At 71.4% G+C, this 53,783-nt stretch carries 60 protein-coding genes (2 of these 60 only partly in view); 28 read left to right on the top strand and 32 right to left on the bottom strand.

All coding sequences use genetic code 11. The features are described 5' to 3' along the window. The 4 genes from EWH70_RS03205 to EWH70_RS03190 form a co-directional block, all read left to right on the top strand. Nucleotides 1-576, top strand: the 3' portion of a protein-coding gene (locus EWH70_RS03205) for a DEAD/DEAH box helicase (RefSeq protein WP_130473650.1). It extends 2,199 nt beyond the left edge of the window; the window shows 576 of its 2,775 coding nt (coding positions 2,200-2,775); its start codon lies beyond the left edge, outside the window; its stop codon occupies nucleotides 574-576. Between the two features lie 118 nt (nucleotides 577-694). Beyond that, nucleotides 695-1,381 carry a DUF4333 domain-containing protein gene (locus EWH70_RS03200; protein ID WP_130473649.1) on the top strand — a complete coding sequence of 229 codons (687 nt, stop codon included), beginning with the start codon at nucleotides 695-697 and terminating at the stop codon, nucleotides 1,379-1,381. Between the two features lie 41 nt (nucleotides 1,382-1,422). Next, the gene (locus EWH70_RS03195; protein ID WP_130473648.1) at nucleotides 1,423-2,625 is read left to right on the top strand and encodes a GNAT family N-acetyltransferase; all 1,203 of its coding nucleotides are present in this window, start codon (nucleotides 1,423-1,425) and stop codon (nucleotides 2,623-2,625) included. 57 nt (nucleotides 2,626-2,682) lie between these two features. After that, entirely contained in the window at nucleotides 2,683-3,036 is a 354-nt protein-coding gene (locus EWH70_RS03190; protein WP_165436125.1) for a DUF4333 domain-containing protein, read from the top strand. Between the two features lie 7 nt (nucleotides 3,037-3,043). Here the strand turns inward: EWH70_RS03190 and EWH70_RS03185 are convergent, their stop codons facing one another. Next, nucleotides 3,044-3,991: a 5'-3' exonuclease gene (locus EWH70_RS03185; protein WP_130473646.1), complete on the bottom strand. Its 948-nt coding sequence runs from the start codon at nucleotides 3,989-3,991 to the stop codon at nucleotides 3,044-3,046. A gap of 19 nt (nucleotides 3,992-4,010) precedes the next feature. Further along, the gene (locus tag EWH70_RS03180; protein WP_130473645.1) at nucleotides 4,011-4,970 is read right to left on the bottom strand and encodes a helix-turn-helix transcriptional regulator; all 960 of its coding nucleotides are present in this window, start codon (nucleotides 4,968-4,970) and stop codon (nucleotides 4,011-4,013) included. A gap of 75 nt (nucleotides 4,971-5,045) precedes the next feature. On the opposite strand from EWH70_RS03180, the gene EWH70_RS03175 reads away from it, so the two are divergent. Then, nucleotides 5,046-6,014 carry an ATP-binding cassette domain-containing protein gene (locus EWH70_RS03175; RefSeq protein WP_130473724.1) on the top strand — a complete coding sequence of 323 codons (969 nt, stop codon included), beginning with the start codon at nucleotides 5,046-5,048 and terminating at the stop codon, nucleotides 6,012-6,014. Then, a complete protein-coding gene (locus EWH70_RS03170) occupies nucleotides 6,011-6,751 on the top strand; it encodes an ABC transporter permease (protein WP_130473644.1) in 741 nt (246 codons plus the stop codon). Before EWH70_RS03175 ends, EWH70_RS03170 begins: the two co-directional genes overlap by 4 nt. Here EWH70_RS03170 and EWH70_RS03165 read toward each other — a convergent pair. Next, the gene (locus EWH70_RS03165; protein WP_130473643.1) at nucleotides 6,748-7,431 is read right to left on the bottom strand and encodes a response regulator; all 684 of its coding nucleotides are present in this window, start codon (nucleotides 7,429-7,431) and stop codon (nucleotides 6,748-6,750) included. The two genes, EWH70_RS03170 and EWH70_RS03165, sit on opposite strands and share 4 nt — an antisense overlap. Continuing rightward, nucleotides 7,419-8,561, bottom strand: a complete 1,143-nt coding sequence (locus EWH70_RS03160; RefSeq protein ID WP_130473642.1) for a sensor histidine kinase — start codon at nucleotides 8,559-8,561, stop codon at nucleotides 7,419-7,421. Before EWH70_RS03160 ends, EWH70_RS03165 begins: the two co-directional genes overlap by 13 nt. 178 nt (nucleotides 8,562-8,739) lie before the next feature. Here EWH70_RS03160 and EWH70_RS03155 point away from each other — a divergent pair, with 178 nt between their 5' ends. The 5 genes from EWH70_RS03155 to EWH70_RS03135 are packed head-to-tail and all read left to right on the top strand — an operon-like array spanning nucleotide 8,740 to nucleotide 11,142. Beyond that, entirely contained in the window at nucleotides 8,740-8,979 is a 240-nt protein-coding gene (locus EWH70_RS03155; protein WP_130473641.1) for a hypothetical protein, read from the top strand. A 17-nt stretch (nucleotides 8,980-8,996) separates the two neighbouring features. Continuing rightward, nucleotides 8,997-10,142, top strand: coding sequence for a M24 family metallopeptidase (locus tag EWH70_RS03150; protein ID WP_130473640.1), 1,146 nt, complete (start codon nucleotides 8,997-8,999; stop codon nucleotides 10,140-10,142). After that, the gene (locus tag EWH70_RS03145) at nucleotides 10,139-10,594 is read left to right on the top strand and encodes an Lrp/AsnC family transcriptional regulator (RefSeq protein ID WP_130473639.1); all 456 of its coding nucleotides are present in this window, start codon (nucleotides 10,139-10,141) and stop codon (nucleotides 10,592-10,594) included. Before EWH70_RS03150 ends, EWH70_RS03145 begins: the two co-directional genes overlap by 4 nt. Nucleotides 10,595-10,613: 19 nt before the next feature. Next, nucleotides 10,614-10,856, top strand: coding sequence for a hypothetical protein (locus tag EWH70_RS03140; protein WP_130473638.1), 243 nt, complete (start codon nucleotides 10,614-10,616; stop codon nucleotides 10,854-10,856). Further along, nucleotides 10,843-11,142, top strand: coding sequence for a hypothetical protein (locus EWH70_RS03135; protein WP_130473637.1), 300 nt, complete (start codon nucleotides 10,843-10,845; stop codon nucleotides 11,140-11,142). Before EWH70_RS03140 ends, EWH70_RS03135 begins: the two co-directional genes overlap by 14 nt. Nucleotides 11,143-11,674: 532 nt before the next feature. Here EWH70_RS03135 and EWH70_RS03130 read toward each other — a convergent pair. From EWH70_RS03130 to EWH70_RS03110, 5 genes are read right to left on the bottom strand one after another with little or no spacing between them, the layout of a single operon-like run. Further along, nucleotides 11,675-12,751, bottom strand: a complete 1,077-nt coding sequence (locus EWH70_RS03130) for a GDSL-type esterase/lipase family protein (RefSeq protein WP_130473636.1) — start codon at nucleotides 12,749-12,751, stop codon at nucleotides 11,675-11,677. A gap of 19 nt (nucleotides 12,752-12,770) precedes the next feature. Next, nucleotides 12,771-13,430 carry an ABC transporter ATP-binding protein gene (locus tag EWH70_RS03125; protein ID WP_130473635.1) on the bottom strand — a complete coding sequence of 220 codons (660 nt, stop codon included), beginning with the start codon at nucleotides 13,428-13,430 and terminating at the stop codon, nucleotides 12,771-12,773. Next, a complete protein-coding gene (locus tag EWH70_RS03120; protein ID WP_130473634.1) occupies nucleotides 13,427-14,104 on the bottom strand; it encodes an ABC transporter ATP-binding protein in 678 nt (225 codons plus the stop codon). Before EWH70_RS03120 ends, EWH70_RS03125 begins: the two co-directional genes overlap by 4 nt. Beyond that, nucleotides 14,094-16,667: an ABC transporter permease gene (locus tag EWH70_RS03115; protein WP_130473633.1), complete on the bottom strand. Its 2,574-nt coding sequence runs from the start codon at nucleotides 16,665-16,667 to the stop codon at nucleotides 14,094-14,096. The genes EWH70_RS03120 and EWH70_RS03115 overlap by 11 nt, the downstream gene beginning before the upstream one ends. A gap of 39 nt (nucleotides 16,668-16,706) precedes the next feature. Then, nucleotides 16,707-17,996 (bottom strand): activator-dependent family glycosyltransferase, encoded by a 1,290-nt coding sequence (locus EWH70_RS03110; RefSeq protein ID WP_130473632.1) that lies wholly within the window; start codon nucleotides 17,994-17,996, stop codon nucleotides 16,707-16,709. Between the two features lie 204 nt (nucleotides 17,997-18,200). Here EWH70_RS03110 and EWH70_RS03105 point away from each other — a divergent pair, with 204 nt between their 5' ends. The 3 genes from EWH70_RS03105 to EWH70_RS03100 all read left to right on the top strand — a co-directional run bounded on the left by EWH70_RS03105 (nucleotide 18,201) and on the right by EWH70_RS03100 (nucleotide 20,134). Then, entirely contained in the window at nucleotides 18,201-18,971 is a 771-nt protein-coding gene (locus EWH70_RS03105; protein WP_130473631.1) for a Rossmann-fold NAD(P)-binding domain-containing protein, read from the top strand. 195 nt (nucleotides 18,972-19,166) lie between these two features. Continuing rightward, a complete protein-coding gene (locus EWH70_RS36450; protein ID WP_276320527.1) occupies nucleotides 19,167-19,295 on the top strand; it encodes a hypothetical protein in 129 nt (42 codons plus the stop codon). 113 nt (nucleotides 19,296-19,408) lie between these two features. Further along, a complete protein-coding gene (locus tag EWH70_RS03100) occupies nucleotides 19,409-20,134 on the top strand; it encodes a class I SAM-dependent DNA methyltransferase (RefSeq protein WP_240686759.1) in 726 nt (241 codons plus the stop codon). Here EWH70_RS03100 and EWH70_RS03095 read toward each other — a convergent pair. Next, nucleotides 20,125-20,961, bottom strand: coding sequence for a helix-turn-helix transcriptional regulator (locus EWH70_RS03095; protein ID WP_130473630.1), 837 nt, complete (start codon nucleotides 20,959-20,961; stop codon nucleotides 20,125-20,127). The two genes, EWH70_RS03100 and EWH70_RS03095, sit on opposite strands and share 10 nt — an antisense overlap. 128 nt (nucleotides 20,962-21,089) lie before the next feature. On the opposite strand from EWH70_RS03095, the gene EWH70_RS03090 reads away from it, so the two are divergent. Together EWH70_RS03090 and EWH70_RS03085 are read left to right on the top strand one after the other, a co-directional pair. Further along, on the top strand, nucleotides 21,090-22,085 hold the full coding sequence (locus EWH70_RS03090) for an aldo/keto reductase (protein WP_130473629.1): 996 nt from the start codon (nucleotides 21,090-21,092) through the stop codon (nucleotides 22,083-22,085). A gap of 9 nt (nucleotides 22,086-22,094) precedes the next feature. Then, entirely contained in the window at nucleotides 22,095-22,778 is a 684-nt protein-coding gene (locus EWH70_RS03085; protein ID WP_130473628.1) for a class I SAM-dependent methyltransferase, read from the top strand. A gap of 295 nt (nucleotides 22,779-23,073) precedes the next feature. Here the strand turns inward: EWH70_RS03085 and EWH70_RS03080 are convergent, their stop codons facing one another. Next, nucleotides 23,074-24,471, bottom strand: a complete 1,398-nt coding sequence (locus tag EWH70_RS03080) for a KamA family radical SAM protein (RefSeq protein ID WP_130473627.1) — start codon at nucleotides 24,469-24,471, stop codon at nucleotides 23,074-23,076. A gap of 179 nt (nucleotides 24,472-24,650) precedes the next feature. On the opposite strand from EWH70_RS03080, the gene EWH70_RS03075 reads away from it, so the two are divergent. Then, a complete protein-coding gene (locus EWH70_RS03075) occupies nucleotides 24,651-26,183 on the top strand; it encodes an amidohydrolase (RefSeq protein WP_130473722.1) in 1,533 nt (510 codons plus the stop codon). Between the two features lie 9 nt (nucleotides 26,184-26,192). Continuing rightward, a complete protein-coding gene (gene lnt, locus EWH70_RS03070; RefSeq protein ID WP_130473626.1) occupies nucleotides 26,193-27,737 on the top strand; it encodes an apolipoprotein N-acyltransferase in 1,545 nt (514 codons plus the stop codon). Between the two features lie 49 nt (nucleotides 27,738-27,786). Here the strand turns inward: lnt and EWH70_RS03065 are convergent, their stop codons facing one another. The 5 genes from EWH70_RS03065 to EWH70_RS03045 form a co-directional block, all read right to left on the bottom strand. Further along, entirely contained in the window at nucleotides 27,787-28,674 is an 888-nt protein-coding gene (locus EWH70_RS03065) for an alpha/beta fold hydrolase (RefSeq protein WP_130473625.1), read from the bottom strand. A 3-nt stretch (nucleotides 28,675-28,677) separates the two neighbouring features. Beyond that, the gene (locus EWH70_RS03060; protein WP_130473624.1) at nucleotides 28,678-28,905 is read right to left on the bottom strand and encodes a hypothetical protein; all 228 of its coding nucleotides are present in this window, start codon (nucleotides 28,903-28,905) and stop codon (nucleotides 28,678-28,680) included. Between the two features lie 82 nt (nucleotides 28,906-28,987). Further along, nucleotides 28,988-29,335 carry an RNA polymerase-binding protein RbpA gene (locus EWH70_RS03055; RefSeq protein ID WP_130473623.1) on the bottom strand — a complete coding sequence of 116 codons (348 nt, stop codon included), beginning with the start codon at nucleotides 29,333-29,335 and terminating at the stop codon, nucleotides 28,988-28,990. A 226-nt stretch (nucleotides 29,336-29,561) separates the two neighbouring features. Continuing rightward, entirely contained in the window at nucleotides 29,562-30,320 is a 759-nt protein-coding gene (locus EWH70_RS03050) for a thymidine kinase (RefSeq protein ID WP_130473622.1), read from the bottom strand. A gap of 33 nt (nucleotides 30,321-30,353) precedes the next feature. Beyond that, a complete protein-coding gene (locus tag EWH70_RS03045; RefSeq protein WP_130473621.1) occupies nucleotides 30,354-31,745 on the bottom strand; it encodes an MFS transporter in 1,392 nt (463 codons plus the stop codon). A 215-nt stretch (nucleotides 31,746-31,960) separates the two neighbouring features. On the opposite strand from EWH70_RS03045, the gene EWH70_RS03040 reads away from it, so the two are divergent. After that, on the top strand, nucleotides 31,961-32,659 hold the full coding sequence (locus EWH70_RS03040; RefSeq protein WP_130473620.1) for a transglycosylase family protein: 699 nt from the start codon (nucleotides 31,961-31,963) through the stop codon (nucleotides 32,657-32,659). Here the strand turns inward: EWH70_RS03040 and EWH70_RS03035 are convergent, their stop codons facing one another. Beyond that, nucleotides 32,660-33,076 (bottom strand): YciI family protein, encoded by a 417-nt coding sequence (locus EWH70_RS03035; RefSeq protein ID WP_130473619.1) that lies wholly within the window; start codon nucleotides 33,074-33,076, stop codon nucleotides 32,660-32,662. 33 nt (nucleotides 33,077-33,109) lie between these two features. Further along, nucleotides 33,110-33,892: a glycerophosphodiester phosphodiesterase family protein gene (locus EWH70_RS03030; RefSeq protein WP_240686758.1), complete on the bottom strand. Its 783-nt coding sequence runs from the start codon at nucleotides 33,890-33,892 to the stop codon at nucleotides 33,110-33,112. 93 nt (nucleotides 33,893-33,985) lie between these two features. Between EWH70_RS03030 and EWH70_RS03025 the strand changes: the two genes are divergently transcribed. Beyond that, complete coding sequence (locus EWH70_RS03025; protein WP_130473721.1) at nucleotides 33,986-34,330, top strand: hypothetical protein; 345 nt, start codon at nucleotides 33,986-33,988, stop codon at nucleotides 34,328-34,330. Here EWH70_RS03025 and EWH70_RS03020 read toward each other — a convergent pair. After that, entirely contained in the window at nucleotides 34,327-35,277 is a 951-nt protein-coding gene (locus tag EWH70_RS03020; RefSeq protein WP_205669006.1) for a tyrosine-type recombinase/integrase, read from the bottom strand. The genes EWH70_RS03025 and EWH70_RS03020 overlap by 4 nt on opposite strands. A gap of 111 nt (nucleotides 35,278-35,388) precedes the next feature. Further along, nucleotides 35,389-36,177: a maleylpyruvate isomerase family mycothiol-dependent enzyme gene (locus tag EWH70_RS03015; RefSeq protein WP_130473616.1), complete on the bottom strand. Its 789-nt coding sequence runs from the start codon at nucleotides 36,175-36,177 to the stop codon at nucleotides 35,389-35,391. 64 nt (nucleotides 36,178-36,241) lie between these two features. Here EWH70_RS03015 and EWH70_RS03010 point away from each other — a divergent pair, with 64 nt between their 5' ends. The 4 genes from EWH70_RS03010 (at nucleotide 36,242) to EWH70_RS02995 (ending at nucleotide 40,254) form a co-directional block, all read left to right on the top strand. Next, entirely contained in the window at nucleotides 36,242-36,685 is a 444-nt protein-coding gene (locus EWH70_RS03010; RefSeq protein WP_130473615.1) for a helix-turn-helix transcriptional regulator, read from the top strand. Nucleotides 36,686-36,695: 10 nt separating this feature from the next. Further along, on the top strand, nucleotides 36,696-37,106 hold the full coding sequence (locus EWH70_RS03005; protein ID WP_130473614.1) for a VOC family protein: 411 nt from the start codon (nucleotides 36,696-36,698) through the stop codon (nucleotides 37,104-37,106). A 31-nt stretch (nucleotides 37,107-37,137) separates the two neighbouring features. Next, a complete protein-coding gene (locus EWH70_RS03000) occupies nucleotides 37,138-39,507 on the top strand; it encodes an ATP-binding cassette domain-containing protein (protein ID WP_130473613.1) in 2,370 nt (789 codons plus the stop codon). Nucleotides 39,508-39,765: 258 nt separating this feature from the next. After that, nucleotides 39,766-40,254, top strand: coding sequence for a DinB family protein (locus EWH70_RS02995; protein ID WP_130473612.1), 489 nt, complete (start codon nucleotides 39,766-39,768; stop codon nucleotides 40,252-40,254). A 7-nt stretch (nucleotides 40,255-40,261) separates the two neighbouring features. Here the strand turns inward: EWH70_RS02995 and EWH70_RS02990 are convergent, their stop codons facing one another. After that, on the bottom strand, nucleotides 40,262-40,855 hold the full coding sequence (locus tag EWH70_RS02990) for a TetR/AcrR family transcriptional regulator (RefSeq protein WP_130473611.1): 594 nt from the start codon (nucleotides 40,853-40,855) through the stop codon (nucleotides 40,262-40,264). Nucleotides 40,856-40,927: 72 nt separating this feature from the next. Here EWH70_RS02990 and EWH70_RS02985 point away from each other — a divergent pair, with 72 nt between their 5' ends. Further along, nucleotides 40,928-42,232 (top strand): family 1 glycosylhydrolase, encoded by a 1,305-nt coding sequence (locus tag EWH70_RS02985; protein ID WP_130473610.1) that lies wholly within the window; start codon nucleotides 40,928-40,930, stop codon nucleotides 42,230-42,232. Here the strand turns inward: EWH70_RS02985 and EWH70_RS02980 are convergent. Next, nucleotides 42,229-42,714 (bottom strand): GNAT family N-acetyltransferase, encoded by a 486-nt coding sequence (locus tag EWH70_RS02980; RefSeq protein WP_130473609.1) that lies wholly within the window; start codon nucleotides 42,712-42,714, stop codon nucleotides 42,229-42,231. The genes EWH70_RS02985 and EWH70_RS02980 overlap by 4 nt on opposite strands. Before the next feature lie 9 nt (nucleotides 42,715-42,723). Beyond that, nucleotides 42,724-43,473: a putative protein N(5)-glutamine methyltransferase gene (locus EWH70_RS02975; protein WP_205669016.1), complete on the bottom strand. Its 750-nt coding sequence runs from the start codon at nucleotides 43,471-43,473 to the stop codon at nucleotides 42,724-42,726. A gap of 74 nt (nucleotides 43,474-43,547) precedes the next feature. On the opposite strand from EWH70_RS02975, the gene EWH70_RS02970 reads away from it, so the two are divergent. Further along, the gene (locus EWH70_RS02970) at nucleotides 43,548-44,516 is read left to right on the top strand and encodes a helix-turn-helix transcriptional regulator (RefSeq protein ID WP_130473608.1); all 969 of its coding nucleotides are present in this window, start codon (nucleotides 43,548-43,550) and stop codon (nucleotides 44,514-44,516) included. On the opposite strand, the gene EWH70_RS02965 is transcribed toward EWH70_RS02970, so the two are convergent. Continuing rightward, entirely contained in the window at nucleotides 44,480-45,898 is a 1,419-nt protein-coding gene (locus EWH70_RS02965; RefSeq protein ID WP_205669005.1) for an FAD-dependent monooxygenase, read from the bottom strand. The genes EWH70_RS02970 and EWH70_RS02965 overlap by 37 nt on opposite strands. 146 nt (nucleotides 45,899-46,044) lie before the next feature. After that, on the bottom strand, nucleotides 46,045-46,404 hold the full coding sequence (locus tag EWH70_RS02960) for a DoxX family protein (RefSeq protein ID WP_130473607.1): 360 nt from the start codon (nucleotides 46,402-46,404) through the stop codon (nucleotides 46,045-46,047). A 64-nt stretch (nucleotides 46,405-46,468) separates the two neighbouring features. Here EWH70_RS02960 and EWH70_RS02955 point away from each other — a divergent pair, with 64 nt between their 5' ends. After that, nucleotides 46,469-46,903: a MarR family winged helix-turn-helix transcriptional regulator gene (locus EWH70_RS02955; RefSeq protein ID WP_130473606.1), complete on the top strand. Its 435-nt coding sequence runs from the start codon at nucleotides 46,469-46,471 to the stop codon at nucleotides 46,901-46,903. A gap of 28 nt (nucleotides 46,904-46,931) precedes the next feature. After that, nucleotides 46,932-47,762 carry an NAD(P)H-binding protein gene (locus EWH70_RS02950; RefSeq protein ID WP_130473605.1) on the top strand — a complete coding sequence of 277 codons (831 nt, stop codon included), beginning with the start codon at nucleotides 46,932-46,934 and terminating at the stop codon, nucleotides 47,760-47,762. On the opposite strand, the gene EWH70_RS02945 is transcribed toward EWH70_RS02950, so the two are convergent. The 7 genes from EWH70_RS02945 to EWH70_RS02915 all read right to left on the bottom strand — a co-directional run. Continuing rightward, nucleotides 47,759-48,877, bottom strand: a complete 1,119-nt coding sequence (locus EWH70_RS02945) for an FAD-dependent monooxygenase (protein WP_130473604.1) — start codon at nucleotides 48,875-48,877, stop codon at nucleotides 47,759-47,761. The two genes, EWH70_RS02950 and EWH70_RS02945, sit on opposite strands and share 4 nt — an antisense overlap. Before the next feature lie 37 nt (nucleotides 48,878-48,914). Next, nucleotides 48,915-49,937, bottom strand: coding sequence for an RNA polymerase subunit sigma-70 (locus EWH70_RS02940; protein ID WP_130473603.1), 1,023 nt, complete (start codon nucleotides 49,935-49,937; stop codon nucleotides 48,915-48,917). Then, nucleotides 49,934-51,184, bottom strand: coding sequence for an RNA polymerase sigma factor (locus tag EWH70_RS02935; RefSeq protein ID WP_130473602.1), 1,251 nt, complete (start codon nucleotides 51,182-51,184; stop codon nucleotides 49,934-49,936). Before EWH70_RS02935 ends, EWH70_RS02940 begins: the two co-directional genes overlap by 4 nt. Then, nucleotides 51,181-51,522, bottom strand: coding sequence for a YciI family protein (locus tag EWH70_RS02930; protein WP_130473601.1), 342 nt, complete (start codon nucleotides 51,520-51,522; stop codon nucleotides 51,181-51,183). Before EWH70_RS02930 ends, EWH70_RS02935 begins: the two co-directional genes overlap by 4 nt. A gap of 67 nt (nucleotides 51,523-51,589) precedes the next feature. Beyond that, entirely contained in the window at nucleotides 51,590-52,072 is a 483-nt protein-coding gene (locus EWH70_RS02925) for a MarR family winged helix-turn-helix transcriptional regulator (RefSeq protein WP_240686757.1), read from the bottom strand. Further along, nucleotides 52,069-52,680, bottom strand: coding sequence for a DJ-1/PfpI family protein (locus EWH70_RS02920; RefSeq protein WP_205669004.1), 612 nt, complete (start codon nucleotides 52,678-52,680; stop codon nucleotides 52,069-52,071). The genes EWH70_RS02925 and EWH70_RS02920 overlap by 4 nt, the downstream gene beginning before the upstream one ends. Nucleotides 52,681-52,693: 13 nt before the next feature. Further along, nucleotides 52,694-53,783: the 3' portion of an FAD-dependent monooxygenase gene (locus EWH70_RS02915; RefSeq protein ID WP_130473599.1), read on the bottom strand. 413 nt of this gene lie beyond the right edge of the window; 1,090 of the gene's 1,503 nt are visible here — the last part of the coding sequence; its start codon lies off the right edge, out of view; the stop codon is at nucleotides 52,694-52,696.

Here is a 53,783-nt window from a genome sequence, read left to right as displayed (position 1 = left end):
CGGATCCGCAAGCTGCTCGCCGAGCGCGGCTACCTGGAGTCGGGCTCGGACAGCGGAGTCACCGAGCACGGGCGCAGGCTCGCCCGCCTGTACAGCGAATCGGACCTGCTCGCAGCGGAGTGCATCCGCAACGAGGTGTGGGCGGGGCTGTCCGCGCCGGAGCTGGCCGCGGTGGTGTCGACGTTGGTGTTCGAGGCCCGCAGGGACACCCCCGGCGAGGCGCGGCTGCCCTCGGGCGGCGTGCCGAAGGCCTGGCAGGACACCGTCCGGCTGTGGTCCGAGCTGGCCGAGGACGAGCGGCGGCACCGGCTGGACCGCACCAGGGAACCGGACGCCGGGTTCGCCTGGCCGGTGTACCGCTGGGCACGCGGGGAGTCGCTGGAGAAGGTGCTCACCGCCGCCGAGGCCAACGGCCAGGAGCTGTCCGCGGGCGACTTCGTGCGGTGGTCCCGGCAGGTGATCGACCTGCTCGACCAGATCCGCGACGTGCTCGGCAAGGCCGATCCGGTAGGTGCCGCGGCGGCCGACGCGGTGCGCGCGCTGCGCCGCGGCGTGGTGGCGGCGGGGGCAGCATGACCCGGATTTCACACTCGACCTGCGGGTCGGCAGGTGGGCGCGACCGCCATATTGTGGTTGGATCGCGGCCGGACACCGTTGCAGAAGACAGCACACCCCGACTTGGCGGAGGCCAGCGATGAGCACGCCGTACGGCGGCAACGACCCGCAGCAGTGGGGGCAGCAGCCCCAGTACGGCCAGCAGCCGGGAACTCCGTCCGGTGGGTTCCCCGCGCAGGGCGGCGGATACCCGCAGCAGCAGCCCGGGTACGGCCAGCAGCCCGGCTACGGGCAGCAACCGGGATACGGCCAGCAGCCGCAGCCCCAGTACGGGCAGCAGCCCGGCTACCCGCCGCCCCAGCAGCAGGGATACGAGCAGCAGCAGTACGGCCAGCAGCCGGGTGGCTACCCGCCGAGCGGCCCGCAGCCGACCCAGCAGTACCCGCAGCAGCCCGGTCAGTACGACTACGGGCAGCAGCAGCCGCCCCAGCAGCAGTCCGGCGAGAAGAAGTCCGGCAAGGGCATGCTGTGGATCGGCATCGGCGCCGTGGTGGTGCTGGCACTGGTGGCCGTCGGCCTGTTCGTCTGGCCCGCGCCGTTCAACAAGACGGTGTTCGACAACAACGCCATGGCCAACGACGTCCGCACGATCCTCACCGACAACTACAAGGTCCAGGGCCTGGAGAGCGTGAGCTGCCCTGCGGACAAGGAGGTCGTGGCGAACTCGACCTTCGACTGCACGGCCACCATCGGCGGCAAGCAGCAGGCCGTCGGCATCAAGGTGGTCAGCGCCGACGGTGTCTACGAGGTGAGCGCGCCCAGGTAAATGCCTGGCGTGTCGCTGTGTTGTCGACGACGATCGGCGCCATGAGTGATCACATCCTCCGACCGCTGAAGCCCGAGGAGCTGCGGGCCGCCGCCACCCTGTTCCGGGCGACGTTGCACGTCGGCCCGTTCACCGACGAGGAATGGGAGCGGACCGAGCCGGTGATCCAGCCGGACCGGGTGTTCGGCGTGCTGGAGGGCGAGACCCTGATCGGCACCGCTCGGTCGACCGACACCGAGCTGACGGTCCCCGGGGGCGCGCGGATCCCGCTGGCGGCGGTGACCGGCGTCGGCGTGCGGGCCGACCGCACCCGCCGCGGGCTGCTGACCGAGCTGATGCGGGCGCAGTTCGAGGACTTCCGCGAGCGCGGCGTGGTCGCCGCTCTGCTGCTGGCCACGGAGACCGGCATCTACGAGCGGTTCGGCTACGGCAGTTCGACGCTGACCCGGTCGTTCACCGTGGACGCCCGCAACGCCCGGTTCCGGCCGGAGGTCCCCGCCGGCGGTGAGCTGGAGCTGCTCGACGCCGACGAGGCGGCCGAGCGGCTGCCCGGCGTCTACGCGAGCCTGCCACCCCGGCCCGGCGCGATCGGGCGGGCGGCGTACTGGTGGCGCCAGTGGCGCAACGACGCCCGCAGGAGCGACCGGTCGGTGCTGACCGTCCTGCACCGGGGCTCCGGCTCCGGCGAGGCCGACGGCTACGCGGTGTACAAGGTGGACCGGTCCTCCGGGCTGGGCACGCTGACCGTGCTGGACCTGCGGGCGGCGAACGCCGGAGCGTACGCGGGACTGTGGCGGTACCTGCTCGGTGTCGACCTGGTCGGCGAGATCGCGCTGCACTACCGGCCGGCCGACGAGCCGCTGCCGCTGTTGTTCACCGACCCCAGGGTGTGCGTGGCCGCGCCGATGTCGGCCGACGAGACCTGGCTGCGGCTGATCGACGTCGAGGCGGCGCTGACCGCCCACCGCCGGGGCCCGGCGACGCTGCGGCTGGAGGTCGCCGATCCGGTACTGGAGCACAACTCCGGCTGCTACGAGATCGACCAGGACGGGGTTCGCCGGGTGGACGGCCCGGCGCAGCTGCGGCTGGGTGCCGCGACGCTGGCGACCCTGTACCAGGGCACGTGGCTGCCGTCGGTGCTCGCCGGTGCCGGCCGGATCGAGGTGCTCGACGAGGCCGGGCTGGAGGCGGCGGACCGGCTGTTCGCGGCGCGCCACGCTCCCTGGTGCGGTACCTTCTTCTGACCTTGCCCGAGATCAGGTTGCCGGGGGTTCGAGTTGCGTTGGCTCTGCGCGGTAGTCGTGCCGGCCATCCTGGGTGTCGTCGCGGCGTGTGACGCGGCGCCCCAGCCGCAGTCCCCTCCGCCGCCCCCTCCGACGACGAGCAGCTACACCCCGCCGCCGACGTCGACGAGCCTGCCGGTGGTGCCGCGTGAGCTGGACCAGGCGGCCGTCGAGGAGGGCGTGCGGAAGGTGCTGACCGAGAGCTTCCAGCTCAAGGACGTCACCGACGTCGACTGCCCCGGCAAGCAGCCGGTGCGGGTGGGCCACGAGTTCACCTGCACCGCGTCGGTGGAGGGCGAGCGGCGCTCGATCCCGGTGACGGTGAAGACCGACGAGGGCCGGTACGAGGTCGGCGCGCCCAAGCCCGCGTGAACGGCGCTCAGGCGCGGGCCGCGAGGGCCTTGGTCAGGCGCTCCACCGAACCGCCGAGGTTCCAGCGCTCGGCCAGCTCGGCGAGCCGGGCCGGGTCGGCGGGGGAGGACGGCAGGGTGTCGTCGCCGGACATCTCCACGGGCGCGTCGACGGCCACCCGGACCACGGTGGGGGCGACGGCCAGGTAGTCGGCGGCCTCGGCCAGCCGCTGCCGGGTCTTGAGCGGCACCTTCGGGCTCTCCGCCGCGGCGGCCTCCAGCAGACCTTGCAGGGAGCCGAACTGGGTGATCAGCTTGGCGGCTGTCTTCTCCCCGATGCCGGCGACGCCGGGCAGGCCGTCGGACGGGTCGCCACGCAGCGCCGCCATGTCCGCGTAGCCGGGCCCCGCGGTGTCGGCGGGAACGCCGTAGCGGGACGCCAGCTCGGCCGGGCCGAGCACCTCGGCCTTCGCCCAGCCCTTGCCGACGTAGACCACCGAGACCGGGGTCGGCTCGGTGCGGACGAGCTGGAACAGGTCACGGTCGCCGGTGATCACCTCGACCGGGTCGGCCTTCTCGCGGTGGGTGAGCGCGCCGATGACGTCGTCGGCCTCGTAGCCCGCGGCCTCGGCGGTGGCCAGGCCGAACGCCTCCAGCACGTCGAGGATGATCGGCACCTGCGGGGTGAGCAGGTCCGGTACCTCCTCGACGTCCACGCCCTCCTCGGCGGGCTCGGCGACGCGGTGTGCCTTGTAGCTGGGCAGCAGGTCGACCCGGAACTGCGGGCGCCAGTCGGCGTCGAGGCACGCGACGAGACGGCCGGGGCGGCGGTCGGTGACGATGCGGGCGATGGTGTCGGTGAAGCCGCGCACGGCGTTGACCGAGGTTCCGTCGGCTGCCTTCATCGAGTCGGGCAGCGCGTAGAACGAGCGGAAGTACAGGCTGGCGGCGTCCAGCAGGACGAGTGGCGCGGTCACGCCGCACAGCTTCCCACGGCTACGAGCCGGCGCGAAGGAACAGGGCCGCCGCGCCGCGCAGGTAGTCGGCGAACTCGTCCGGCTGCTCGATCTCGAAGTCGACGCCGACCGCGCCGAGCACGAACATCGGCCAGTGGAACTCGTCGACGTTCATGACGAACCGGCAGCTGCGCTCGTCCACCGGTTCGAGGATCGTGCCGGTGCCACGCACCTGCGGCTCCAGCTCGTCGGCGGGCGCGGCCAGCCGCGCGACCACGCGGTACCGGGTGGGCTGGGCGGCCAGCCGCTGCCGGACGTACTCCGCGGCGTCCCCGCCGGGCAGTTCCCGCTGCCGGAACCGGTGGCCGGTGGACCGGGGATCGAGCAGCCGGTCGACCCGGAACGTCCGCCAGTCGTGCCGTTCGGCGTCCCAGGCCACCAGGTACCACCGGCGGCCCAGCGACACCATCCGGTGCGGCTCGACGAGCCTGCTGGTGCGCTGGCCGTCCCGGTCGGTGTAGTCGAACCGCAGGCGCTCGTCGTCGCGGCAGGCCTGGGCGATGGTGGTGAGCGCGGCGGCGTCGACCTTCGGCCCGCCGGCGCCGAGCGCGCCGGCGACGGTGAAGTTCTGCAGTGCGTCGACGCGGCGGCGCAGCCGGGGCGGCATCACCTGGATGACCTTGGTCAGTGCGCGGACCGAGGTCTCCTCGATGCCGTCGACGACGCCGCCCGCGGCACTGTGCAGGCCGACGGCGATGGCGACGGCCTCCTCGTCGTCGAGCAGTAGCGGCGGCATGGCCGCGCCGGACCGCAGCTGGTAGCCGCCCGCGACGCCACGGGCGGCGTCGACCGGGTAGCCGAGGTCGCGCAGCCGGTCGACGTCACGCCGCAGGGTGCGTTCGCTGACCTCCAGTCGTCCGGCCAGCTCGCTGCCCGGCCAGAACCGGTGGGTCTGCAACAGCGACAGCAGCCGCAGCATCCGTGCACTCGTGTTCGCCATGCGTTCCAGACTCCCAGGCAAAGCGGTCAAGAAGTGGCCGGAAAGGATCCTAGCGTTGGATCCATGACCGAGACGATGATCCGGACAAGCGGACTGACCAGGCACTTCACCGTGCGCAAGCAGGTGGTCGAAGCGGTGCGCGGGCTCGACCTGACCGTGCGGCCGGGCGAGCTGGTGGCGCTGCTCGGCCCGAACGGGGCGGGCAAGTCCACGACGCTGCGCATGCTCACCACGCTCCTGCCGCCCACCGCGGGCACGGCGGAGGTGGCCGGGCACGACGTCGCCGCCGACCCGAGGGCCGTGCGCTCCCGCATCGGCTACATCGGCCAGGGCAACGGCGCCGGCCACAGCCAGCGGGGCCGCGACGAACTGGTCAGCCAGGGCCGCGCCTACGGGCTGAGCACCCGCGCCGCGAAGGCCAGGGCCGACGAGCTGGTCGCCTCGCTGGACCTGACCGCCGTCGCCGACCGGACGGTGTCGTCGCTGTCCGGAGGTCAGCGCAGGCGGCTGGACATCGCGATGGGCCTGATCCACACCCCGCCGCTGCTGTTCCTGGACGAGCCGTCCACCGGCCTCGACCCGCAGAACCGGGCGAACCTGCAGGACCACATCCGCGCCCTGCGTGCCGAGCACGGCACGACGATCGTGCTCACCACGCACTACCTCGACGAGGCCGACCAGCTGGCCGAGCGGGTGATCGTGATCGACCACGGCAGGATGATCGCCGACGACACCCCCGCCCGGCTCAAGTCCGACCACGCGGGCGACCGCATCACGCTGACGTTCGACCGCGACGCCGACGCCACACAGGTCGTCGACCGGCGGCTGGGTGTCGCGGGCGGCGCACGGGTCGAACGGGCGGGGCCGAGGGTGACCGTCGAGGTGCCCGGCGGGGCCTCGCTGGCTCCGAAGCTGCTGCGCGACCTCGACGACGCCGGCATCACCGTGACCGCCGTGGAGATCGCCCGGCCGACCCTCGACGACGTGTTCCTCAACCTCACCGGCCGCAGCCTGCGCGAGACCAGCAAGGAGAACCAGGCATGACCACGACCGCGTTCACCGACACCGCCACCGTCTTCGTCCGCGAACTGCGCCCGGTGCTGCGCAACCCGTTCTCGGTGATCTTCACGATGGTGCAGCCGCTGTTCTTCCTCGCGTTGTTCTCGCCGCTGCTGCCCGACGGCATGGGCCTGCAGTGGTTCGTGCCGGGGCTGGTCGTGATGTCCTGCCTGTTCGGCGCGTCGTCGACGGGGGCGAACCTGCTGTTCGAGATCCAGACCGGGGCGCACGAGCGGATGCTGGTGTCGCCACTGCGGCGGTCGTCGCTGATCGTCGGCCGGGCGCTGAAGGAGATCGTGCCGATGTTCGTGCAGACGGCGCTGATCGTCGCGGTGACGGTGCCGTTCGGGTTCCGCTTCCACGTGCTCGGCGCGCTCGCCGGGCTGCTGGTGCTGGGCCTGTTCTGCGTCGGGCTGGGGGCGCTGTCCTACACGCTGGGGCTGGCGTCGAAGGACCAGGAGTGGCTGTTCTGGGGAGTGCAGCAGACGGTGCTGTTCCCGCTGCTGCTGCTGGCCGGCATGCTGCTGCCGGTGGACGAGGGACCGCGGTGGCTGCGGGTGCTCTCGCAGCTGAACCCGCTGACCTACGTCGTCGACGCGCAGCGGGCGTTGTTCGCGGGGGAGATCTTCACCGGCACGGTCGGCGCGGGCCTGCTGTCGGCCGCGGCGGTGGCCGTGGTGGGGCTGCTGGTCGGCACCCGGGCGATGAAGCGGCGGGGTTAGTTCTCGTCGAGCAGCCCGGCGTCGTGGGCGAGCAGGGCGATCTGGACGCGGTTGTTGAGGTCGAGCTTGGTGAGGATGCTCGACACGTGGGTCTTGACGGTCGGGACCGACAGGTGCAGCGCGGCGCTGATCTCGCTGTTGGACCGGCCGCGGCCGACCTCGACGGCCACCGAGCGTTCCCGCTCGTTGAGCTCACCCAGGCTCCGGGCCGCCTCGGTGCGGCGCCGGTCGTCGTCGGACTCGGCGACCCGGTCGATGAGCCGCCTGGTCACGGCGGGCGACAGGACGGGCCGTCCGGCGGCGACCTGCCGCACGGCGGCGACGATCTCGTGTGGCGGCGTGTCCTTCAGCAGGAACCCGGCGGCGCCCGCTCGCAGCGCCCGCAGGACGTGCTGGTCGGCGTCGAACGTGGTGAGCACGATGACCTCGGGCGGCTCCGGCCGGCCGCGAAGGGTCTCGGTGGCGGTCAGACCGTCCATTGTGGGCATGCGGATGTCCATCAGCACCACCTGCGGGCTGTGCTGCTCCACCAGCGCGATGGCTTCGGCGCCGTCGCCTGCCTCGGCGACGATCCGGATGTCGTCCGAGCCGCCGAGCATCATGGTCAACCCCGCTCGTACCAGGGGATCGTCATCGACGACGAGTACTTCAACCGGTCCCGTTGGGGTCACGACCGCCATGGTAGCCAGGCCGCCACCCGCCACCCGCCGTCGGGCAGCCCGCCGTGGTCCAGGCGTCCGCCGGTCAGGGTCACCCGTTCCGTGAGCCCGGCGAGGCCCTGGCCAGGGGTGGAGGACGGTGGGCCGGGCTCGTCGGGCGAGGCGTTGACGACCTCCACGCTGAGCCCTTCGCCGGGTTCGCCGGCGAGGCGGACGGTGACCTTCGCGTCCGGGGCGTGCTTGCGTGCGTTGGTCAGCGCCTCCTGCACGATCCGGAACGCCGTGCGGCCCGCGGTCTCCGGGACCTCGCCGTCGACCTCCCTGTCCAGCTCGACCCGCATGCCGGCCTCGGCGGACTCGGAGATCAGCTTCGGCAGGTCGTCGAAGGTCGGCTGCGGCAGTTCGCCGACCGGTGCCCGCAGGACACCGACGACCTCCCGCAGGTCCTGCAGCGCGCGGTGGGCACTGTCACGGATGATCTCCGCCGCCCGGCTGATGTCCTCGGCAGGGGCGTCGGGCCGGTAGGTCAGGGCTCCCGCGTGCACGCTGAGCAGGGACAGCCGATGCCCGAGCACATCGTGGATCTCCCTGGCGATGGCTTCGCGCGCCAGGTGCTGGCCGTGCTCGGCCCGCAGCATCGCCTCGGTCTCGGCGCGGACGGCGCGGTCCCGGAGCGAGATCATCAGCTCCCGCCGGTGGTGCACGGTGAGACCGGACGCGGTGGCGGCCGCCTGCAGGCTGGAGCCGAACAGCCACTGCGCGAGGAACGGCCAGTCCGGCTCGGTCCGGTGCAGGACGAGGATCAGGCCGGCCACCAGGCTGAGGGCGAAGATCGGCACGCTGATCCGCGGTGGCCGGTACACGGCGACGCTGAACAGCGCGACCAGCAACGCCCCGCCGACCATCTCGAACAGGGCCGACAGCCCGACGATCGCGACCGCGACCTGGACCGGCCAGCGCCTGCGTAACAACAGCGCGAGGCAGGCGAGGAGGCTGAGGAGCTGTTCGGCTGCCCAGAAGAGCGGGTCGATGGGCAACGGCTCGTCGTGCCGGAGACCGACCACGAAGAGACCGAAGAAGGCCGCGAGAACGAACAGGACGAAGTCCACGAACCATTCGCGGGCGCTGCGCCGGGTTGCCGTGTTGTTCATGTCGTCCCTGAGCGTAGGACGCCGGCGCCGGTCACGAGCGGGTACGGCCGGTACCGCATACCGAAGTCGGCGCGGGCGATACCTTCGTCACCCGTTAGGTGGAACGGTGCGACCTTCGTCGGGCCGCTCGATGCCGACGAATGATCCATTCGGGTGGTGGCCGGTGTGACCATGGGGCATGGCCAACAAGCTTCTGGGCGGAGCCGGGCTCGTATTGTGCGTACTCGGCGTGAGCGGCACCATCGATCACCTGCTCCACCAGCCGTTCTTCGGCCCGGTGCTCAACGTGTTCAACAGATACGTGATCCCGAACATCGACGCGCTGGACGGCTACGAGCTGTTCGCGAACCTGTTCGTCGCCGCGGTCGGCCTGTTGCTGTTGTTGTTCGCCAACCGCTCGCGGGCGAACGTGTCGTAGCGGGCTAGGCTCGGGGTATGTCGAGCCGAGCCCCCCACATGATCGCCCCCGCTTCCGACGTCCTGCGTGCCAGGCTCGACCGGGCCCGTCGTGCCGCCGACGCGGCGGACACCGACGCCGTGCTGGTCACCCCCGGATCGGACCTGCAGTACCTGATCGGGGCGGCCGGTGGCTCGTTCGAGCGGCTGACGACGCTGGTGGTACCCGGCGGTGACGGCACGCCCGCCCTCGTGGTGCCGAAACTGGAAGCTCCGGGGTTCGCCGGGGTACCCACGGAGGAGCTCGGCATCGAGCTGGTGACCTGGGTCGACGGCGACGACCCGTACCAGCTGGTCGCCGACCGGCTCGGCAAGCCGGGCCGCGTGGTGGTCAGCGACTTCGCCCCGGCACTGCACGTGCTCGGCCTGCGCGACGCGCTCGGTTCGGCCGAGCAGGGGCTGGCCGGGCCGGTCCTGCGGGAGCTGCGCATGCGCAAGGACGCGTCGGAGATCGAGGCGCTGCGCAAGGCGGGCGCCGCGATCGACCGGGTGCACGCCAGGGTGGGGGAGTGGCTGCGCCCCGGCCGCACCGAGGCCGAGGTCGGTGCCGACATCACCGCGGCCATCGTGGAGGAGGGCCACCTGCACGCCGACTTCGTGATCGTCGGGTCGGGCCCGAACGGTGCCAGCCCGCACCACGACGTGTCGGACCGGGTGATCGAGGCCGGTGACGTCATCGTGGTCGACATCGGCGGCCCGATCCCGGAGGGCTACAACTCCGACTCCACGCGCACCTACGCGGTCGGCACGCCACGCGACGCCGACGTCGCCGAGACCTACGCGGTGCTGGAGCGGGCCCAGCGGGCGGCCGTGGAAGCGGTCCGGCCCGGCGTGTCCGCCGAGTCGATCGACGCCGCGGCCAGGCAGATCATCGCCGACGCCGGCTTCGGCGAGTACTTCATCCACCGCACCGGCCACGGGATCGGGCTGGACGTGCACGAGCACCCGTACATCGTCGGCGGCAACGACCTGACGCTGGAGCCGGGCATGGCGTTCAGCGTCGAGCCGGGCATCTACCAGGCCGGGCGCTGGGGTGCGCGGATCGAGGACATCGTCGTGGTGACCGAGGACGGCGTCGAGCCGCTCAACACCCGCCCGCACGAACTGGTCGTGCTCGACTCATGACCGACGGCCCGCTGGAACCGCTCGACCAGGCGATCGCGAGGGAACTGGCCGCCGACGGCCGGCGCAGCTTCACCGACCTGGCCGAGCGCGTCGGGTTGTCCGTGTCGGCCGTGCACCAGCGTGTCAAGCGGCTGGAGCAGCGCGGGGTCATCCGCGGGTACACCGCGCGGCTGGACGGTGAGCTGATCGGGCTGCCGCTGACGGCGTTGATCTCGCTGACACCGAACGACCCGGCGGCACCCGACGACTATCCGCAGCGGCTGCAGCACATCGCGGAGATCGAGAGCTGCTACTCGGTGGCCGGGGACGAGTCGTACGTGCTGCTGGTGCGGGTGCCCTCGCCGCTGGGGCTGGAGGACCTGCTGCGGCGGATCCGGGAGGCGGCCAAGGTGTCCACCCGCACGACGGTGGTGCTGTCGACCCCGTTCGAGGGTCGCGCGCCGCTGCTGTGAGTGGGGTACGGTAGTTGGTATGGCAACACGTAAGGTGACGTTGTCCCTGGACACCGCCGCGCTGGAGTACGCCGAGCGTGCCGCGAAGGCGCACGGCATCTCCGTGTCGTCGTGGTTGTCCAAGGCCGCCAGGCGCGAGGCCGTCCGCACCGGGTACACGCCGCACGCGCCGCTGCACTCCGAATCCGAAGCACACGCGCTGGCCGCCGCCGACGAGCTCGAGCGGATGAAGGCCGAGGAGGACATGCGTGCAGAGGGGTGAGGTCTGGACGTACCACCCGCCGACCGAGCCCGACCGCGAGCGCAACGTCCTACTGCTGTCCTCCGACGGCGTGAACGACTCCGAGCGGCCCTGGCTGCTCGGTACCGAACTTCTCGACCGCGACCCGCAGGACATCCTCGGGGTAGCGGTCGATGCCACCCACTGGGTGTCCACCCTGAACCTGACGCGGCTCTACCGGCCCTGGCTGGACAAGCGGCTGGCCGCGGTCGATCACGAGGTCCAGGAGCGCATCGACATCGCCCTGCGGGCGGCGCTGGATCTCTGATCCAGGTGTATAACGACCTATACGCCGCGGCTTTGTAGGACGCGAGCACGGCTCACCATCAACGCCCGTCACCCCAAACCGCTCCGACGCGGGGTCCGGCCCAAGCTCGTGAAGGCCACCTTCATTACGTCTGACGTCAGGGTCCCGACGTGGATCCGGTTCTCGTGTCGTGAGGTGGCGGGTGACCGGTGATGCGGTTGTGACGTCTGGGACGGCTGGGACGTGTGGGTTCGGGTGAAGGCCGAGTTTCTGTCGTCTCACGTGATGAAGGTGGCCTTCACGTGCTTCGCGGCGCCTGGTGTCACGGCCCGGCAGCCTCAGTGGTCACAGCAGGCTCGGCAGCCCCACTGGTCGCCACGAACGAGACAACCCCACGACCGGCGAACTCCCCCAATGTGGCATTGGGGGAGTTCAAGTACCCCAATGCCACATTGGGGGACACGCGACAAGCCACCCACACCGACTTCGCCGGGGCCCTCAATGAAGGTGGCCTTCACGTGCTTTACGGCCGAAGGTGACCGGCGGCCGCGGGTCAGCCGATGGGGGCGGGGGCGGCGTGCAGGTTGCCGTCCTCACCGGCCAGGCAGGCCGCGGCGCGGTCGTGCGTGCCGAGGAACTCGGTCAGGCAGCGGGCGAACTGCGCGTGGCCGTTCGCGTTGGGGTGGAAGGATTCCTGGATCGCGTGGCTGGCGCGGTCGACGTCGCCGAGGTCGGTCCACTTCACCGTGAGCCTGCTGAACCACTCGTTGCTCGCGTCGGCTCCGCCGGTGCAGGCCTCGTGGCCGAGACCGGCCCTGGACAGGTCGAGGAACCGCGCGCCGGACTGCACGGCGGCGGCGCGCAGGCCCTCGGTCAGCACGCGGATGCCGTCGCCGGCGACCCACTGCAGGTCCTCCACGCGGAACGGGCAGCCGTTGAGGTTGCGCCATTCCTCCGGGATGCCCGGCGTGATCGGGGAGGCGTAGGACTGCAGCACGAGCTGGTAGTCCTCGGGGTCGTAGTTCGCCTGTGCCAGCACCTTCTTCACGTCGCCGACGGCGGACACGACCTTGGGCACCATGGCGTCGATCTTGGCTTGCCAGTCCTTGGCGAGCTGCGCGCTGCACGGCGGGGACTCGGTGACGAACCACGCCTGGAAGCACTGCGTCAGCGTGCGGGAGAAGTGCGGATCGTCGTTGGCGCCCAGCGCGATGACGACGGCGGCCACGCGGTGGGTCTTGGTCAGTTCGGCGAGCCGTTGTGCCTGGGAGGATTCGGTCCACTGCTTGACGTCGCCGAGGGCGACCTGTGCCGACGGGGCTCCCGAGCAGGCGAGGTTGATCTTGGCGATCAGGCCGGGGACCTTGGTCTCGTGCACCGTGGCCCGGTTGGAGCGGTGGCACCAGTTGCCGTTGAGCCCGTTGGTGTCCGGCTCGTAGTCACCCGCGCCTTCGCCGGACAGCGTGCTGTCCCCGAGGGTGACGATGCTCATCGGCCCCGTGCCGGGCGGGCCGGGCGGCTCGACCGGGCGCCCGGGTAACTCGTCGTTGCCGATGAGGGCGAACATCCCGACCAGAAGCGCCACACCGAGTAGCGCGAACCCGCTTATCCACCACCGATTTCGCCGCATCAAGTCCGAATTCTACGGATCACGCGAGCAGGCCGTCGCGGAGCCGGACCCGGCGGTCGGCGATCTCGTGGACGCGTTCGTCGTGCGTGGCCACGACGACGGCGGCGCCCTCGTCGGCGCATTGCCGCAGCAGTCGCAGTACCAGGGGTGTGCTGGCGGCGTCGAGGTGCGCGGTCGGCTCGTCGGTCAGCAGGACCTTGGGCCTGGCGCTGACCGCCCGGGCGAGCGCGACCCGTTGCTGCTGGCCGAACGACACCTCGGTCGGGTACCGGTCGGCCAGCTCGCCGACGCCGAGCCCGTCGAGCAGTTCGGTGACGCGGGCCCGCAGCTCGGCAGGCTTCGGGGCACCGCCGGGCCGCAGCCGCAGCGGGAGTGCGACGTTCTCGGCGTTGGTGAGTTCGGTGGCCAGCCCGAGTGCCTGCGGCAGGACGGCGCAGGTGTGCCACGGCGGGGCGTCGGTGACGGGCTTGCCGTCGAGCAGGATCGTGCCGGAGTCGGGGGAGTCGAACCCGCCGAGCAGGGCCAGCAGCGCGCTCTTGCCCGAGCCCGACCGGCCGGCGACGGTGGTGACCTGGCCGGCGTCGACCTCGAGCTCCAGTCCGCGCAGTACCTCGACGTCGCCACTGGGGTGGGCGAACCGGCGGCGCAGGCCGACGGCGCGGACGACGGGTGTGCTCATGACGTCTGCCCTTCCAGCCTGCCCGCGCGGAGCCGGACGACACGGTCGCCCAGTTCGACGAGGCGGTCGTCGTGTGACGCGACCAGGATCGCGTGTTCGGAGTCCATCAGGTCGGTCAGCGTCCGCAGGACGAGGTCGGCCGACGCGTCGTCCAGTTGCGAGGTCGGTTCGTCGGCGAGGATCACCGTGGAACCGCGTGCCAGCGCGCAGCCGAACGCGAGCCGTTGCTGCTGGCCGCCGGACAGTGCGCTGATGTGCCAGTCGGCGGTGCCGGCCAGGCCGAGCCGGTCGAGGATGGCCTCGGCGTCGCAGTCGCGGCGGGCCGAGCGGGCCGCGGCGTGCAGGTTGCCGCCCACCGAGAGGTAGTCGACGAGGTTGTCGGTCGGCCGCTGGAAGACGAGACCGACGCGGTCACGGCGCAGCGCGCGCAGGCCGCGGTCGCGCAGGCCCGCGGTGTCGACGCCGGCGAACCGCACGCTGCCCCGGGTCGGCCGTTCCACGAGTGCGGCCACCCGCAGCAGCGTCGACTTGCCGGATCCGGACGGGCCGGCGAGCACGGTCATTCCCTCGCCCGCGACGGCGAGGGACACCGAATGCACGCCGGTCACCGTTCCGGTGGCGGTGTGGTAGTCGACGCCGACGGAGTCCAGTTCGATGACGGGTTCACTGGGCACGCAGCAGCTCCGCGGTGTCGGCGGTGCGCACCGAGCGCATCGCGAGTGCTCCGGCGGCCGCGACGACGAGCAGGCCGACGGCGGTGACGGCGAGGACGAACAGGGTCGGGTCGGGCAGCTCGGATCGCGGGGCCAGCCAGCGGGCCGGGTCGAAGCGGGGCATGGCCATTGCCGCGACGGCGACGCCGCAGCCGACGCCGGTCAGCACGGCCGCCCCGGCCAGGGCGCCGACCTCCAGCAGGTGGCTGCCGAGCAGGGCGCGGGGCCGCATGCCCATGCGCAGCACCAGCGCGCCGGCCAGGGCGTTCTGCCTGCGCCGGACCTCGACGGCGATGAGCAGGGCGAGCACGGCGACGGTGCCGAGCACGGCGCCGATGAGGATGACGAAGGAGAAGGTCCATTCGACGAGCCGGAACGGCAGCGCGTCGAGTGCGTCGGCCTTGTTGACCCCGTTGGGGTGGGCGAAGTCCTCGGCGTCCAGTGCGTTGACCAGCTCGGGCAGGGCGAGGGTGGACAGGGCTGTCCACTTGGGAATGTCGTCGAGCTGGTCGGCGGTGAGCGAGGCGCGGGAGATGACGTAGCCCGGTTTGTTGCCGATGAGCGGGAACGCGGCGAGATCGGCGACCGGGGCCGCGGCGGGCAGGCCGGGGAGTGCGGGTGACTGGCCGGGGGTGTGCCCGACGCGCAGGGCCGGGATGCCGTCCGGGCGCGGGGTGCCGAGCCGGTCGAACAGGGTGCGGTCGATGTCGCCGAGCCAGGCGTAGCGGGTGAACGTGGCGGGGTCGACGACGAGCACGATGCTGCCGGTGCCGCTGAGTTCGCCGACGAGCGTGGTGGTGTCGCGTAGTGGTTCGGGCAGCGGCCGGGTTCCGACGCCGAGCGCGTGTTCGGTGTCGACGCGGGAGTTGGCTCCGGTGAACAGGCCGGACTTGGTGTCGAGCGCGTGCATCTGGCCGGAGGCGATGCTGTTGCCGACGGCGAGGGTGCCGGTGGCCAGCACGCCGATGATCAGCACGCCGACGACGGGGGCGCGGGCGCTGGCGAGCCTGCGGATGGCGAGTTGGAGCGCGGGTGCCCGCCAGAAGCGGGCGCGGTGCGACAGGCGCAGCAGCAGCCAGGCGATGCGTGCCGAGACCAGGCCCACGGTGAGGACGACGAACACCGGGTAGGTCAGGCCGAGCGGGTCGACCTGGGGCAGCGGGTTGAGGGTCGGCGACGGCCTGGTCGTGGTGAGCAGCCGGTTCCAGCCGAGTACGGCGAGCGTGGCGGTGGCCAGTTCCCACGGGACGAACAGCAGCAGCCGCCAGCGTCGTGCCCGGGCGCGCTGGCGGCCCCGCTGGAATTCGCCGTGCACGCGGCCGGCGACCACGGCGCCGAGGACGGCGACGGACAGCACCAGCACGACGGCGGCGGCGCTCGCGGCGAGGACCTGCGCGCCCGCGGTGGCCACGCCGGGTGGCCCGTAGACGTCGAGCAGGACCGACGCGAGCACCGCGCCCGCCGTGCCGCCGATGGCGATGGGTGGTCCGAGTTCGGCGATGGCGAGGCCGCCGAGTGCGAGCGGTCCGGAGCCGCGGGCGAAGTGCAGGCGGACCTGGGCGTGCCGCCGCTGGTACCACTGCAGTGCGACGGTGGCCATGCCGGCGACGCCGATGACGACGCTGAGCAGTGCCAGCGGCAGGATCGAGCCGAAGACGTTGGTCTCGGCCTGCTGGGCGATCTCGGCGGAGCGGGCGAACGGTGCCGACGCGCCGAACAGGCCGAGGTTCTGGGCTTCGAGTTTCGGGCGGACCGCGGCGATCATGGCTTCGGCCCTGCGGACACGGTCGGATGCCTCGGCGAGGTCGCGTGGCGGTTCGGCGGGGAAGGTGACCTTGAAGACCTCGAGGTTGCCGCCGAGAGCCCGCACCGTGCGGTCCATGGTGGGCCGGTCGGTGGCGAAGACGATGGCGCCGCCGGAGGGGTCGACGAGGCGTTGCTGGACGGCCTGGCGTTGCTGGGAGCACCACCAGTCCGGGGGCGCGTTGGGCAGGTCCTGGTAGATGCCGACGATGGGAGGCAGTGCGCCGCCCTGGCCGCGGACACCGAGCGGGATGCCTTCGAAGCGGGACAGGTCGGTGCCCATCCATAGGCCGGGTGCGCGGGTTCCGTCGAGCAGCTGGAGGTGGTCGATGCCGCCGTCGGTGTAGCCGAAGCGGACCTTCTGCTGCTCGCCGTTGAACTCGGCGTAGCCGTGGTCGCGGGTGTAGAGCGCGATGCGGGGTTCGGGGAAGCCGTGTTCGGCGGCGGCCTGGCGCAGCGTGGCCAGTGCCGGGTCGACCGAGCTGATGTCGGCGTGGGTCCAGTTGAACTGCGGGCCGGTCTCGTCGGCGCAGACGATGTCGGCCTGGTGTGCGACGGTGGCGCCGCCTGCCGCGGAGGCGTGCAGGACGCCCGCCGAGGCGAGGAAACAGGCCAGCAGTGCGGTGACGCCGGCGACGACCAGTGTCAGCGGGCTGGACAGTGCGGCTCTGGGGGCTGCCCGCCACGCGCCGCGACCACGTGTTCCCCCTCGTGCTCCCATGCGGGTGAACCTACCTGTTGGGGGCGGCAAGACAAGACGTCATGAGGTAACGGAGTGTGCGGCGGCGAGGGCTTCCAGCTCGGGTACGAGCCGTACGGGGCTGGGGAAGGTGCGCATTTCGGCCTGGAGGCGCAGGGCGCTGGCGCGGAAGGCGGGCTCGGTGACGATGCGGTGGAGGCTGTCGTGCACGAGCTGTGCGGTGATCTCGCGTTCGTCGACGACGAGGGCGGCGCCGCGGTCGGCGAGCCGGGCCGCGACGACGTCCTCGCCCCAGAACAGCATCGTGTCGCGGACGCACAGCTGGGGGACGCCGCAGCCGATGGCGGCGAGGGTCGATCCGGTGCCGAGGTGGTGCACGATCGCCGAGCAGCTCGGCAGGACGACGTCGAGTGCGACGAACGGGACGGGCCGGACGTTGTCCGGTATCGCCGCCACGGAGTCGATCTGCCCCTGGTCCAAGGTGGCGATGACCTCGACGTCGAGGCCGGCGACTCCGTCGAGCAGTTCGGCCAGGGGGAGGGCGGGCAGGCCGAGTGCGCGGTTGGCGAGCCCGAGGGTGAGCAGGACTCGGGGTCTTCGGGGTGGTTCGAGTGCGGCGGAGGGGAAGCCGGAGCGGCCGCCGTAGGGCACGTAGTGCATGGTGCGGTAGTCGATGCCGGTGTCGAGCTGGATCCACGGTGGCATCGGGTCGATGCTGGCCTGGCCGAGCAGGAGTTCCTCGTCGAACCGGGTCGGTTCGCCGGGCCGGGCGTGCTGGCGGAGTTTGTACCCCAGCCAGTGGGCGAGGGGGTCGGTGCGCAGGTGCTCGGGCTGGGTGGCGGCCAGCCGGTGGAACACCGACCGCATCTGGGCGAGGTAGTCGACGCCGAACACCATGCGGGCGTGGGCGGCGCCGCACAGCCGCGCGGTGAGCGGGCCGGCGAAGGTCAGGGCGTCCCAGATGACGAGGTCGGGTTTCCAGAAGCGGGCGAAGTCGGCGAGGTCGGCGATCACCTCGTCGTTGCTGAACCATTCGCCGACGAAGCCGGAGTAGATGCCGAAGGTGGCGTGGACGTAGTCCCAGGTGAGTTTGGCCGGGTCGGTCTCGCCGAACCGGTAGGTCTCCTCCGGCCAGCTTCCGTCGGGACGTTTGGCGTCGCGGATGCTGTCGGCGAGGTCGAGGTCGCCGCCCACCGGGACGGCGGTGAGTCCGGCGTCGTTGATGGCGCCGGTGAGGTCGGGCTGGCTGGCGACGCGGACCTCGTGTCCGGCGGAGCGCAGTGCCCACGCCAGCGGCACCAGCAGCGTGAAATGTGAACTCGACGCGAAAACAGTGAATAGCACGCGCATGGCGTTTTCCCCCTCGGCGAGACGCGAACGGCGCCCCCGCTGGACGACATTACCGGCGGGAATTGCTGCGCCGACGTCAACTCATGGGGTGACAACTGGGACTACAGGATGCGTCCACCGAACAGACGACCGTCCGGTTGGCCGGGCCGAATGGGTTACCGGGATAGTATTGGCTGCGTTTTTCGTGCTGCGATGGGGGAATTGATGCCCGAGGGTGTCCACGCGGTTCACGTCGCCGGTGTCCGGCCCGCGTTGCGGGCGGTGCTCGACACCGCGATCGCCGGCTCGCCGCTGCTGACGGCGGCCGATGGTCCGGCCGGGGCCGACGTCGTGCTGGCCGATGCCTGCGCACCGGCCTGGGCCGGGGTCGCCGGGGTGCCGGACGAGGTCGCGGTGGTGTTGTTGTCCGTGCCCGGTTCCCTGCTCGACGGTGCGGAGCCGGCGACGTTCGGCGGCCGGATCGCCGAGCGCGAGGCGGAGGTGACCGGGCGGTCCGGTGACTGGTGCGTGCTGCGGTGTGCGGCGTTCGGGCAGGAACTGGCCATGGGCGCCCGGTTCGTCAACGCCGGGGCGGTGTACGCGGCCTGGCAACCGGGTGGTGCGCCGTGGGTCGACGCGGCCGACGTCGTGGCGGTGCTTGGCGAGGTCGTGCGGTCGGGCGAGCACTGGGGGCGTGTCCATGAGCTCACCGGGCCGGAGGTGGTTCCGGTGACCCCGGCGTGCGCGACCTTCGCCGAGGTCTACGGCAGCCCGGTGATCTTCGTGCAGATCGACCAGGACATGCAGCGGGTCACGATGATCCGGTCGGACTACGACGGCGACTACGCGGCGGAGCGGGCGAGCTACATGTTCGGGGTGACCGCCGAGCCGGCACGGCGGGTGTCGCCGGTGGTGGCGGAGTTGCTCGGCAGGCCGGCGCGCGGGCTCGGCGACTACCTGGTCGACACCGCGCGGCAGCTGGCGCGCCGGGTCTGAGTCACGGAATTGCACGTTCGAATTGCAGGCATTATTTGTCGAGCCATTTTTCGAAAACTGTGGTTGTCGGCCCAATGGTTGACTTAGCGAATGACCTCGGCTGGGTTAGATTTATCGGGCCGGTCGAAATGGTGTCGGCTGATTTCAGGCGGCATCGCGTCGGGCGGTGAATTGTCACTCTGAAGGGAGAATCCAATGGCCGAGATGATCAACGGTATCGAGGTTCCCGAGGCCGAGTTCACGACGCACGGCGACACCACGTCGTACTTCGAGCCGGTGGCCGCCTACTGCTCCTCGAGCAGCAGCCACGGTTCGTGCGCCTGATCAAGGCCTGAGGTCCTCGGACCTCTAGCAGTGTGTTGACCGGGTGGGGAGTCGAGTCCCGGCTCCCCACCTGTGCACTCGGCCGGTCGGGGGTGTGGGGGAGGGAAGGTCCCGTGTCGCTGTACGAGCTCGGCTACGTGGAGGTCTACGACCTCGTCATGCGGGGCAGGGGAAAGAACTACGCGGGGGAGGCGGCCGAGGTGGCCCGGCTCGCCCGGCTGCGTAACCCGGCGGCGTCCTCACTGCTCGACGTCGCCTGCGGTACCGGACTGCATCTGGAGCAGTACGCCACGCTGTTCACCGACGTCGAGGGCGTCGACCTGTCCGAGGACATGCTGGCGCTGGCCCGCAGCCGGGTGCCCGGCCTGCGCGGGGTACGGGCGAACATGCGGGCGCTGGACCTCGACGGCCGGTTCGACGTGATCACCTGCATGTTCGCGGTACCGCACCTGGAATCGGTCGACGAGCTGACGGCGATGATCGACTCGCTGCTGCGGCATCTCACGCCCGGCGGGCTCGTCGTCGTCGAGCCCTGGTACGGCCCGGCCGAGTTCCTGTCCGGCTACACCGGCGCCGACGTCATCCGGGAGAGCGACCGGTCGATCGTGCGGCTGTCGCATTCCACGCTCGTTCCTGGCCGCGCCGACCGGGCGCGCATGGTGGTGCACTACGCCGTCGCCGAGGCCGAACGCGGGCTGGCCGACTTCACCGAGGCGGTGGAACTCACGTTGTTCACGCACGAGGAGTACCGGGAGGCGTTCGCGCGGGCCGGGTGCTCGGCGGAGTTCGTGTCCAGCCCGTACTTCCCACTCGGCCTCTGGATCGCCCGTCAGGCCTGAAACTCCTCGACGCCGAGCACCAGCAGCAGGTCGAGGCGCTCGCGGGCTTCGGCGTCGACCGGGGTGAACACGAGCAGCAGCTGACGCTGGTCCGGGGTGACCAGCGTTTCGCAGTCCAGTTCCAGGCGGCCGACCCGTGGATGCAGCAGGGTCTTGCGGTCCGAGCGGCGGACCTTCACCTCGTGTTCGGCCCAGCGGCGGCGGAAGTCGGCGCTCGCGTCCCGCAGCCGCTCGACGAGCCCGGTGACCTCGGGGTCGCCGGGCCTGCGGCCCACGGTCGCGCGCAGGTCGGCGACGTGCTGGCGGGCGTGCCGTTCGTGGTCCTCCGGCGGGTGGGCGGCGCGGGTCGCCGGGTCGGTGAACCACCGGTAGACCAGGTAACGCCGGTCGTCGGTGAGTCCGGTGTAGTCGCCGGTCAGCAGGACGCCCGCCCGGTTCTGGGCCAGTACCTCGCCCAGGTCGGAGATCACCAGCGCGGGGGTGTCGCCGAGCAGGTCGAGCATGCGGACCAGGCCCGCCCTGGCCAGCCGGGCCGTGCCGTCGGCGGGTGGCGGCTGGTGGCCGGCGAGGTGGAACAGGTGATCGCGCTCGTCGTCGGACAGCCGTAGCGCGCGGGCCAGCGCGGTCAGCAGCTGGGGCGAGGGCTGGCTGCTGCGGCCCTGTTCCAGCCGGACGACGTAGTCCACCGACATGCCGGCGAGCATGGCGACCTCTTCCCTGCGCAGGCCGGTGGTGCGACGGCGGGGACCTTCGGCGATCCCCACCTCGGCGGGCCGGATCGCCTCCCGGCGGCGGCGCAGGAAGTCGGCGAGCTGGTCGCGTTGCATGGCTCCATCGTCGCGCGTCGCCGGCGGGTGAGCCAGGGAGCGCCGCTCCCACGATCAACGCTCTTCTCCAGGCTGCTCGTCCCGGGCGCAAGGTCGTGGTGACAGCTCGACGAGGTGAGGAGAACACGATGCGGACACGAACTCTCGGCAGCACCGGCCCGGCGGTTTCCGCGCTGGGACTGGGGGCGATGGGCATGTCCGGTGGCTACGGGGTGGCCGACCGCGAGGAGAGCGTCGCCACCGTGCACGCCGCGCTGGACGCCGGTGTCACGCTGATCGACACGGGAGACTTCTACGGCACCGGCCACAACGAGCTGCTGCTCGCCGAGGCACTGCGGGGCCGGGATCGGGACAGTTACCAGCTGAGCGTGAAGTTCGGCATGCTGCTGGAGCCGGGCATGCGGTTCGGCGGACCGGACTGCCGTCCCGAGGCGGTGAAGAACTTCCTGGCCTACTCGCTGGTCCGGCTCGGTGTGGACCACATCGACGTCTACCGGCCGGGGCGGCTGGACCCCGCGGTGCCGATCGAGGACACGGTGGGCGCGATCAAGGAGATGGTCGAGGCAGGCTACGTCCGGCACATCGGCCTGTCGGAGGTCGGCGCGGAGACGATCCGCCGGGCCCACGCCGTGCACCCGATCGCCGACCTGCAGATCGAGTACTCGCTGATCTCCCGTGCGGTGGAGGCGGAAGTCCTGCCGACGCTGCGCGAACTCGGGATCGGCATGACGGCGTACGGCGTGCTGAGCCGCGGACTGATTTCCGGGCACTGGTCACCGGATCGTTCGGCGGAGCCGGGCGACCGGCGAGGTATGCACCCCCGGTTCGCCGACGGGAACGTGCGGCACAACCTCGGCCTGGTGGAGGCGCTGCGGCGGGTGGCGGAGGCGAAGGGCTGCACCGTCGCCCAGCTGGCCATCGCGTGGGTTGCGGCGCAGGGTGCGGACATCGTGCCGCTGGTCGGCGCCCGCACCCGGGAGCGGCTGAGCGAGGCGCTGCCCGCGCTGGACGTCACGCTCACCGCGGACGACCTCGCCGAGATCGAGAAGGCCGTGCCACTGGGCGCCGCGCGGGGTGACCGGTACCCGTCCGCGTTCATGTCCGGGCTCGGGGTCGGCAACTAGCATGGGTGTGTGGACGAACGGCCCATCACCACCGCGCAGCGCAATTTCCGGCGGGTAGCCGACGAGATCGAGGCGATGGAGAACCCGGAGCGGTTCGCCTACATCTACCGGTCCCGGATGTGGACCGCGTCCTCGGTGTCCGGCCCGGGATCGGTCGCCGCCCAGACCGAGCGGCTGCGGGCCGAGCTGCCGGGCCTGCTCCGCCGGTTCGGCGTGCGGACGCTGCTCGACCTGCCCTGTGGTGACTTCGGCTGGCTCAGTCAGGCGGAGCTGGACCTCGACCGCTACATCGGCGGCGACATCGTCGCCGACCTGGTGGAGTCCAACGCCGAGCGGTTCCGCGGCGATCCGGTGCACGAGTTCCGGGTGCTGGATCTGACCGGTGATCCGCTTCCGGCGGCGGACGCGGTGCTGTGCCGCGACTGCCTGGTGCACCTGAGCTTCGCCGACATCCGGCTGGCGCTGGACAACCTGCGGCGCAGCGGTTCCCGCTACCTGCTCACCACGACGTTCACCGAGCTGACGACGAACACCGACATCAGCACGGGCGACTGGCGGCCGTTGAACCTGTGCCGGGAACCGTTCGGCTTCCCGGAGCCGCTGGCGGTGCTGGTCGAAGGCTGCACCGAGGAGAACGGGGCCTACGCGGACAAGTCCCTGGGCCTGTGGGAGATCGCCACCTTGCCGCGGTGAGGCGGCCGCGGCTGCGGTTGGCGGCCAAGCACGTGAAGGCCACCTTCATCACGTGAGACGTCAGGGTCCCGGCAAAGTCCGGTGAACGCGGCCGCGGCGCTGTTGCGAAGGGCACCTTGGTGGCGAGATTCGCCAGGATGGTGCCGTTGGCTGCGAGTGTGGGGTCTCGTTCGTGTGACCGGCGGTGCCGTTGTGGTGGCCGGGTCAGCTGGGTTGGTGTGAAGGCCACCTTCACCACATGAGACGTAATGAAGGTGGCCTTCACGTGCTCTGAGCCGTCGCCGGGCGCGGGCGGTCAGGCGCCGTGGTCGGCCCACCAGGCGCGGCCGGCCTCGGGCAGGGTGTCGATCGGGTCGTAGTACGGGTAGCGGCGCCGCAGCGCCTCCGGGTCGGCGTGCTCGATACCGGTCCGGTAGTTCTTGGTCCAGTAGGAGATGCCGCGCTCCCGGTCGTACTCGGCGAGCTGGTGCACCCAGCGCTTGCCGACGTAGGGCACGTCGCAGACGATGCGCGGGGTGGCGTAGCCGGGCAGGTAACCCATGATGGCGTGCTGCAGCTCCTGCGCCTCCCACACCGCGACCCGCCAGTGCTCGGCGTTGGGGATCATGTCGCACATGTAGAAGTAGTACGGCAGGATGTTCGCCTCGCCCTGCAGCGCGAAGCACAGGTCCAGCAGCGCGGCCGGGGTGGCGTTCACACCCCGCATCAGCACACCCTGGTTACGCACGTCGCGCACGCCGACGTCGAGCGCCGTCCTGGCGGCCTCGGCGACCAGCGGGGTCACCGACTGGGCGTGGTTGACGTGGGTGTGGATGGCCAGGTTGACGCCCCGCCGACCGGCCGTGACCGCGACCCGCTCCAGGCCTTCGACGACCTTCGGCTGCAGCCAGTGCTGCGGCATCCCGGCCAGTGCCTTGGTGGCGAGCCGGACGTCGCGGACGGTCTCGATGTCGAGCAGCCGCATCAGGAACGACTCCAGCTGGTGCCACGGCACGTTGGCCACGTCGCCACCGGACACCACGACGTCACGCACGCCGGGCGTCTTCTTCAGGTACTCGATCATCGCGTCCTGGCGGTCCACCGGCTTGAGCGTCAGCTTGTGCTTGTCGATCTGCTCGGTGGAGTTGCCGACGAGGTCCATGCGGGTGCAGTGGCCGCAGTACTGCGGGCAGGTGGACAGCAGCTCGGCCAGCACCTTGGTGGGGTAGCGGTGGGTGAGCCCCTCGACCACCCACATCTCCGCCTCGTGCAGGGAGTCCCGCTCGGAGTGCGGGTGCGACGGCCACTCGGGGTGCCGGTCGCTGCGTACCGGCAGCATGTAGCGGCGGATCGGGTCGGCGTAGAACGCCTCGGTGAACTCCGCGGGCGAGGTCGCGTTCGGTGCCATGGTGTTGAGCATCTGCGGTGGCAGCAGCATCGACATGGTCGCCATCTCGCGCTGGTCGGCGGCGAGGTCGTCGTAGAAGCGCTCCTCGAGCAGGTCGCCCATCAGCGCGCGCAGCTGCTTGACGTTGCGGACGCACTTGACCCGCTGCCACTGCGCGTCCCGCCACTGGGCCTCGGTGACCTCGCGCCAGCCAGGAAAGCGTCGCCAGTCGGGTTCGACCAGCTCCCTGCGGGCGTAGTCGTAGGGCTGCTCGAAAGACTCCGTGGTGGTCTCGGCGGCGGCAACAGACTCCTGGATCGCAGTCATACCTGCTCCTCGTCGTCGGGATCGCGTAAAAATATCCTGTCACATCGTCAATCGTTCGCAAAATCTCCTGTTGCTATGCAGGTGGGACCGGCGAGTCGCCGTCCGGCAGACTGCGGGACGTGACGACTCTGCTGCTCGGCGGCCGTATCCACTCGCCCGCCGCACCCGACGCGACCGCGATGGCGGTCGAGGGCGACACCGTGGTCTGGGTCGGCCAGGACGGACCCGGCCGCGCCCTGCACCCGGACGCCGAGGTGATCGACCTCGGCGGCGCGTTCGTCGCCCCCGCGTTCGTCGACGCCCACGTCCACGCCACCGCGACCGGTCTGCACCTGGCCGGCATCGACCTGAGCACGGTCCGCGACGCCGCTGGCCTGCTCGCCGCCGTGCGCGCGGCCGCCGTGCCCGGTGAGGTCCTGATCGCCCACGGCTGGGACGAGTCGACCTGGGACACCCCTCGCCTGCCCAGCCGCGCCGAACTGGACGAGGCCGCCGGGGGAGTCGCGGTCTACCTCAGCCGCGTCGACGTCCACTCCGCCCTGGTCAGCAGCGCGCTCGTCGACCTCGCGCCGGACGCCCGCGACGCCGACGGCTGGTCACCCGACGGCCCGCTCAGCCGCGCCGCCCACCACGCCGTCCGCGCCGCCGTGCGGGCAGCGGTCACCCCCGCCCAGCGCCGCCGCGCCCAGGAGGCGTTCCTCGACCTGGCGGCCGCCCGCGGGATCGCCGCCGTGCACGAGTGCGCAGGCCCGGACATCTCCGGCGAACAGGACCTGCGCGCACTGCTCGACCTCGCCGGCCCGGACCGACCGGAAATCGTCGGCTACTGGGGCGAGGCGGGCGGCATCGAGACCGCCACCCGGCTGGGCGCACGCGGGTTGGCAGGCGACCTGTTCGTCGACGGCGCACTGGGCTCACACACCGCCGCGCTGTCCGCCCCCTACGCCGACACCGGCGGATCCGGCGCGCTCTACCTCAACGCCGACGCCATCGCCGAGCACGTCACCACCTGCACCGAAGCCGGCCTGCAGGCGGGATTCCACGTCATCGGCGACGCCGCCACCGCCGCCGTCGTCCGCGGCTTCGAACTCGCCGAGCAGCGCGTCGGGCGCCGCGCCCTCGCCGGTGCCGGGCACCGGCTGGAACACCTGGAAATGGTCGACGCCGAACAGGCCGCCAAGCTCGCCGGCTGGGGCGTCACCGCGTCCATGCAGCCACAGTTCGACGCCGCCTGGGGCGGACCGGACGGCATGTACGCCCAGCGCCTCGGCGCCGAACGCGCCGCGGGCCTGAACCCGTTCGCCATGCTCGCCGCCGCCGGGGTCCTGCTGGCCTTCGGCTCGGACTGCCCGGTCACCCCGCCCGAACCGTGGGCCGGCGTCCGCGCCGCCGTGCGGCACCGCACCGACGGCTCCGGCCTGTCCGCGCGCGCCGCGTTCACCGCACACACCCGCGCCGGTCACCGGGCCGCCGGGGTGACCGACGGGATCACCGGAACCCTCGTCCCCGGAGCGCCCGCGCACTACGCCATCTGGGAGGCCGCCGAGCTGGTCGCTCCCGAATCGGACAGCAGGGTCCAGCGCTGGTCGACCGATCCGCGCTCCGGCGTCCCGTCACTGCCACCGCTGGACGAAGGCGCGCCACTGCCCCGTTGCCTGCGTACCGTCCGCGCGGGACGGGTTCTCTACGACGAGTTCACCCGGGCGGCCTAGAGTTTGGGCGTGGTCGAGACAGCGGTGGAACCCGCACCGCGCCGCGACCGGCGCGCCTGGCGGCCGGTCGCCCTGCGCCTGGCCGGTGCGCTCGCGTCCGGCGTGGTGTTCTACCTCAGCTTCGCCCCGCGTCCGCTGTGGTGGCTGGCGCCGCTGGCGTTCACCGGACTCGCGCTAGTCCTGCACCGGCGGCGCTTCTGGGGCGGCCTCGGCTACGGCTTCGTGTTCGGCCTCGGGTTCTTCGTGCCGTTGCTGACCTGGCTGCAGCACTTCCTCGGCCCGCAGTTCGGGCCCTATCCGTGGCTGGCCCTGTCCGCGACGCTCGCCCTGTACCTGGGCCTGTGCGGCGGGCTGATCACCTGGGTCTCCCGGCTGCCCGGCGCGCCGGTGTGGGCGGCACTGGTCGTCGTCGCGATGGAGACGCCCCGCACCTGGTTCCCGTTCGGCGGCTTCCCCTGGGGACGGGTCGCGTTCAGCCAGCCCGAGGGCGCGTTCCTGCCGCTGGCATCGGTCGGCGGCGCCCCGCTGGTCGGGTTCGCCGTCGTGCTGTGCGGCTTCGGTCTCGCGGCGCTGGTGCGGCGGCCCCGGCTGGTGCCGGTGCTGGCCACCGTCGTCCCGGTGGTGGCCGGGCTGGCCCTGTGGCCGGCGATCGGCACCGACGCGCAGAACGGCACCCGGACCGTGGCCGCCGTGCAGGGCAACGCACCCGACGTCGGGCTGGACCTGCAGGGCCGCCGCGGCGAACTGCGGGCCAACCACCTGGCCGAGACCGAGCGGCTGCTCGCCGACGTCCGCGCCGGCCGGGTACCCAAGCCCGATCTCGTGGTGTGGCCGGAGAGCGCGACCGACGTCCGCGGCGACGACCCGCGGCTGGACCGGCTGGCCGCCGACTTCGGCGTCCCGTTCCTGATCGGCGCGCTGGACCGGGTCGCGGGCAAGCCGCAGAACGTCGTCTACGCGTGGGACCCGGTCACCGGCCGCGGCGACCGCTACGCCAAACAGCAGCTGGTGCCCTTCGGCGAGTACATCCCCGCCCGCGAGATCGCCCGGCTGGTCACCCCGTTCGTCGACGACACCGGCGACATGCTGCCCGGCACCGGCGAGCCCCCCGCGCTGCGGGTCGGCGGCATCACCGTCGGCGCGTTCATCTGCTACGAAGCCGCCTTCGACTACCCGGCCCGCGACGCGGTGCTGGCGGGTGCCCAGCTGCTGGTCGCCCCCACCAACAACGCCTGGTACGGGCCGGGGGAGATGAGCTACCAGCAGCTGGCCATGTCCCGGCTGCGGGCGGTGGAACACGGCAGGGCCGTGATCGTGCCGGCGACCAGCGGGGTCAGCGCGGTGATCCGCCCGGACGGCAGCGTCGCGTCGTCCACCGGGCTGTTCACCGCGGCGTCCCTGGTCGAGACCGTGCCGCTGCGCTCCACCACGACGCTCGCCGACCGGCTCGGGCCGTGGACCGAGTACACGCTGCTGGCCGTGGCGGTGGCGGCGGTGGTGACCGGCGCGCTGAGCCTGCGCGGTCCCGGTCGGACCCGTCGGCGTCTGGACTGACGAGCCCAAAGGCCGCCCGCGGCCGACGGCGAGGAAGGAAGACGCCGACTCAGGGGGTCCGACCGCGCCCGAACGAAGAGAGGGCAGAGGGTTCAGTGTGGTCGAGCAGGACGGGTAGCGCCGCCTCCCAGGCGGCACGCGGGAACTCGTGCCCGACGCGGTCGAGCGTGACCAGCCGGGCGCCGGGGATCGCCTCGGCCAGCGCCACGCCGTGCGGCAGCGGGAACAGCGGGTCGTCGGTGCCGTGCAGCACCAGCGTCGGCACCCGGATGCCCGACAGGTCCGGCTCCGGGTCACTCGGGTCCGGCTTGATGGCGAAGTGGTTGCCGACGCTGGCCGCGACGTCGGCCGTACGGTCGTAGACCCGCCCGGCCATCTCGCGGCCGGCCTGCTCGTCGTAGCCCAGCGAACCGGCGAACGGCCGTTCCTGCGCCACGAGATACTCGATGGTGGCGTCCCGGTCGGTCCAGTCCGGCTCCGGCGGCGGGTTGCCGAACAGCTCCTGGATCCGTGGCTCGAACCCGGGCAGGCCGGGCTCGGAGGTGCTGGAGGCGATCATCGTCACCGTCTCCACCCGCTCGGCATGCAGGGCGGCCAGGACCTGGGCGATGCCTGCCCCCATGGACAGCCCGACGATGTGCGCCCGCCGGATGCCGAACTCGTCCAGCACCCCCAGCGCGTCGTCGACGAGGTCGCGGAACACGTAGCCGGGGGAGCCGGCCGGGTAGCTCACCGAGCGGCCGCTGTCGCGCTGGTCGTAGCGGATGACGAACCGCTCGGCGGCCAGCCGAGCACAGAACTCCTCCTCCCAGAAGATCATCGAACAGCCTGCGCCGCCGATGAGCAGAACCGGCGGAGCCGCCGGGTCGCCGAAGCTCTGCACGCACAGCCGCACGCCGTTGACGGTGACGAGACGCTCGGTGTCGGTGGTGGTCACGGGTCACTCCTTCGGTCGGTCTTGCTCAACCGACGAACGGTCCCGGGCCGGACCGACACGCTCCTTCTTGCGGATCGTCTCGACCAGGTCCCAGCCGCCGAGCAGCGTCAGGACCAGGCCCAGCGGCCCGCCCTGGAACCAGAAGAACTCCAGGTCCCAGAAGAACGCCATGAGCACGACACCGGCGAGAACGGCCGCGGCGCCGACCGCGAGCTTGATGTTGGTGACCATCGCCGCATTCAACCAGCCCGGGCATAAGTCAGGCCCCCGTGGCGGGAGGTCACGGGGGCCTGATGTGGTGGGAGCAGTACGTCTAGGCGGAACGGGTGGTCCTGCGCCCCTTCAGCTCCGCGAGCCGCTCGTTCAGCAGCTCCTCGAGCTCGGGAATCGAACGCCGCTCGAGCAGCATGTCCCAGTGCGTCCTCGGCGGCTTGACCTGCTTCTGCTCAGGCTGGTTGCCGTCGACGATCTCGGACTCACTGCCGTGCAGGCGGCACTCCCACACCGACGGGATTTCCGCGTCGTCGGAGAAGGGCACCTCGAACTCGTGGTTCTTCGGGCAGGCGTACCGCACCGACCGGCGGGGGGCCAGGTCGTGGTTGCGGTCCGTCTCGTAGCTGACGGCTCCCAGCCGGCTTCCTCGGAGAACACGGTCGGCCATGATGGGGTCCTTTCAGTCGGCTCCGGTGTGGAGCCAGGGCGATGCTCACCCTATGCAACGACGGTACTGGTCGCAGGATTCCCCGCGACCCGTGCGGTCGCTCACGATGAGCTGCGTCACCCGTCGGCAACAGCTTCCGAATCAGTGACAGGCACCGAGCGCAGACATGACGCCTATTCGGCCGTTTTCTTGGGGATATCCCCCACCCGGGCTATCGAAACGCAGGTCAGGTGAGTCGTAACTGACCGTGTTGCCCCGCACGGGGTCCAAGATCACCGACACGAAAGTGCCGGCGACACAATACTTGATAACGCACAGTCACCACTTCGGTGTCTGCGAGTGCTGACTGTGAAGTTTCAACCGTTTCCGTTTCGGTATCTGCCACCAGAACGGTATCCCCCGCACGGAGGACCTCACCGTCGCGAACGCGAGCGTTGAACCGGCCAGGCAACCCGCACCAGCACAACACTTCCACCTGAACGGGTTGCAGTTCGTCGGCCAGCTCGAACAATCTGCGGGCCCCGGGGAACAGCAGCCCGCGGAAGTCGGTGGCGATGCCGAAGCAGTAGACGTCCAGCTGCGCGTCGTCCGCCAGCTCGGCCAGGTGCTCGACCTGAGCGGGGGAGAGGAACTGCGCCTCGTCGACGATCACGTAGTCCACGTGCTCGCCCCGGGCCCACCGGTGGCGCACCAGCAACCGCAGATCGGTGTCCTCGGACACCTCCAGCGCCCGCCGCGAGATGCCCATCCGGCTGCTGATCTGCGGAGCACCGGACCGGTCGTGGCGCACCAGCAGCACCCCGTGCCGCCCCTGCCGCGCGTGGTTGTGGTCGATCTGCAACGCCAGCGTGGACTTGCCACAGTCCATCGGCCCGTAGCAGAACTTCAGCTTGCCGACGGCAGGCAGCCCGCGGCGAGAGCCGGCCACCGGGACCGCGGACAACGCGTCGGTGGGATCGGACTCGGTGTCATCGAGGGCAGTCACGGGGCTCGACCCTATCGGGCGCCCGGACCGGCCTCACACCACCGACGGCTCCCGATTCCCGGCCGCGGCGATCGCCCGCCGCACCGGGATCAGCCAGACCAGCACGAACCCGATCGCGAAGAACAGGATCAGCGCCAGGATCGCCAGCCGGAACGACCCGGTGACCTGCCCGATGACCGCCACCAGCAGCGGCCCCAGCCACGACGTGCCCCGCTCACCGACCTCGTACAGCGCGAAGTACTGCGCCTGCTTGCCAGCCGGGATCATCTGGCTGAACAACGACCGCGACAGCGCGTTGGTCCCGCCCAGCACCAGCCCGATCCCGACGGCGACCGCGTAGAACTGCGGCGCCGAGCCCGCCTGGACGAAGTATGCCCCGATCAGCACCAGAACCCAGACGGCCAGGCTCGCCAGGATCGTGCGCTTCGCCCCGAACCGGCGCGCCGCGAACCCGTGCGCCATCCCGCCGAAGTAGGCGACGAACTGGATCACCAGGATCGTCACGATCAGGATCTCGTTGGCGAACCCCAGCTCCTCCTGCCCGTACTGGGCCGACACTGTCACCACCGTGTTGATGCCGTCGGTGAAGATCAGGTAGCTGCCGAGGAACGCCAGCGTCAGCGGGAACGCCCGCGCACCCCGCAGCGTGTCCCGCAACTCGGCGAACCCGGACGTGACCGCGCTCGACGGGCGCGGCGCGGCTGCCGGACGCTCCGGCAGCCCACGTACCGAAACCAGCGTGAACGCCGCCCACCACAGCCCGGTGGTCAGGAAGCAGATCCGCACCGCCAGCTCCTGGCTGACACCGAAGGAGTCCCGGGTGAGGTAGAACGCCAGCTGGAAGGCCAGCGCGATCCCGCCGCCCAGGTAGCCGAACGCCCACCCGCGCGTCGACACCGCGTCGCGCTCGTCCGGCGTCGCGATGTCGGGCAGGAACGAGTAGTAGACGACGATCGAACCGCCGTAGCCGATGTTGGCCACCACGAACATCACCACGCCGAACTCCCAGTTCGTCCCGGCGAGGAAGAACATCAGCGCGATCGCCACGGCCCCGGTCAGCGCGAACCCCGCCAGCAGCCCGCGCCGGTGCGCGCTGCGGTCGGCGACGGCCCCGAGGACCGGGAACACCAGCACCTGGATGACCGTGGCGCCGGCCAGCAAGTAGCCCCACAGCGAACCGGCGGGGAAGTGCAGCCCGAACAGGCTGATGTCACAGCGTTCCAGCGTGCTGGCCACGCCGTCGGCGCCGACACAGGGCACCGGGCCGTTGCGCGCGACGTCGGTCCTGGCATCCGCGGCGGCCACGGAGCTGAGGTACAGCGAGCCGAACACCGCCATCACCGTGGTGTAGAAGCTCGAGTTGGCCCAGTCGTAGACGTACCAGGCTCGTTGCTGGCGGCGCCGGTCGGCGCTGGTGGTGGTCATTCCGGCTCCCGCTCATGATCGATCGAGCGCAGGCTACGGCCGGCACTCGCCGGCGGGACGCCGGTTGGCCCAAATGTGTCCGATTCGCCACGCCGAAGTCCGGGGGATGTGATCCGTCGGCGTGTCGCTTCCAAGGTCACCCGCTGGGGTGTGTGATGCTAGTGGTTTTGCTGTGACTCTTGTGGCTGATGGGGTTGCTGCTTACCGTTCCTGACATGCACAGACGCATCCGCCGCGTGTTCCTCCGGCTGTTCCAGATCGCCGGGCTGGCGCTCGTCATCGCCGGTATCCAGGTCGCGACGACCACCCAGGCGTCGGCCGATCCGACGGCGTCGGCCTGGGCGAAGCTGCGGATGTGCGAGTCGAGCGGCCGGTACGACATCAACACCGGCAACGGCTACTACGGCGCCTACCAGTTCGACCTGCCGACCTGGCGCAGCGTTGGCGGCCAGGGACGGCCGGACCAGGCCAGCCCCCGCGAGCAGGACCACCGCGCGCTCTACCTGTACCGGATGCGCGGCTGGCAGCCGTGGGAGTGCGCGGGCAAGCTCGGCCTGCGCCAGGACGGCGACGCCCGCAGCAAGCGGGTCCCCTCCTACGCCGAGTCCGCCTACATCGGCGGCGGTGGCGCGCCGGCTCCGAAGCCCGTGCCACCGCCGGCTCCCATTCCGCCGGACGGGGCGGCGCCACCGTGGCCCGGCGTGGTCTACGCGCCCGGCGACTGCGCCCCGTCCCTGCGGACGTTCCAGCTACGGATGAACAAGTTCGGCTACGGATTCACCGGAACCGGCTGCTACCACGACAAGACCCGGCAGGCGGTGCTCGACCTGCAGCGGGCCAACGGCATCAACGACTCCGGACGGCTCGGCCCGAAGACCTGGAAGGCCGCGTGGGAGGGCAAGAAGCCCAGGTGATCACTCCTGGCCGGTGGCGACCTTGAGGTTCTTGTTCTTGTCCTTCAGCTCCGGGGTCATCTGGTCACCGAACTCGTCGATCTCGAAGATCTGCCGGACCTGCACCTCGCCGCTGGTGAACGGAATCCGCTTGACCCACTCCAGGCACTCCTCCTTGGAGGAGACCTCGAGAATCCAGTAGCCCGCGACCAGCTCCTTGGCCTCGGCGAACGGGCCGTCGATCACCGTGGCCCTGCCGCCCTCGGAGAACCGCACCCGCGCGCCCTTGGAACTGGGGTGCAAGCCGTCGCCGGCCAGCATGATGCCCGCCTTGACGAGCTCCTCGTTGAACTCGGTCATGCACCGGAGGTCCTCCTCCGTGGGCAACGCACCGGCCTCGGTGTTCTCGTCGCTCATGACCATCACCATGAACCGCATGGCTGTCTCCTCGCTGTTCGGGGGAGACCATTCTTACCCGGTTGTCCAGACCTGCCGTTCCCGGAGGACGTCCCGCAGCACGTCGGGCCGGTCGGTCACGATGCCCTGCACGCCGAGGTCGAGCAGCAGCCGCATCTGGTCGGCGTCGTCGATCGTCCAGCAGTGCACCTCGACACCCGCCCTGGCGGCCGAGCGCAGGAACGACCGGTCGACGATGGTCAGCCTGCCCTGCCGCACCGGGACCTGCGCCATCGCGCCCCGGCTGAGGAACCCCAGGCGCAGGAACGGCACCCAGCCGTTGGCCCACAGCACGGCCGCCGAGCGCGGGCCGAGCGCGGTCACCAGCTTCGGGCCGGCCAGTCGGCGGATCCGGGCCAGCCTCGCGTCGGAGAACGACGCGGCCGCCACCCGTTCGAAGGCCCCGGTGTGCTCGATCGTCCGCACGAACGGCTCCACGGCCTGGTTGCTCTTGACGTCCACATTGAACCGGGCGTCGGGCAGCTCCTCCAGCACGTCCTCCAGCCGGGAGATCGGCGCCTTCCCGCCGACCTTCGCCCGGCGCACCTGCTCCCACGTCTGACGCGCGATCGGGCCGGTGCCGTCGGTCGTGCGGTCCAGCAACGCGTCGTGGTGCACGACCACGACGCCGTCGGAGGTGGCGTGCACGTCCGTCTCCAGGTACCGGTAACCCTCGGTGACCGCCTGACGGAACGCGGGTAGCGAGTTCTCCATGCCGGCGAGGTCGCCGAGATGCCAGCCACGGTGCGCGAACGCGCGTGGACCCGGTTCGGCGAGGTACGGATGACTCGGCTGCACACAGTAAGTGTGCCTCTTCGGCGTGGCCTCGGCATGAGCGCGGGGTTGCCGGTTAGGGTCCATGCCGTGAGCGAACATGCGTCACGTGACGAAATGACCGTCACGCTGCCGTCGAAACAGCCCCGGCACTGCGGCTGGTGCGGGCGGCGGCTGGCCGAGAACGACAACGTCAGGGGCAGGCGACGGCGCTACTGTGGACAGTCGTGCCGCCAGCGCGCCTACGAGCGGCGCACCGCCGTCCAGCGCACCGGACTGCCCGAAGATGCCGTCGTGATGTCGGACACGGAGATCGCCACGCTGCAGGACCGGCTGTTCCAGCTCCGCTGTGCCGCGGAGGACGTCGTCACCGCGGCCGACGACGGCGCCGCCGCCACCGAACTGCGTGCGCTCGCCCAAGAGATCGCCCGCAACGCCCGCGACCTGGAACAACTCCGCTAGGGTTCGAGCGCCCGGTATGTCCGGTTGCTCGCCACCGCCGCACGCTGCTCGCGGCCGGTGGCCTCGATGTAGTTCTGACTCGTGGCCAGGCTGGCGTGCCCGAGCAACGCCATGATCTCCGACGCCGTCGCGCCGTCCTCGGCGAGCCGGGTGGCGAACGTGTGCCGCAACGCGTGCAGGTTCGCCCCGGTAGGCACCCGGTCCTGCAGTCCGGCCGCCCGGAAGCAGGACTTCACCAGGTAGTCGAGCGCGCCGCGGCCGATCGGCTCACCGGCGTGGTCCCGCAGCAGCGGTGCCGAACGGCGTAACCGCAGGTGCGGGAACCGGCTGCGGCACGATGCCAGGTACGCCTCGATGATCCGCTCCATCGCCCGCTGCACCGGGATCGACCGGTCCCGGCTGCCCTTTCCGTTGATGTGCAACCGTTTCTCGCCCGGCCGGCCGATCAGCGAGTCGACCGTGAGCGCCCGGATCTCCGCCGACCGCAGGCCCGCGACCAGGCCGAGGGCGAGCACCAGCACATCGCGTTCCGGCCACGGCTTGCGCCCTCGGCCCGCGCCGACCGAGTTCAGCAGGCGTTCCGGCGTGTCCTCGCCACGCAGCGGCTTCGGGACCAGGGGAGGGGTCTTCGGGCGCGCGACCGCGCCCATCGGGTTGCCTGCCAGCAGGCCGTCCGACACGCAGAAGGTGAGGAACTGGTTCCAGGTCGACCAGGCCCGCAGCACCGAGCTCTTGGCGTGCCCGTCGGCGAACACGCCGAAGGCGGTCCGCAGGGCGGCAGCGGTCAGGTCGGCGACGTCCAGTTCGTCGGCCGGGCGACCGGCCGCGTCGGCCAGCAGGGAAGTGATGCCGGCCAGGTCGCGGCGGTAGGCGGCGGTGGTGTGCGGAGAGTCCTTACGCGGCCGCCGAGCCGCGAAGAATGCTTGCTGTGCCTGGAGAAGCCGCATGTGGATCTTGTACCGGAACGGACCGACAGTTCCGCTCCGATTCATGCATAATCGCCATTATCCAGCACACGGCGTGCCGATAGGGGGTTTCCGTCACCGTGACGGAATTCGCTAGATGGCCGGGGCCAGCTGGAAGAACCTTTCCAACGCCGCCCGGTCGCCGGTGACCGCCAACCGGGTAGGGGGCAGCCGCCGCCACAGGAACAGCATCAGATCCGACGCCGTTCCGGACAGCTCGACATCGCCCGGGCCGGTCTCCACCCGCACCTCGTCACCGTCGAACACCACCGTCCAGTCGCCCGGCCCGTCGCTCTGCCGGAACCGATCCCGCTCACCGGCACCCGCGGGCGCCGGTGAGCGGGATCGGCCGGCCGGTGTCATCACCGTGAGGTGCTGATCGATCGCGTCCGCCGCCAGCTCGGCGTCGACCGGCCCGGCCTCGCCGAGGGCGTCCTCCAGATCCCAGCGATGCACCGCCGCCTCGATGGCCTGCATGCGGATCCAGAACGCGACCGTCTGCTCGTGCCACCAGGTGTAGACGGCCGTCCCCGGGTCGGTCTCCCGGAACAACCCGCCCAGCGCCGCGGCACCCTCGGCGAACCAGTCGGCCATCGCCCCGGGAACCGGTACACGGTTGGGCTCGGACTCCGGCCTCGGCCAGCCACTGATGTCCGGCGGCAACCCGAGGAAGCCGATACCGGTCGGATCCGGCTGCTCCCGCAGCCGCTCCCGGATGACCCAGCCGACGTAGCGGTGGACCTTGCCCAGATGTGCCACCAGATCGGTCACCGACCACTCCGGACACGACGGAACCAGCGTCGTCACACCACTTGCCACGGCCTGCCGCGCGGCCGCCTCGAACGCCCCGGCTTCGCGCTGGAAATGCGCCACCTGATCCATGTACCCACTCTGCCAGGAATGCCGGATGGTGACTGGCCGGGCCGGACGTGGCACGATCTCGCAGGTGACCAGCAGTTCAGCCGAGAGCCAGCGCCTGCGTGACCTCGCGCTGCTGCGCCGCGTCCGCGACCGGATCGACCGGGAGCACGCCCAGCCGCTGAACGTCGAGGCGCTCGCCCGCGGCGTGAACATGTCCGCCGGGCACCTCAGCCGCGAGTTCCGCCGTGCCTACGGTGAGTCACCGTATTCGTACCTGATGACCCGGCGGGTCGAGCGCGCGATGGCGTTGCTGCGCCGGGGCGACATGAGCGTCACCGAGGTCTGCTTCGCGGTCGGCTGCTCGTCGCTGGGCACCTTCAGTACCCGGTTCACCGAGCTGGTCGGCGTGCCACCCAGCGTCTACCGGACCGAGGCCAGCCGGGGTACCGCGGGCATCCCGTCGTGCGTGGCCAAGCAGGTGACCAGACCGATCAGGAATCGAGAAGCGAGCTCGACGGGGCGCACTTAGGGTGACCGCCATGAGCCTCAATATTCACGCTTCGTTCCTGCCGCACACCGACCCCGAGGTCTCGCTGGCCTTCTACCGCGACATCCTGGGCTTCGAGGTGCGCAACGACGTCGGCTACGAGGGCATGCGCTGGATCACGGTCGGACCCGTGGATCAGCCGTCCGTGTCGATCGTGCTGCACCCGCCCGCCGTCGACCCCGGCATCACCGACGACGAGCGCCGGGTCATCACCGAGATGATGGCCAAGGGCACCTTCGCCGGCATCGTGCTGGCCACCAAGGACGTCGACGGTGTGTTCGAGCGGGCCAAGGCAGGCGGCGCCGACGTCGCCCAGGAGCCGGCCGATCAGCCCTACGGGGTCCGCGACTGCGCCCTGCGGGACCCGGCGGGCAACATGATCCGTATCCAGGAACAGCACTGACCTGGGCGTTCGCCCGAAAGTTGGAGAGACGATGAGCAAGCGGCCGCCCGCGCACCCCGCCGACAGCCACGACCTGATCCGCGTACACGGCGCGCGGGTGAACAACCTGAACGACATCAGCGTCGAGCTGCCCAAGCGCAGGCTCACCGTGTTCACCGGCGTCTCCGGGTCCGGTAAGAGCTCGCTGGTCTTCGACACGATCGCGGCCGAGTCGCAGCGGCTGATCAACGAGACCTACAGCGCGTTCCTGCAGGGGTTCATGCCGACGCTCGCCAGGCCCGAGGTCGACGTCCTGGACGGCCTGACCACGGCGATCATCGTCGATCAGCAGCGGCTGGGGTCCGACCCGCGGTCGACGGTCGGCACGGCCACCGACGCCAACGCCATGCTGCGCATCCTGTTCAGCAGGCTCGGCGAGCCGCACATCGGGTCGCCGCAGGCGTTCTCCTTCAACGTCCTGTCGATCAGCGGTGCCGGTGCGGTCACGATGGAGCGGGGCGGCACGACGACGAAGGAGCGCCGCGAATTCAACATCACCGGCGGCATGTGCCCGCGGTGTGAGGGCAGGGGCAAGGTCTCCGACATCGACCTGACGCAGCTCTACGACGACTCGAAGTCGATCGCGGAGGGCGCGTTCACCATCCCGGGCTGGAAGTCCGACAACCGGTGGACAGTGGGCCTCTACGCGCAGTCGGGATTCCTCGACCCGCACAAGCCGATCCGCAAGTTCACCAAGCGCGAGATGCGCGACTTCCTGCACAAGGAGCCGGTCAAGGTCAAGGTCGACGGCGTCAACCTCACCTACGAAGGGCTGATCCCGAAGATCCAGAAGTCGTTCCTGTCCAAGGACAAGGAGGCGATGCAGCCGCACATCCGGGCGTTCGTGGAGCGGGCGGTCACGTTCGGCGTGTGTCCCGACTGCGACGGCACCAGGCTCACCGAGGGAGCGCGGTCGTCGAAGATCGACGGGGTCAGCATCGCCGACGCGTGCTCGATGCAGATCACCGACCTGGCCGAGTGGGTTCGCGGGCTGAAGAAGCCGTCCGTGGCGCCGCTGCTGGAGAAGCTGCTGCACACCATCGAGTCGTTCGTGGAGATCGGCCTGGGCTACCTGTCGCTGGACCGGCCCGCCGGGACGCTGTCGGGTGGTGAGGCGCAGCGGGTCAAGATGATCCGGCACCTCGGGTCGTCGCTGACCGACGTGACCTACGTGTTCGACGAGCCGACCATCGGCCTGCACCCGCACGACATCCAGCGGATGAACAACCTGCTGGAACGGCTGCGCAACAAGGGCAACACCGTGCTGGTGGTGGAGCACAAGCCGGAGACGATCGCGATCGCCGACCACGTGGTCGACCTCGGTCCGGGAGCCGGCACGGCGGGCGGAACCGTCTGCTACGAGGGCGATCTGAAGGGGTTGCGGGCCAGCGGCACGGTCACCGGACGGCACCTCGACGACCGGGCCAAGCTCAAGGAGTCGGTGCGCACGGCGTCCGGTGCGCTGGAGATCCGCGGGGCGAACGCGAACAACCTGTGCGACGTCGACGTGGACATCCCGCTCGGGGTGCTGTGTGTGATCACCGGGGTCGCCGGTTCGGGCAAGAGTTCGCTGATCCACGGTTCGATGCCGGCCGACGCGGGCGTGGTGACGGTCGACCAGACGGCGATCAAGGGGTCGCGGCGGAGCAACCCGGCGACGTACACCGGTCTGCTGGAGCCGATCCGTAAGGCGTTCGCCAAGGCCAACAACGTCAAGCCCGCGTTGTTCAGCGCCAACTCGGAGGGTGCGTGCCCGGCCTGCAACGGCGCCGGGCTGATCTTCACCGAGCTGGGGTTCATGGAGACCGTGTCGCGGACCTGCGAGGAGTGCGACGGCAAGCGGTTCCAGGCGGCGGTGCTGGAGTACCGCTTCGGTGGCAAGGACATCGCCGAGGTGCTCGGCATGTCGGTGCTGGACGCGCGGGAGTTCTTCGCCGAGGGCGAGGCTCGCACGCCCGCCGCGCACGCCATCCTGGACCGGCTGGCCGACGTCGGGCTCGGCTACCTGAGCCTGGGGCAGCCGCTGACGACGCTGTCCGGTGGTGAACGTCAGCGGCTGAAGCTGGCCACCCATATGGGTGAGAAGGGTGGCGTCTACGTCCTGGACGAGCCGACCACGGGTCTGCACCTGGCCGACGTCGAGCAGTTGCTCGGTCTGCTGGACCGGCTCGTGGACTCCGGGAAGTCGGTGATCGTCGTCGAGCATCACCAGGCCGTCATGGCGCACGCCGACTGGATCATCGACCTGGGCCCGGGTGCCGGTCACGACGGCGGCAAGGTCGTCTTCGAGGGCACGCCGGCGGATCTGGTCGCGGCGAAGTCGACGTTGACCGGTGAGCACCTGGCCGCCTACGTCGCCTGACAGCCCCTCTCGGCGCCCCTTGCCCAAGCGCCGATAAGCGACATTATGTCAAGTAGAGGCGGCGGGTCCTCTCCACCGCCCAGCACGTGAAGGCCACCTTCGGCAGGTGGCCTTCACGTGCTTCGGGCCCCTCGCTATGCTGGTGCCTTCAGCGGATCTTGGTCGCGGTGTCCACTTCTTCCCGCGCCGACTCGAATCCCTTTCCCGAAAACCCCTGGGGTCGAACCGCGCCCACCTACGCACAGAACGGAGTGACCCATGGCCACCAGCAGGATCACCGACGGCACCGAACGAGCGCTTCTGGAGAACATGCTCGACCGCAACCGCGAAGCCCTGATCGCGACCGCCCGCGGTCTGTCCGAGGCCGACGCGCGCCGCCGGCTCGTCGCGTCGCTGACGACGCCGATCTCGGTGCTCAAGCACGCCGCGGCCGCCGAACGGATCTGGTTTCAGCGGTTCTGGGCTGGCCTGGAGGAATCCGAGTGCGACGGCTACGCGAAGCGGGACGTGGGCACGTTCGCGGTGGCCGACGACGAGTCCCTGGCCGACGTGATCGCCGAGTTCGAGCGGGCCAGCCGCCGGTCGCGGGAAATCGCCGCCCGCTTCGACCTCGACGACACCAGGGAGATCCCGGACGAAGGCACGATCAGCATGCGGTTCACGCTGCTCGCCATGATCGAGGAGTTCGCCCGGCACGCCGGCCACGGCGACATCCTGCGTGAACAGCTCGACAATCCGCTCACCTGAGCCGTCGTCACGAGCTGCCACTCCCCTGTGCCGCGTTGACGATCAGCTCCAGTGCGTCGACGAACGCGTGCTGGTCCACGGTGTCCGGGTCCAGGTGGGCCAGTGTGGCGATGCCGTTCTCCAGTGCCAGCACGTAGAGGGCGAGCCGGTCGGGGTCGACCGGCAGGCCGCGTGCCTGCCGGTCGATCTCCGTCGCGTACCAGGCGCGGGTGCGGCGCTCGTGCTCGGCGAGCCTGCCCGCGACGGCCGGGTTGCGCAGGGCGTAGAGCCGGAACTCGGCCAGCAGCAGGTAGCGGCTCCGGTCGGCGAACCGGTTGCCTGCCAGTTCCCGCAACGAACTCAGTGCCCCGCCGACGTCGCCTGCGTTGATCCGCCGCCCGTGTTCGATGTCGTTGTCCAGCCAGCGGTCCAGCACGGCGAGGAACAGTTCGTCCTTGCCGGTGAAGTTGCGGTACACCGCGCCGCGGGTGTAGCCGGCGTGACGGGCGATCTGCTCCAGCGAAGTCTGGCCGAAGCCGTGCTCGGCGAACACCTCCTCGGCCGCGTCCAGGAGTTCGTCCCTGGTGCGGGCCGCGCTCTCCTTGCGGGTCAGCTTGCGCATGCCGTTCACCTTGACTCCCCCGTTCGGATACGTCAACGTATCTGAAAAAGCTTCACGAGCGGAGGGCCCGGTATGCGCAAGCTCCTCGCACTCGCCACGGCGGTGGCCGCGGTCGCGGCGGTCGTCGCCGCCACCCGCCCCCAGCCCGCCGAGGCCAGAGCCACGGCCGAACCGTTCCTGTGGGGCGTGGCCACCGCGGGCTTCCAGTCCGAGGGCGACGCACCGGACAGCAACTGGCGCCGCTACGCCGAGAAGAAGGAGCCCTACCGGCAGGCCGTCGACTTCCGGCACCGCTACGCCGAGGACATCGCCAACGCGGCGGCCATGGGTGCCAGGGTGTTCCGGTTCAGCGTCGAGTGGGCCAGGGTCGAGCCGCGTCCGGGTGTGGTCGACGAGGCCGCACTGGCGTTCTACGACGACGTGGTCGGCAAGATCCGTGCGGCGGGCATGCGGCCGATGATCACGCTCGACCACTGGGTCTACCCCGGCTGGGCGGTCGACACGGGTGGCTGGACCACCGACGCGATGATCGATCGCTGGCTGACCAACGCCCGGCGCGTCGTGCAGCGCTACGCCGGCGCGGACGCGCTGTGGATCACCTTCAACGAGCCGACGGTGTACGTGCAGATGGAGCTGACCAACGGCGGCATCAAGGTGTGGGAGGCGCCGGCGATGTTCGACCGCCTGGTGCGCGCACACCGCGCCGCCTACGACATCGTCCACGAACTCGACCCTGGCGCGCCGGTGTCGAGCAACGCCGCCTACATCCCGGCGGTGCAGCCGGTCCTGGACGCGTCGTTCCTCGACCGGGTGCGGGACAAGCTGGACTTCGCCGGGCTGGACTTCTACTACGGCGCGAGCCTGGACAACCCGACGGCGGTGCACGCGGCGGCCGGCGAGTTCTGGAAGGTCAAGCCGCAACCGGACGGCCTGTACTACGCCCTGCGTTACTACGCCCGCAAGTTCCCTCGGCTACCGCTGTACGTGGTGGAGAACGGCATGCCCACCGACAACGGCAAGCCGCGCCCGGACGGCTACACCCGCTCCGACCACCTGCGTGACCACATCTACTGGCTGCAGCGCGCGAAGGCCGACGGCATCGACGTCATCGGCTACAACTACTGGACGATCACCGACAACTACGAGTGGGGCAGCTACCGCCCGCGCTTCGGACTGTACACAGTGGACGCGGCGACCGACCCGGCGCTGACCCGCAGGCCGACCGACGCCGTGGCGACCTTCCGGGAACTGGTGGACGGCGGCGGTGTCACCGCCGGGTACCGGCCCAAGCAGGATCCCGGCCTGTGCTCGGTGGTCGACGGTCTGCACAGCTGCCTGCACCCGGCCAGGCTCGGCCCGGTGGCACCACTGGGTTAGAACTCGATGTACATGACGTGCAGGCCCACCCGGCCCAGCGTCGGGTGGGCGAACGCGCCGGGGACCGTGCCGACGATGCTGAAGCCGAGGCGTTCGTAGATCCGCACCGCGGCGGTGTTGGACGCGGCGACGGCGTTGAACTGCATCCCCGCGTAGCCTGCGCCGCGTGCCCAGTCCAGCGCGTGCGCGCACAGTGCCGCGCCGACGCCGCGTCCCCTGGCGTCGGCGGCGACCATGAAGCTGGCGGTGGCGACGTGCGCGCCGGGGCCGGGCCGGTTGGTGCCCATCTTGGCGGTGCCCACCAGGCGGCCGCCATCGAGTGCGACGACCGTGCGGCCGGGTGGCGTCTCGATCCAGGTGTCGCGTGCCTGGTCCTCGGTCATGCCGGGGTCGTAGGTGTAGGTCTCCCCCGCTCGCACGATCTCCCGCACGATCGGCCAGACGTCCGGCCAGTCGGTGCCGGTGAACTCCCGGATCTCCACGCCGGCACGCTACCCCGGGGCACCGACGACCACGGTGGCGCCGGTGTCGTCGTCGGCGATCACCTCCGCGGTGAGCCCGCCCGCGGTGAACGCCTCGGTGAGCGCCGGTGCCTGGGCATCGCTGGTCTCGATCAGCAGGTGCCCGGCGGGGGTGAGCCAGTCGCGGGCGGCGGCGGTGACCCTGCGCTGGATGTCCAGCCCGTCCGCTCCCCCGTCCAGTGCGGTGCGGGGCTCGTGGTCGCGGGCTTCCGGTGGCATGGTGGCGACCGCGCCGGAGGGAACGTAGGGCGTGTTGGCGACGATGAGGCCGACGCGGCCGCGCAGGGCAGGTGGCAGTGGTGCGTAGAGGTCTCCCCGCAGCACGGTGGCGCCGGGCAGGTTGCGGCGGGCGCAGTCGACGGCGGCGGGGTCGATGTCGACCGCGTACAGCTCGACGGCCCCCAGGGCGGCGCCGACGGCGCCGGATCCGCAGCAGAGGTCGACCACGACGGCGCCGGGCGTGACATGCCGCAGCGCGATCGCGGCGAGGAACTCGGTGCGGCGGCGGGGAACGAACACGCCGGGGTCGACGGCGATGCGCAGGCCGCGGAAGGCCACCCACCCGACGACGTGTTCGAGTGGCTCGCCCGCCACGCGCCGGGCGAGCATGGCGTCCAGGGTGGCCGGGTCGCCGGCGGCGCCGAGCAGGACCGCGGCTTCCTCCTCGGCGAAGACGCAGCCGGCGCGGCGCAGGCGCTCGACGAGCGTGTCGGTGTGCATGATCCCCAGCATGTCAGCCGCGCCGGGCCGGAAAGTGCTCACCTGCTGAGTACTTTCCGGGTCAGACTGGGCCCATGCGTGCCGATCGTCTCGTCGCCGTGCTGTTGCTGATGCAGGCCCGCGGCCGGGTGACGGCCGCCGAGCTGGCCGCGGAGCTGGAGGTGTCGGTGGCGACGGCGCGCCGGGACCTGGAGGCGCTGTCGGCGGCGGGGGTTCCGGTGTACCCGCAGGCCGGGCGCGGCGGCGGGTGGTCGCTGGTCGGTGGCGCGCGCACCGATCTGACCGGGCTCACCGGGCCGGAGGCGCGGGCGTTGTTCCTGCTCGCCGGACCGTCGGCGGCGGTGGCGCCGACGGTCAAGTCGGCGCTGCGCAAGCTGGTGCGGGCGCTCCCCCAGACGTTCCGGGCCGACGCCGAGGCGGCGGCGAATGCCGTGCTGGTCGACTCGGCCAGGTGGGGCGAGTCCGACCGGGAGCGGCCGGCACTGGTCGAGTCGCTGCAGGACGCCGTCGTGCGGCGGGTGCGGGTGGAGCTGACCTACGCCGGGCGCAAGCGGGAGCGGACGACGCGGCTGGTGGACCCGTGGGGCCTGGTCGACAAGGACGACATCTGGTACCTGCTGGCCGGCACCGACGCCGGGCAGCGGACGTTCCGGGTCGACCGGATCGTCGAGGCCGCCGTCACCGGGATTCCGGCGCGGCGGCCCGACGACTTCGAGCTGGACCGGGCGTGGCGGCAGGTGGTGGACGAGGTCGAACGGCACCGGTCGCTGGAGTCGGCGACGGTGCTGGTCGACGCCCGGTTCGTGCACGTGCTGCGGGACCACTTCGGACGGCACTGCGAGGTCGGCGAGACGCAGGCGGACGGCCGTGCCCGGGTCCGGGTGGCCGCGCCGACGCCGTTGTCGATCGCGCAGCTACTGGCGGGCTGGGGTGCCCAGATCGAGGTGGTGGACTCCGAACCGGTGCGCGAGCAGCTGGCCCGCATCGGTGCCGAGCTGACCGCCCGCTACGCGGCGGGCCTGCCGAACCAGCGGGACAGCTGATCGTCGAGGTCGCGTTGATCGTCGCCGAGCCAGGCGACGTACCCGTCGGGGCGGAGCAGGACGGCCGGAGCGTCCAGGTCCGCGGTGGGATCGGCGTGGTGGTCGACGCGGTCCGCCCAGCCTTCGGTGGTGAGGCGTCCGGTGCGGTCCAGCAGCAGACCGCGGCCGCGACGCAGCAGGCGGTAGAGGTTGCCCTGGCCGACGTCGATGTCGCGCAGGCGGCGGCCGAGCAGGTCGGGGCCGGCACCGAAGTCGTAGCGGACGCCGAGTGCGGTGATCTTCTCGATCAGGTACCGGTTGACCTCGTTGAAGTCCATCAGTTCGGTGAGCAGCCTGCGCACGGCTCGCGGGCCCGGTCCGGTGGCCGACAGTTCCTGCTGGGCGCGGGTGTTGTCCAGCACGGCTTCGGCGACCGGCCGCCGTTCGGCCTGGTAGGTGTCGAGCAGGGTGGCCGGTGCCCAGCCGTGGACCCGCGCGGCCAGTTTCCAGCCGAGGTTGACCGCGTCCTGAATGCCCAGGTTGACGCCCTGACCGCCGGTGGGCGGATGGATGTGCGCGGCGTCGCCTGCCAGCAGAACCCGGCCGGCCCGGTAGCGCTCGGCCAGCCGGGTGGCGTCGCCGAAGCGGGACAGCCAGCGTGGCGAGTGCACGCCGAAGTCGGTTCCGGCGACGGCGCGCAGTTGCCGCCGGACGTCGTCGAGCGTGGGTGGTTCGGCGCGGTCGCTGACGTCCGTGGCGGGGACGACGACGCTGTGGCGGCCGTTGCCGAGTGGCCTGAGCTGAAGCCGCGGCTCGGCGAGGGCGCTCGTCGTGGCGATGACGTCCTCGTGCGGCACACCGACTTCCAGCTCGCCCATCAGCGTGTCGTTGCGCGAGGGTTCGCCGGGGAAGCCGATGCCGAGCAGCTTGCGCACCGTGCTGCGGGCGCCGTCGCAGCCGACCACGTACCGCGACCGCAGCCGCCGGCCGTCGGTCAGCCCGACGGTCACGCCCTCGTCGTCCTGGTCGATGCTGGTCACCGCGCACCCGCGGCGGACTTCGGCGCCCAGTGCGGTGGCGTGGTCTTCGAGCAGCCGGACGAGGACCGGTTGCGGGATGCCCAGCAGGTAGGCGTAGCTGGAGTCCAGCCCTTCGGGTGCGGGTTTGCCGATGGCGGCGAAGAATCCGGCGGCCGGGCGCCTGCGTCCCTGTCCGGCGATGCGCTCCAGCAGTCCGCGCATGGCCAGCAGCTCGATGCTGCGGATGTGCAGGCCGACCACGCGGGCGAAGGACACCGGCTCGGTTTCCTTCTCCAGAACGAGAACCCGCACATCGTGCAGCCGCAGTTCCGCGGCCAGCATCGCGCCCGTCGGCCCGCATCCGGCGATGATCACGTCGTACACAGGTGGTGCCTTTCGGGAGTGCCTTGGCGGCGCTCCCGGCGACACCTACATCTGTCGCCCGGCCGTGACGGGAACGGGGAGCACCCACGTCGATACTGCGTTCATGGGTCTCACCTCCTCCGGTGGCGTCACGGCCGCCGGTGACGTTACCAGCCCGGCGCGAGGACGCCGATGACCGCGGTGGCGGCGGACACGATGGTCAGCCACGCGGCGGGGAGGTACAGCTTGGCCTCGTCGCCGGCCCGCACGTGGGCGATCACCGCGCCGATGAGCAGCAGCGCCAGTCCCGCGGCGGCGGCGATGCCGAGCGGCCGCCAGAACAGGCCGACGACCAGGCCCGCGGTCGCGCCGATCTCCAGCGCCCCGATCGCCTGATAGGCGCGGACGGAGAAGCCGAGGTGTTCGGCGCTGTCGACCATGCGCTGCTGGCGCAGCACCTTGGTCAGCCCGACGAACAGGAACAGCGCGCCGAGCACGAGGGACATGACGACGAAGGCGATCTGCATGAACGACTCCCCAAGGTCGTGTAGCACTTGATAGTGAAGTCATACACTAATCTAGACTGGCGGCATGAGCCAAGCCCCGTCCGCCCGCGACATCGTGGCGCTGCTGTTCGCCACCTCGCACCAGCTCTGCCTGCGATCGGACCGCCTGCTCGGCGCCACCCTGGGCCTGTCGGAGGGGCGGGCCCGGCTACTCGTCGCCGTCAGCGAGTTCGAGCCCGCCCGCATGGGCCTGCTGGCGCGGCAACTGGGCGTCACGGCGCGCTCGGTGACCGGCATGGTCGACGCACTGGAACGGGACGGCCTGCTCGTCAGGGACCCCGATCCGGAGGACCGCCGGGCGACGCTGCTGCGCCTCACTTCCCACGGGCGCGCGTTGATCGACAGGCTGCTCGACGCTCAGCACCGCTCCGCCGACGAGATGCTCGGCGCACTGTCCAGCCAGGACAAACACGAGCTGTTCCGCCTGCTCACAGAGGTGCACAAGCGCGCCGACGGTTGACCGTACAACGTACGGTACGATTTACGGCATGCGGATTCTGGTGACCGGTGCGACCGGCAACGTGGGCAGGCTCGTCGTCAACCACCTCCTCGCCGCCGGGGCGAACGTCCGTGCCCTCACCAACGACCCGAAGCGGGCGGCGCTGCCCGACGGCGTCGAAGTGGTCGAGGGCTTCCTCGGCAGGCCGGACAGCGTCCGCCCCGCCCTGGCCGGGGTCGAGCGGATGTACCTGGCGCCCTATCCCCGTACCGCGCCGGAAGTCCTGGCCATGGCGAAGGAAGCCGGCGTGCGCAGGGTCGTCGACTTCTCCTCCGCCCAGGCCGTCGACGAGGCAGAGCGGGACCCGAGCACCTGGTACTTCCTGGCGGTGGAGAAGGCCGCCGAGGCCTCCGGTCTGGAGTGGACACACATCCGGGCGGGCGAGTTCATGACCAACACGCTCGACTGGGCCGAGCAGATTCGCACCACCGGGATCGTGCGCAAGCCCCACGGCCGCGCGGCGACCGCCATCATCGACATGGACGACATCGCCGCGGCCGCCGCGACCGTGCTGCTCGAAGACGGCCACGGCGGCAAGCTGTACAACCTGACCGGCCCGGCCGCCGTCCCGCGCGTCGAACTGGCCAGGCAGATCGGTGCGGCCATCGGGCGCGAGGTGCCGTTCGAGGAACAGCCCCGCGAGGAGGCACTGGCCGAGATGCGGCCGTTCATGGGCGATTTCGCCGAATGGTACGTCGACGGCATGGCCGCACTGGTCGACAACCCCGAGCCGGTGACCCCGGACTTCACCCGGATCACCGGCCGTACCGGCACGACGTTCGCCGAGTGGGCCGCCCGCAACGCCGACAGCTTCCGCTAGACCAAGGCGGGCGGCGTCCAGGTCGCGTGCCGCATGATGACCCGGGCGCTGGCGCTGGGCGGGGACAGCCGCAGCGCCAGGTCACGCAGCGCGACGGCCGCCGGGTTGGTCAGCCGCTGACCGAGCCGCCCGGCCTGGCGTGCGGCGCGGGCGACGGCCTGGGCACGGGGACGGCGCCGGGCGTCGTAGGCGGCCAGCGCCGTCTCGACGCCCGGTTCGGCCGCCAGCGCGGCGGCCAGCGTCACCGCGTCCTCCAGCGCCTGGCAGGCGCCCTGGCCGAGGTTGGGCACCATCGCGTGGGCGGCGTCGCCGAGCAGCGCGACCCGGCCCGCGGTGAACGCGGGCAGCGGCGTGACGATCTCGTGGATGTCGTGGTGCAGCACGGCACCCGGGTCCGTCGCGGCCAGCAGCCGGGGAATCGGCTGATGCCAGCCGCCGAACCGGCGCCGCATCTCGGCAAGCGGGTCCGCGTAGCGCACGCCCGCCGGGGCGGTCAGCACGGCATGCCACTCGGCGCGGCCGTCGGCGAGGCGGATGTGGCCGAACTCCGCTCCCCTGCCCCAGGTCAGCTCGAAGTCGCTGCCCGGGTCGATCTCCTCGGCGGTGATCGCCCGCAGGACGGTCGATCCACTGTAGACGGCCCCGGGATGGCCGGGGAACAACTGCGCCCGCAGCCCGCTGGCGACGCCGTCGGCCGCGACGACCAGGTCCGCGTCGCCGACGGCGTCGACCGTGTGGATCTCCGTACCGATCGACAGGACTCCGTCGGGCAGCGCGTCGCGGAGCACGCGGTGCAGCACCGACCGCGCCACGCCGAGGATCGGTGAGCCCAGGTCCCGCTCCAGCGCCGCGCCGTCGAGCCGAGCCAGCAGCCTGCCCTGCGGTGTGCGGGTACCGGCGTGGCGCTGGGGACGGCCGGCGGCGCGAACCTCGGCTCCGACGCCGAGCGCGTCGAGTGCACGCAAGCCGTTGGCGTGCAGCGAAATGGCCGCGCCGACATCGGCCAGTTCGGCCGCGCGCTCCACGACGGTGACCTGCCAGCCCACCCGCCGCAGGCCGATCGCCGCCGCCAGTCCGCCGATACCGCCACCGACCACCACCGCCGTGCCTGCCATCGCCACCCCTTCTACAACCTGTAGTAGAGCGTAGCGGTCAGAGCGACTCCGGTAGGCCGAAGGCCGCGAAGACGTCCGGGTGGAACACCGAGATCTCGGTCACCACACCGTCGCCGATGCCCAGCACGGTCAGCCCGAACGGCGCGAACGCCGGCATGTCCGGGGTCCGGACGTACATGCCGAACGCCGGCTGCCGGTTGGCCGCGGTGGCCACCGCGCGGCAGCTGATCGGTGCTTCGCCGTGGAACAGCGGCTGCCAGGCCCGCACCACGGTCGCGCGGCCGCGGTACCAGATCGGGTCCGGCGTCATGTTGCCACCGGCCCACGGCTGCTGGCTGCAGCGCACGTCGTCGCTCAGCAGTTCGCCGAGTGCGGCGTCGTCGTTGCGTTCGATCGCGGCCAGGTACCGGTCCAGCACCGCACGGTCCTGTTCGGACGGTGTACCGGCCGTCCACTCCGAACGGGCCCGCGGCAACCCGCCCTGCAAGGTCTGCCGGGCCCGCTGCAGCGCGCTGTTCACCGACGCGGTGCTGGTGTCGAGCAGGTCGGCGACCTCGGCGGCCCGCCAGCCGAGCACGTCCCGCAGGATCAGCACGGCCCGTTGCCGGGGCGGCAGCTGCTGGATGGCCGCGAGGAACGCCAGCTCGATCGTCTCCTTCGCGACGACCCGCGCGTCCGGACCGGCCTCCGGCGACTCGACCTGGTCCAGCAGCCGGTCCGGGAACGGCTGCAGCCCGGCCACCGCCGCGGGTGGCGGAGCGCCGTCACGCAGCGATCCGGCCAGCGGATCCCGCGGCCGCCGGTCCAGCACGTCCAGTCCGGCGTTGGTGGCGATCCGGTACAGCCAGGCACGAAACGTCGACCGGCCGGCGTAGGTGCCGCGCTTGCGCCAGGCCCGCAGGAACGTCTCCTGCACCAGGTCCTCGGCCTCGTCGAAGGACCCGACCAGCCGGTAGCAGTGCACCCGCAGCTCGGTCCGGTAGCGCTCGGTCAGCTCGCTGAACGCCCGCTGGTCACCCGCGGTGGCCGCGGCGACCAGGGCGCTGTCCTCGGTGGTCATCGGTCATCCAGTTCGGTCAGCCTGCGGGTCAGGAACCGGCGTTCGGTGTCGGTGGGGGCCAGCGCGAGTGCCTCGGTGTAGGCGGCGCGTGCCTGTTCGGTCCGGCCGAGCCTGCGCAGCAGGTCGGCCCGGGTGGCCGGGAGCAGGTGGTAGCCGGGCAGGTCGGCGGCGACCTCGTCGACCAGCGCCAGGCCGGTGGCGGGGCCGTCGGCCATGCCGACCGCGACGGCATGGTTGAGCCGGACCACCGGGGAGGGCACCATCCGCCGCAGCCGCAGGTAGAGCGCGGCGATCTGCGGCCAGTCGGTGTCGGCCGCGGTGGCGGCGGTGGAATGGCAGGCGGCGATGGCGGCCTGTACCTGGTACGGCCCCGGCCGTCCCCGGCGCAGTGCCGACTCCAGCAGCCGCGTGCCCTCGGCGATCTCGCCGGTGTCCCAGCGGTCGCGGTCCTGGTCCTCCAGCGTCACCAGATCACCGGCGGCGTCCAGGCGCGCGGCACGCCTGGAGTCCTGCAACAGCATGAGGGCCAGCAGGCCGGTGGTCTCCGGTTCGTCCGGCATCAGCTCGCTCAGCAGCCGCGCCAGCCGGATCGCCTCGCCGCTCAACCCGGTGCGCACCAGGTCGGCGCCCGCGCTGGCCGAGTAGCCCTCGTTGAACAGCAGGTAGAGCACCCCGAGCACGGCCGAGGTGCGTTCCGGCAGCAGGTGCGCGGGTGGCACGCGGTAGGGAATGCGGGCGTTGTGGATCTTGCGCTTGGCCCGCACCAGCCGCCGCGACATCGTGGCCTCGGAGACGAGGAACGCGCGGGCGATCTCGCCGGTGGTCAGGCCCGCCAGGGTGCGCAGCGTCAACGCGACCTGCGCCTCCAGCGTCAGCGCCGGATGGCAGCAGGTGAACATCAGCCGCAGCCGGTCGTCGGTGACGCCGCTGGTCGCGATGTCGGCCAGTTCCTCATTGGCCGGCTCGCCGTCCCTGGCCAGCATCGCCACCTCCCGCAGCTTGGCCGCACCCACCGCCTCGCGGCGCAGCCGGTCGGTGGCCCGGTTGCGTGCCGTGGTGGTCAGCCAGGCGCCGGGCCTGCGGGGAACGCCGTCGCGCGGCCAGTTGCGCAGGGCCTGGGCGAAGGCCTCCTGCGCGCATTCCTCGGCCAGGTCCCAGTCCCCGGTGACGCGGATGAGCGTGGCCACCACCTGCCCCCACTCGTCGTGGAACGCCCGCGCGACCGCGGCCTCGACCTCGTCGGTCAGCCCAGCCAGAGCGGCCTCACCTCGATCATCCCGAAACCGGCCACCGGGTGCCGGGCCGCGATCCGGATGGCGTCGTCGAGGTCGTCGGCCTCGATCACGCAGACGCCGCCGATCTGCTCCTTGGTCTCGGCGAACGGCCCGTCGGTGAGCAGCACGGAGTCCTCACGCACGCGGACGGTGGTCGCCTCGTCGGCCGGCCGCAGCACCGCCCCCTCGATCAGGACGCCCCGGCGGGTCATCTCCTCCGCCCAGGCCATGGCGTCCTCGGCGTGGCAGATGTCCGCGCTCGACTCCACCTCGCCGGTGTCCTCGCCGCCGATCAGCAGTACGTAGCGCATGGGCTCCTCCTCCGTTGCCGGTCCCGTCCTACCACGCCGACGAACGCCGGGGGCGCAAACCGACCGGTCAGCGGTCGGCGTCGAGCGCGGCGACCAGCCGCAGCATCGTGTCCCGCACCGTCGTCAGCTCCTCGGCGGTGAACGACGAGCCGATCCGGTTGGCCCACGGCTGCTGTGCCAGCGAGATCCGGCGGACCGCCCAGTACCCGGCCTCGGTGCAAGCCAGCAGCTTGGCGCGCTGGTGGGCGGGATTCGGCCGGTACTCGGCCAGACCCCGGTCGACGAGCAGGTCGGCGACCCGCTGCACGCCCTGCCGGGTCATGCCCATCCGCCTGCCGATGTCGGCCACCGTGCGTGGCTCGTCGAGGATGCCGCCGAGGACCTGCCACCACGACGCCGTGATGTCGCCCTCGGCCGCCAGCCCCTGTGCGACCTCCATGAACCGGCCGTTGAGCTGGAACGTCGCCATGATGACGTCGGTCAGCGCGGCCGCCTCGGCGGTGTGCGGCTGCGCCCGCGGCCACTGCGAGCGGGGTGGAACGGCGGTCATGCGGACGCGGCCCGCATCAGCACCGGGAACGCGGACTGGTTCCCCTGGTGGAACAGGCCCTCGTAGGCCGCCAGGGTGGGCTCCGACGCCAGCCCGAGACGGCCCAGCACCGCGCGGGTGAACTGCACCGGCGACTGCGGACCGGCGGTGATCAGGTCACCGTCCACGACGGCCCGCTCGTCGACGTAGTGCCGCCCGCCTGCGTAGCCGGTGGCGGCGAGGTACTCGGCCGCGGCGCTGGTGTGCCTGCGGTCGTCCAGCAGTCCCGCGCGGGCCAGCCCCGCCGTGGCACCGCAGATGGCCGCCACCGGCACCCCGGCGTCGAGGAACCGCCGGGCCACGTCGGTGTACTCCCTGCCGCCGCCGACGTCCCAGAGTTCGGCGCCGGGCATGACCAGCAGGTCGCTGGCCGCCGGGTCGAGGTCGGCCAGCGCCAGGTCGGGCCGCACCCGCAGGCCGCCCATCGAGGTGACCGGCTCGCGTGTCGCGGCGACCGTGACGACGTCGAACCGGACGCCGGTGAACCGGCCCGTGCGCAACTCGGCCAGCAGATGGGCGGGCTCCCAGTCGGCGTAGGTGTCGTAGATCAGAACATGTGCGGTAGGCATGTGCAACATGTTGTCATGTTGACAAGGTGTTGTCAATTTGGGCGAGGGCTTCCGGCAGGCCGGCCGGGTCGTCCTCCGACGTCGCCCAGGCGACGTAGCCGTCCGGGCGGACGAGCAGCGCGGTGAACTCGTCGTGGGACGGGCAGCGCGCGCCGACCACCCGTACCCGGTCGCCGTGCCCGTTCACCGCGGAGCCGAGCCGCGGGGAACCGGCGAGGTCCAGCAGTACCGCCCGGCCGTCGCGCAGCAGCACCGGCAGCGGATCGGCGCCCACCAGCTCCAGCGGAGGAACGAACCGGCCCACCGCCGGATGCGCCGAATCCGGCGCGTAGTCGATGTCGTGGCCGTTCACCAGCTCGACGAAGTGCCGCTTGGCGGCGGGGATCGCCAGCACCTCGCCCAGCACCTCCCGCAGCGCGGCGACCTGCGGGCCCGGGCGCATCAACGCCACCTGCGCCCGGGTGTTGCGCAGCACGCGCCGCCCCACCGGATGCCGTTCGGCGGTGTAGGTGTCCAGCAGGGACTCCGCGGCCAGGCCACGCGCGACTAGTGCCAGCTTCCAGCCGAGATTGGCCGCGTCCTGCAGCCCCAGGTTGAGCCCCTGCCCGCCGATCGGCGAGTGCACGTGCGCGGCGTCGCCGGCCAGCAGCACCCTGCCCTTGCGGTAGGTCTCCGCCTGCCGGGTGTTGTCGCTGTAGCGGATGCCGACCTCGAACTTCGTGATCACCGCGTCGATCCCGCTGACCCGGCGGATACTTGCCTGCATCTCCTCGGCCGTCACCGGCGCGTCCCGCTGCCCCGGTCCGCCGTCGAACTCGATGGTGGCGATCTCCCCCGGCACCATCGACACGTTCAGCAGCCCGTTGGGACCGTGCACCGACGAGGTGAGGGGGTCGGACAGCTCGGCCACGGCCGTCCGGCCGGTCATCGTCGCCGGCGTGCCGGGGAAGTCGATCCCGGCCCGCTTGCGCACGGTGCTGCGACCGCCGTCGCATCCCACCAGGTAGGCCGCCCGCACCTGCTCGCCGTCCTCGAGCACCGCCCGGACCGCGGTGCCCTCGTCCACCACGTCGACGACCCGGCAGCCGGACCGGATCCGCGTC

The sequence above is a fragment of the Amycolatopsis suaedae genome, assembly GCF_004214935.1.
GTDB classification, from domain to species: Bacteria; Actinomycetota; Actinomycetes; order Mycobacteriales; family Pseudonocardiaceae; genus Amycolatopsis; species Amycolatopsis suaedae.
Note: the sequence above shows the minus strand (reverse complement) of the source record. Positions and strands in the feature narration are given on the sequence as shown.

Excerpts from the sequence above, each read along its gene's own strand:
- EWH70_RS03015 (WP_130473616.1), bottom strand. The coding sequence starts at position 36,177 with ATGGATCAGGTGGCGCATTTCCAGCGCGAAGCCGGGGCGTTCGAGGCG.
- EWH70_RS03105 (WP_130473631.1), top strand. The coding sequence starts at position 18,201 with ATGCCCGAGGGTGTCCACGCGGTTCACGTCGCCGGTGTCCGGCCCGCG.
- EWH70_RS03040 (WP_130473620.1), top strand. The coding sequence starts at position 31,961 with ATGCACAGACGCATCCGCCGCGTGTTCCTCCGGCTGTTCCAGATCGCC.
- EWH70_RS03150 (WP_130473640.1), top strand. The coding sequence starts at position 8,997 with ATGTCGAGCCGAGCCCCCCACATGATCGCCCCCGCTTCCGACGTCCTG.
- EWH70_RS03020 (WP_205669006.1), bottom strand. The coding sequence starts at position 35,277 with ATGCGGCTTCTCCAGGCACAGCAAGCATTCTTCGCGGCTCGGCGGCCG.
- EWH70_RS02985 (WP_130473610.1), top strand. The coding sequence starts at position 40,928 with ATGCGCAAGCTCCTCGCACTCGCCACGGCGGTGGCCGCGGTCGCGGCG.
- EWH70_RS03110 (WP_130473632.1), bottom strand. The coding sequence starts at position 17,996 with ATGCGCGTGCTATTCACTGTTTTCGCGTCGAGTTCACATTTCACGCTG.
- EWH70_RS03115 (WP_130473633.1), bottom strand. The coding sequence starts at position 16,667 with ATGGGAGCACGAGGGGGAACACGTGGTCGCGGCGCGTGGCGGGCAGCC.
- EWH70_RS03000 (WP_130473613.1), top strand. The coding sequence starts at position 37,138 with ATGAGCAAGCGGCCGCCCGCGCACCCCGCCGACAGCCACGACCTGATC.
- EWH70_RS02990 (WP_130473611.1), bottom strand. The coding sequence starts at position 40,855 with ATGCGCAAGCTGACCCGCAAGGAGAGCGCGGCCCGCACCAGGGACGAA.
- EWH70_RS03155 (WP_130473641.1), top strand. The coding sequence starts at position 8,740 with ATGGCCAACAAGCTTCTGGGCGGAGCCGGGCTCGTATTGTGCGTACTC.
- EWH70_RS02950 (WP_130473605.1), top strand. The coding sequence starts at position 46,932 with ATGCGGATTCTGGTGACCGGTGCGACCGGCAACGTGGGCAGGCTCGTC.
- EWH70_RS02925 (WP_240686757.1), bottom strand. The coding sequence starts at position 52,072 with ATGACCGCCGTTCCACCCCGCTCGCAGTGGCCGCGGGCGCAGCCGCAC.
- EWH70_RS03075 (WP_130473722.1), top strand. The coding sequence starts at position 24,651 with ATGGCGGTCGAGGGCGACACCGTGGTCTGGGTCGGCCAGGACGGACCC.
- EWH70_RS02970 (WP_130473608.1), top strand. The coding sequence starts at position 43,548 with ATGCGTGCCGATCGTCTCGTCGCCGTGCTGTTGCTGATGCAGGCCCGC.
- EWH70_RS02930 (WP_130473601.1), bottom strand. The coding sequence starts at position 51,522 with ATGCGCTACGTACTGCTGATCGGCGGCGAGGACACCGGCGAGGTGGAG.
- EWH70_RS03095 (WP_130473630.1), bottom strand. The coding sequence starts at position 20,961 with ATGCAACGCGACCAGCTCGCCGACTTCCTGCGCCGCCGCCGGGAGGCG.
- EWH70_RS02960 (WP_130473607.1), bottom strand. The coding sequence starts at position 46,404 with ATGCAGATCGCCTTCGTCGTCATGTCCCTCGTGCTCGGCGCGCTGTTC.
- EWH70_RS03060 (WP_130473624.1), bottom strand. The coding sequence starts at position 28,905 with ATGGTCACCAACATCAAGCTCGCGGTCGGCGCCGCGGCCGTTCTCGCC.
- EWH70_RS03200 (WP_130473649.1), top strand. The coding sequence starts at position 695 with ATGAGCACGCCGTACGGCGGCAACGACCCGCAGCAGTGGGGGCAGCAG.
- EWH70_RS03145 (WP_130473639.1), top strand. The coding sequence starts at position 10,139 with ATGACCGACGGCCCGCTGGAACCGCTCGACCAGGCGATCGCGAGGGAA.
- EWH70_RS03130 (WP_130473636.1), bottom strand. The coding sequence starts at position 12,751 with ATGCGGCGAAATCGGTGGTGGATAAGCGGGTTCGCGCTACTCGGTGTG.
- EWH70_RS03080 (WP_130473627.1), bottom strand. The coding sequence starts at position 24,471 with ATGACTGCGATCCAGGAGTCTGTTGCCGCCGCCGAGACCACCACGGAG.
- EWH70_RS03025 (WP_130473721.1), top strand. The coding sequence starts at position 33,986 with ATGACCGTCACGCTGCCGTCGAAACAGCCCCGGCACTGCGGCTGGTGC.
- EWH70_RS36450 (WP_276320527.1), top strand. The coding sequence starts at position 19,167 with ATGGCCGAGATGATCAACGGTATCGAGGTTCCCGAGGCCGAGTTCACG.
- EWH70_RS03125 (WP_130473635.1), bottom strand. The coding sequence starts at position 13,430 with ATGAGCACACCCGTCGTCCGCGCCGTCGGCCTGCGCCGCCGGTTCGCC.
- EWH70_RS02945 (WP_130473604.1), bottom strand. The coding sequence starts at position 48,877 with ATGGCAGGCACGGCGGTGGTGGTCGGTGGCGGTATCGGCGGACTGGCG.
- EWH70_RS02920 (WP_205669004.1), bottom strand. The coding sequence starts at position 52,680 with ATGCCTACCGCACATGTTCTGATCTACGACACCTACGCCGACTGGGAG.
- EWH70_RS03090 (WP_130473629.1), top strand. The coding sequence starts at position 21,090 with ATGCGGACACGAACTCTCGGCAGCACCGGCCCGGCGGTTTCCGCGCTG.
- EWH70_RS03165 (WP_130473643.1), bottom strand. The coding sequence starts at position 7,431 with ATGGCGGTCGTGACCCCAACGGGACCGGTTGAAGTACTCGTCGTCGAT.
- EWH70_RS03035 (WP_130473619.1), bottom strand. The coding sequence starts at position 33,076 with ATGCGGTTCATGGTGATGGTCATGAGCGACGAGAACACCGAGGCCGGT.
- EWH70_RS03160 (WP_130473642.1), bottom strand. The coding sequence starts at position 8,561 with ATGAACAACACGGCAACCCGGCGCAGCGCCCGCGAATGGTTCGTGGAC.
- EWH70_RS03170 (WP_130473644.1), top strand. The coding sequence starts at position 6,011 with ATGACCACGACCGCGTTCACCGACACCGCCACCGTCTTCGTCCGCGAA.
- EWH70_RS03005 (WP_130473614.1), top strand. The coding sequence starts at position 36,696 with ATGAGCCTCAATATTCACGCTTCGTTCCTGCCGCACACCGACCCCGAG.
- EWH70_RS03195 (WP_130473648.1), top strand. The coding sequence starts at position 1,423 with ATGAGTGATCACATCCTCCGACCGCTGAAGCCCGAGGAGCTGCGGGCC.
- EWH70_RS02995 (WP_130473612.1), top strand. The coding sequence starts at position 39,766 with ATGGCCACCAGCAGGATCACCGACGGCACCGAACGAGCGCTTCTGGAG.
- EWH70_RS03045 (WP_130473621.1), bottom strand. The coding sequence starts at position 31,745 with ATGACCACCACCAGCGCCGACCGGCGCCGCCAGCAACGAGCCTGGTAC.
- EWH70_RS02955 (WP_130473606.1), top strand. The coding sequence starts at position 46,469 with ATGAGCCAAGCCCCGTCCGCCCGCGACATCGTGGCGCTGCTGTTCGCC.
- EWH70_RS02940 (WP_130473603.1), bottom strand. The coding sequence starts at position 49,937 with ATGACCACCGAGGACAGCGCCCTGGTCGCCGCGGCCACCGCGGGTGAC.
- EWH70_RS03180 (WP_130473645.1), bottom strand. The coding sequence starts at position 4,970 with ATGGCGAACACGAGTGCACGGATGCTGCGGCTGCTGTCGCTGTTGCAG.
- EWH70_RS03055 (WP_130473623.1), bottom strand. The coding sequence starts at position 29,335 with ATGGCCGACCGTGTTCTCCGAGGAAGCCGGCTGGGAGCCGTCAGCTAC.
- EWH70_RS02975 (WP_205669016.1), bottom strand. The coding sequence starts at position 43,473 with ATGCACACCGACACGCTCGTCGAGCGCCTGCGCCGCGCCGGCTGCGTC.
- EWH70_RS03175 (WP_130473724.1), top strand. The coding sequence starts at position 5,046 with ATGATCCGGACAAGCGGACTGACCAGGCACTTCACCGTGCGCAAGCAG.
- EWH70_RS03140 (WP_130473638.1), top strand. The coding sequence starts at position 10,614 with ATGGCAACACGTAAGGTGACGTTGTCCCTGGACACCGCCGCGCTGGAG.